The sequence below is a fragment of the Providencia sp. genome, from assembly GCF_052096715.1.
Lineage (GTDB): Bacteria > Pseudomonadota > Gammaproteobacteria > Enterobacterales > Enterobacteriaceae > Providencia.
Map to the genome: position 1 here is coordinate 1 of NZ_JBQDNB010000002.1, position 57,671 is coordinate 57,671.

Annotated in this window: 48 protein-coding genes and 1 pseudogene; 29 read left to right on the forward strand and 20 right to left on the reverse strand. The window is 37.1% G+C overall.

The features are described 5' to 3' along the window. Together ACTH6U_RS01830 and ACTH6U_RS01835 are read left to right on the forward strand one after the other, a co-directional pair. The coding region (locus ACTH6U_RS01830; RefSeq protein ID WP_441831454.1) for a fimbria/pilus outer membrane usher protein at positions 1-1,759 on the forward strand (1,759 nt) is incomplete at its 5' end. 9 nt (positions 1,760-1,768) lie between these two features. Further along, positions 1,769-2,809, forward strand: coding sequence for a fimbrial protein (locus tag ACTH6U_RS01835; RefSeq protein WP_441831455.1), 1,041 nt, complete (start codon positions 1,769-1,771; stop codon positions 2,807-2,809). A 137-nt stretch (positions 2,810-2,946) separates the two neighbouring features. Here the strand turns inward: ACTH6U_RS01835 and pyk are convergent, their stop codons facing one another. After that, the gene (gene pyk, locus ACTH6U_RS01840; protein WP_294103451.1) at positions 2,947-4,389 is read right to left on the reverse strand and encodes a pyruvate kinase; all 1,443 of its coding nucleotides are present in this window, start codon (positions 4,387-4,389) and stop codon (positions 2,947-2,949) included. Between the two features lie 200 nt (positions 4,390-4,589). Next, positions 4,590-5,435 carry a MurR/RpiR family transcriptional regulator gene (locus ACTH6U_RS01845; protein ID WP_336428991.1) on the reverse strand — a complete coding sequence of 282 codons (846 nt, stop codon included), beginning with the start codon at positions 5,433-5,435 and terminating at the stop codon, positions 4,590-4,592. A 578-nt stretch (positions 5,436-6,013) separates the two neighbouring features. On the opposite strand from ACTH6U_RS01845, the gene zwf reads away from it, so the two are divergent. Further along, on the forward strand, positions 6,014-7,489 hold the full coding sequence (gene zwf / locus ACTH6U_RS01850; RefSeq protein ID WP_294103455.1) for a glucose-6-phosphate dehydrogenase: 1,476 nt from the start codon (positions 6,014-6,016) through the stop codon (positions 7,487-7,489). A gap of 123 nt (positions 7,490-7,612) precedes the next feature. Here zwf and ACTH6U_RS01855 read toward each other — a convergent pair whose 3' ends face one another. From ACTH6U_RS01855 to fepB, 5 genes are all read right to left on the reverse strand, one after another. Then, a complete protein-coding gene (locus ACTH6U_RS01855; protein WP_294103457.1) occupies positions 7,613-8,392 on the reverse strand; it encodes an ABC transporter ATP-binding protein in 780 nt (259 codons plus the stop codon). A gap of 94 nt (positions 8,393-8,486) precedes the next feature. Further along, positions 8,487-10,568, reverse strand: a complete 2,082-nt coding sequence (locus ACTH6U_RS01860; protein ID WP_441831456.1) for a TonB-dependent receptor — start codon at positions 10,566-10,568, stop codon at positions 8,487-8,489. A 159-nt stretch (positions 10,569-10,727) separates the two neighbouring features. Further along, positions 10,728-11,789, reverse strand: a complete 1,062-nt coding sequence (locus ACTH6U_RS01865; RefSeq protein ID WP_441831457.1) for a FecCD family ABC transporter permease — start codon at positions 11,787-11,789, stop codon at positions 10,728-10,730. Then, entirely contained in the window at positions 11,786-12,793 is a 1,008-nt protein-coding gene (locus ACTH6U_RS01870) for a FecCD family ABC transporter permease (RefSeq protein WP_434718887.1), read from the reverse strand. Before ACTH6U_RS01870 ends, ACTH6U_RS01865 begins: the two co-directional genes overlap by 4 nt. Positions 12,794-12,804: 11 nt before the next feature. Beyond that, on the reverse strand, positions 12,805-13,758 hold the full coding sequence (fepB, locus tag ACTH6U_RS01875; protein ID WP_441831458.1) for a Fe2+-enterobactin ABC transporter substrate-binding protein: 954 nt from the start codon (positions 13,756-13,758) through the stop codon (positions 12,805-12,807). 114 nt (positions 13,759-13,872) lie between these two features. On the opposite strand from fepB, the gene ACTH6U_RS01880 reads away from it, so the two are divergent. Then, positions 13,873-15,168, forward strand: a complete 1,296-nt coding sequence (locus tag ACTH6U_RS01880; protein WP_441831459.1) for an NtaA/DmoA family FMN-dependent monooxygenase — start codon at positions 13,873-13,875, stop codon at positions 15,166-15,168. Between the two features lie 53 nt (positions 15,169-15,221). Here the strand turns inward: ACTH6U_RS01880 and pdxK are convergent, their stop codons facing one another. Further along, positions 15,222-16,070, reverse strand: coding sequence for a pyridoxine/pyridoxal/pyridoxamine kinase (pdxK, locus tag ACTH6U_RS01885; RefSeq protein ID WP_434718890.1), 849 nt, complete (start codon positions 16,068-16,070; stop codon positions 15,222-15,224). 655 nt (positions 16,071-16,725) lie between these two features. Between pdxK and mdtJ the strand changes: the two genes are divergently transcribed. Both mdtJ and mdtI read left to right on the forward strand, forming a co-directional pair. Beyond that, positions 16,726-17,154, forward strand: coding sequence for a multidrug/spermidine efflux SMR transporter subunit MdtJ (gene mdtJ / locus ACTH6U_RS01890; protein ID WP_294103472.1), 429 nt, complete (start codon positions 16,726-16,728; stop codon positions 17,152-17,154). A 2-nt stretch (positions 17,155-17,156) separates the two neighbouring features. After that, on the forward strand, positions 17,157-17,489 hold the full coding sequence (gene mdtI, locus ACTH6U_RS01895; RefSeq protein ID WP_294103474.1) for a multidrug/spermidine efflux SMR transporter subunit MdtI: 333 nt from the start codon (positions 17,157-17,159) through the stop codon (positions 17,487-17,489). A gap of 121 nt (positions 17,490-17,610) precedes the next feature. Here mdtI and ACTH6U_RS01900 read toward each other — a convergent pair whose 3' ends face one another. After that, the gene (locus ACTH6U_RS01900) at positions 17,611-17,958 is read right to left on the reverse strand and encodes a RidA family protein (protein WP_294103476.1); all 348 of its coding nucleotides are present in this window, start codon (positions 17,956-17,958) and stop codon (positions 17,611-17,613) included. Positions 17,959-18,110: 152 nt separating this feature from the next. Here ACTH6U_RS01900 and ACTH6U_RS01905 point away from each other — a divergent pair, with 152 nt between their 5' ends. The 4 genes from ACTH6U_RS01905 to dbpA all read left to right on the forward strand — a co-directional run bounded on the left by ACTH6U_RS01905 (position 18,111) and on the right by dbpA (position 23,484). Then, positions 18,111-20,036, forward strand: coding sequence for an ATP-dependent DNA helicase (locus ACTH6U_RS01905; RefSeq protein ID WP_441831460.1), 1,926 nt, complete (start codon positions 18,111-18,113; stop codon positions 20,034-20,036). A 117-nt stretch (positions 20,037-20,153) separates the two neighbouring features. After that, entirely contained in the window at positions 20,154-20,852 is a 699-nt protein-coding gene (gene tsaB / locus ACTH6U_RS01910) for a tRNA (adenosine(37)-N6)-threonylcarbamoyltransferase complex dimerization subunit type 1 TsaB (protein ID WP_294103873.1), read from the forward strand. Positions 20,853-21,295: 443 nt separating this feature from the next. Beyond that, positions 21,296-21,892 (forward strand): Slp family lipoprotein, encoded by a 597-nt coding sequence (locus tag ACTH6U_RS01915; RefSeq protein ID WP_336428997.1) that lies wholly within the window; start codon positions 21,296-21,298, stop codon positions 21,890-21,892. Positions 21,893-22,110: 218 nt separating this feature from the next. Further along, positions 22,111-23,484, forward strand: coding sequence for an ATP-dependent RNA helicase DbpA (gene dbpA, locus ACTH6U_RS01920; protein ID WP_441831461.1), 1,374 nt, complete (start codon positions 22,111-22,113; stop codon positions 23,482-23,484). A 462-nt stretch (positions 23,485-23,946) separates the two neighbouring features. Here the strand turns inward: dbpA and ACTH6U_RS01925 are convergent, their stop codons facing one another. The 3 genes and pseudogenes from ACTH6U_RS01925 to ACTH6U_RS01935 all read right to left on the reverse strand — a co-directional run bounded on the left by ACTH6U_RS01925 (position 23,947) and on the right by ACTH6U_RS01935 (position 27,835). After that, on the reverse strand, positions 23,947-24,819 hold the full coding sequence (locus ACTH6U_RS01925) for a dimethyl sulfoxide reductase anchor subunit family protein (protein WP_294103481.1): 873 nt from the start codon (positions 24,817-24,819) through the stop codon (positions 23,947-23,949). Positions 24,820-24,821: 2 nt separating this feature from the next. Then, positions 24,822-25,445 carry a DMSO/selenate family reductase complex B subunit gene (locus ACTH6U_RS01930; protein ID WP_294350756.1) on the reverse strand — a complete coding sequence of 208 codons (624 nt, stop codon included), beginning with the start codon at positions 25,443-25,445 and terminating at the stop codon, positions 24,822-24,824. Beyond that, positions 25,442-27,835: pseudogene (locus tag ACTH6U_RS01935) on the reverse strand (DMSO/selenate family reductase complex A subunit). Before ACTH6U_RS01935 ends, ACTH6U_RS01930 begins: the two are co-directional and overlap by 4 nt. A gap of 564 nt (positions 27,836-28,399) precedes the next feature. On the opposite strand from ACTH6U_RS01935, the gene fadD reads away from it, so the two are divergent. The 6 genes from fadD (at position 28,400) to ACTH6U_RS01965 (ending at position 37,949) form a co-directional block, all read left to right on the forward strand. Then, positions 28,400-30,088, forward strand: a complete 1,689-nt coding sequence (fadD, locus tag ACTH6U_RS01940; RefSeq protein ID WP_336429003.1) for a long-chain-fatty-acid--CoA ligase FadD — start codon at positions 28,400-28,402, stop codon at positions 30,086-30,088. 104 nt (positions 30,089-30,192) lie between these two features. Next, positions 30,193-31,314 carry a ribonuclease D gene (rnd, locus tag ACTH6U_RS01945; protein ID WP_441831462.1) on the forward strand — a complete coding sequence of 374 codons (1,122 nt, stop codon included), beginning with the start codon at positions 30,193-30,195 and terminating at the stop codon, positions 31,312-31,314. A gap of 504 nt (positions 31,315-31,818) precedes the next feature. Continuing rightward, positions 31,819-32,565 carry a Slam-dependent surface lipoprotein gene (locus ACTH6U_RS01950; protein WP_294103489.1) on the forward strand — a complete coding sequence of 249 codons (747 nt, stop codon included), beginning with the start codon at positions 31,819-31,821 and terminating at the stop codon, positions 32,563-32,565. Positions 32,566-32,655: 90 nt separating this feature from the next. Beyond that, entirely contained in the window at positions 32,656-34,062 is a 1,407-nt protein-coding gene (locus ACTH6U_RS01955) for a surface lipoprotein assembly modifier (RefSeq protein WP_294103491.1), read from the forward strand. Positions 34,063-34,081: 19 nt separating this feature from the next. Continuing rightward, positions 34,082-37,111: a TonB-dependent receptor domain-containing protein gene (locus ACTH6U_RS01960; protein WP_441831463.1), complete on the forward strand. Its 3,030-nt coding sequence runs from the start codon at positions 34,082-34,084 to the stop codon at positions 37,109-37,111. 64 nt (positions 37,112-37,175) lie between these two features. Further along, on the forward strand, positions 37,176-37,949 hold the full coding sequence (locus tag ACTH6U_RS01965; RefSeq protein WP_441831464.1) for a TonB family protein: 774 nt from the start codon (positions 37,176-37,178) through the stop codon (positions 37,947-37,949). Positions 37,950-38,142: 193 nt separating this feature from the next. Here ACTH6U_RS01965 and minE read toward each other — a convergent pair whose 3' ends face one another. The 3 genes from minE to minC are packed head-to-tail and all read right to left on the reverse strand — an operon-like array spanning position 38,143 to position 39,983. Then, complete coding sequence (gene minE / locus ACTH6U_RS01970; RefSeq protein ID WP_294103497.1) at positions 38,143-38,418, reverse strand: cell division topological specificity factor MinE; 276 nt, start codon at positions 38,416-38,418, stop codon at positions 38,143-38,145. Between the two features lie 3 nt (positions 38,419-38,421). Continuing rightward, a complete protein-coding gene (minD, locus tag ACTH6U_RS01975; protein ID WP_294103499.1) occupies positions 38,422-39,237 on the reverse strand; it encodes a septum site-determining protein MinD in 816 nt (271 codons plus the stop codon). A 23-nt stretch (positions 39,238-39,260) separates the two neighbouring features. Beyond that, entirely contained in the window at positions 39,261-39,983 is a 723-nt protein-coding gene (gene minC / locus ACTH6U_RS01980; protein ID WP_294103501.1) for a septum site-determining protein MinC, read from the reverse strand. Between the two features lie 129 nt (positions 39,984-40,112). Between minC and ACTH6U_RS01985 the strand changes: the two genes are divergently transcribed. Genes ACTH6U_RS01985 through ACTH6U_RS02000 form a run of 4 tightly spaced genes read left to right on the forward strand, consistent with a single transcriptional unit; the run spans position 40,113 to position 42,660 of the window. Further along, positions 40,113-40,382, forward strand: coding sequence for a YcgL domain-containing protein (locus tag ACTH6U_RS01985; RefSeq protein WP_441831566.1), 270 nt, complete (start codon positions 40,113-40,115; stop codon positions 40,380-40,382). Positions 40,383-40,430: 48 nt separating this feature from the next. Continuing rightward, complete coding sequence (locus ACTH6U_RS01990) at positions 40,431-41,519, forward strand: lytic murein transglycosylase (RefSeq protein WP_441831465.1); 1,089 nt, start codon at positions 40,431-40,433, stop codon at positions 41,517-41,519. 20 nt (positions 41,520-41,539) lie between these two features. Beyond that, a complete protein-coding gene (locus ACTH6U_RS01995; protein WP_441831466.1) occupies positions 41,540-42,196 on the forward strand; it encodes a fumarylacetoacetate hydrolase family protein in 657 nt (218 codons plus the stop codon). A 20-nt stretch (positions 42,197-42,216) separates the two neighbouring features. Continuing rightward, on the forward strand, positions 42,217-42,660 hold the full coding sequence (locus tag ACTH6U_RS02000; protein WP_294103507.1) for a YcgN family cysteine cluster protein: 444 nt from the start codon (positions 42,217-42,219) through the stop codon (positions 42,658-42,660). A gap of 288 nt (positions 42,661-42,948) precedes the next feature. Here the strand turns inward: ACTH6U_RS02000 and ACTH6U_RS02005 are convergent, their stop codons facing one another. After that, positions 42,949-43,200: a hypothetical protein gene (locus ACTH6U_RS02005; RefSeq protein ID WP_441831467.1), complete on the reverse strand. Its 252-nt coding sequence runs from the start codon at positions 43,198-43,200 to the stop codon at positions 42,949-42,951. 300 nt (positions 43,201-43,500) lie between these two features. Here ACTH6U_RS02005 and ACTH6U_RS02010 point away from each other — a divergent pair, with 300 nt between their 5' ends. From ACTH6U_RS02010 to ACTH6U_RS02030, 5 genes are all read left to right on the forward strand, one after another. Continuing rightward, positions 43,501-43,821, forward strand: coding sequence for a hypothetical protein (locus ACTH6U_RS02010; protein WP_441831468.1), 321 nt, complete (start codon positions 43,501-43,503; stop codon positions 43,819-43,821). A 1,639-nt stretch (positions 43,822-45,460) separates the two neighbouring features. Next, on the forward strand, positions 45,461-46,060 hold the full coding sequence (locus ACTH6U_RS02015; protein ID WP_441831469.1) for a fimbrial protein: 600 nt from the start codon (positions 45,461-45,463) through the stop codon (positions 46,058-46,060). A 101-nt stretch (positions 46,061-46,161) separates the two neighbouring features. After that, positions 46,162-46,863, forward strand: a complete 702-nt coding sequence (locus ACTH6U_RS02020; protein ID WP_294103516.1) for a fimbrial biogenesis chaperone — start codon at positions 46,162-46,164, stop codon at positions 46,861-46,863. A 9-nt stretch (positions 46,864-46,872) separates the two neighbouring features. Continuing rightward, positions 46,873-49,356 carry a fimbria/pilus outer membrane usher protein gene (locus ACTH6U_RS02025; protein WP_294103518.1) on the forward strand — a complete coding sequence of 828 codons (2,484 nt, stop codon included), beginning with the start codon at positions 46,873-46,875 and terminating at the stop codon, positions 49,354-49,356. Continuing rightward, a complete protein-coding gene (locus ACTH6U_RS02030) occupies positions 49,347-50,339 on the forward strand; it encodes a fimbrial protein (RefSeq protein WP_441831470.1) in 993 nt (330 codons plus the stop codon). Before ACTH6U_RS02025 ends, ACTH6U_RS02030 begins: the two co-directional genes overlap by 10 nt. Before the next feature lie 267 nt (positions 50,340-50,606). Here the strand turns inward: ACTH6U_RS02030 and ACTH6U_RS02035 are convergent, their stop codons facing one another. After that, entirely contained in the window at positions 50,607-50,918 is a 312-nt protein-coding gene (locus tag ACTH6U_RS02035; RefSeq protein WP_294103522.1) for a helix-turn-helix domain-containing protein, read from the reverse strand. Positions 50,919-51,585: 667 nt separating this feature from the next. On the opposite strand from ACTH6U_RS02035, the gene grxB reads away from it, so the two are divergent. After that, a complete protein-coding gene (gene grxB / locus ACTH6U_RS02040; RefSeq protein ID WP_441831567.1) occupies positions 51,586-52,224 on the forward strand; it encodes a glutaredoxin 2 in 639 nt (212 codons plus the stop codon). Positions 52,225-52,276: 52 nt separating this feature from the next. Here grxB and ACTH6U_RS02045 read toward each other — a convergent pair whose 3' ends face one another. Next, complete coding sequence (locus ACTH6U_RS02045) at positions 52,277-52,714, reverse strand: META domain-containing protein (RefSeq protein WP_294103524.1); 438 nt, start codon at positions 52,712-52,714, stop codon at positions 52,277-52,279. 2 nt (positions 52,715-52,716) lie between these two features. Further along, positions 52,717-53,718 (reverse strand): 2-hydroxyacid dehydrogenase, encoded by a 1,002-nt coding sequence (locus ACTH6U_RS02050; protein ID WP_441831471.1) that lies wholly within the window; start codon positions 53,716-53,718, stop codon positions 52,717-52,719. A gap of 241 nt (positions 53,719-53,959) precedes the next feature. Here ACTH6U_RS02050 and ACTH6U_RS02055 point away from each other — a divergent pair, with 241 nt between their 5' ends. Genes ACTH6U_RS02055 through ACTH6U_RS02065 form a run of 3 tightly spaced genes read left to right on the forward strand, consistent with a single transcriptional unit; the run spans position 53,960 to position 57,097 of the window. Then, a complete protein-coding gene (locus ACTH6U_RS02055) occupies positions 53,960-56,548 on the forward strand; it encodes a YdbH family protein (protein WP_441831472.1) in 2,589 nt (862 codons plus the stop codon). Between the two features lie 49 nt (positions 56,549-56,597). Then, a complete protein-coding gene (locus ACTH6U_RS02060) occupies positions 56,598-56,771 on the forward strand; it encodes a YnbE family lipoprotein (RefSeq protein WP_336429017.1) in 174 nt (57 codons plus the stop codon). Continuing rightward, a complete protein-coding gene (locus ACTH6U_RS02065) occupies positions 56,768-57,097 on the forward strand; it encodes a YdbL family protein (RefSeq protein WP_294103530.1) in 330 nt (109 codons plus the stop codon). Before ACTH6U_RS02060 ends, ACTH6U_RS02065 begins: the two co-directional genes overlap by 4 nt. 47 nt (positions 57,098-57,144) lie before the next feature. Here ACTH6U_RS02065 and ACTH6U_RS02070 read toward each other — a convergent pair whose 3' ends face one another. Beyond that, positions 57,145-57,516, reverse strand: coding sequence for an NAD(P)H-dependent oxidoreductase (locus ACTH6U_RS02070; RefSeq protein ID WP_441831568.1), 372 nt, complete (start codon positions 57,514-57,516; stop codon positions 57,145-57,147). Between the last annotated feature and the right edge of the window lie 155 nt (positions 57,517-57,671).

A 57,671-nucleotide genomic window follows, 5' to 3' on the forward strand; every position in this document is an offset into this window, starting at 1 on the left:
CCATTTAATCTTAGGTGAAACGGCATCTGACAATGGCATAATGAAAAGTCATTCTTATTATGGTGTTAAACTTGTATCGAATGAAAATATGTTACCACAAAGTCAACGTGGATTTGCGCCGATTATAATGGGTATCGCGCAAAGTAATGCGCTAATTGTCGTTCGGCAAAATGGCCATATTATTTATCAAACATCAGTGCCTCCCGGTAAGTTTGCACTTAATGATTTATACCCAACTTCAAGCAGCGGGGATTTAAACATTACAATTGAGGAAGCTAACGGTGCAACACGTTCTTATATACAGCCTTTTTCTACTGTACCTATGATGCAAAGAGCTGGCTCACTAAAGTACAGTATTGATATTGGGAAATATAATGTTAGCAGCGCTAAGCGTAAACCTAATTTTATGCAAGCTAGTGCATTATATGGACTACCTTACAACGTTTCCCTATATGGTGGGTTTATTATTTCAAAAGATTATCAGGCTTACAGTATCGGGTCAGGTCTGAATTTAGGCCGAATTGGTGCTATTTCTGCTGATATTACCCATGCTACTACTCAACTATGTAATAATATTAACGCGAGTGGCCAGTCTTATCGTGTGAATTATTCAAAGTACTTACCGAAAATCGGTACTGCATTTTCATTAGCATCGTATCGTTATTCAACCGATAGTTATTATGACTTTTCAACATCAAACAATAATGGCTATGAGAGTGGAAGAAAAAAACAACAAATTCAATTATCAGTATCACAGTCTCTCGCTGATATTGGATATTTATCGCTTAATGGCTATCAACAATATTATTGGGATAAATATGCAATAGATAAAAATTTAACATTAAGCTTCAGTGGCTATTATAATAGGGTAAATTATGGTATTTCTTATTCATATTATCAACAAGATAACGATAAATCAAATGACGAAATACTTTCTTTAAATTTTTATATTCCCTTTGATTTGGCGAAAAAAAATAATTGGTTAACTTACAATTACAATACCAGTAAAAAAGGTGATTTAATGAGTGCTGTGAGTATGAGTGGAACGAGTTTAGTAAATAATAATCTCCAATATGATATTTCCCAAAAATATAATCATAACCGGAAAGAATACAGTAATTCTGTGGATATTAATTATTTCGTATCGTTTGGTGACTATAATGCGGCTTATCATTATGACCCACGTTATCATTCAGTTAATTTAGCGGCTACAGGGGCATTATTACTTCACTCGGATGGTCTAACCGCTGGACGTACTATGTATGATGCAGCCGTATTAATTAAAGCAAAAGGTATTAACAATCTAAAAATAAATAATGGACAATCGCTTTATACCGATATTTTTGGTTATGCTGTTATTCCGTCAGTTACGGGTTATGAGCGTAATCAAATTAGTGTAGATACTGCAACACTTAGCGCAAATGATGATGTAGGAAAAAATACGATAACAATAGTACCTACACAAGGTGCGATTGTGCTTGCAGATTTTGAAGCAAAACGCGGCGCACGAATTTTATTGAAATTATCTTATAAAGGTAAATTGATTGCCTTTGGTTCATTGGTATCTGTCTTTACTAATGGAAAGCTCATCACTAATGGGATCGTTGCAAATGATGGTGAGGTTTATTTAAGTGGTATTCCTAAAGAGCATCACATAGTTGTTAAGTGGGGAGCGAAAGATGAACAACAGTGTGGATTATCTGTGCCACTTTCATTAGATATTGGTGAAATTCAATTCATTGAGCGAATGTGTCAATAGGAGGCTGTTATGATAAAATTAGGTTCTGCTAGTTGTGTATTGGCTTTTATATATTCTCAATTAGTGCATGCAGAATTTAGCGCTAACGTTAAAACCAAGTTTAGTGCTGAATTTACATCACGAACAGTACCTATATTATCACCTATTTATGTACCAAGAACGGCACCGATTAATAGCTATTTAGATTCTGTTGATTTAGGAACATACACGCCTTGGGTTTGGTGGAATGCGATCGGAATGACTGAGGTTGGCATTTATTTACCGGTTATTGTTGGAGCAGATACAAGAATGTTAGGAGGCGCTTATGTCAAAGAGATAAATCGCTCAGGTATTGGATTTGTATTATATGGTAGCGTTAATTCTCCCTGTTCTGGTGGCGCTTACGTAGATGGTGTAAATACCAAAGATGATAATCTAAGTAATCGTATTCTTTGTGGCACAATGAGTCGTTCTAATTATTATTCGGTGACGTTAAGAGCTGCATTTTACAAGATCAGAGATCGCGTTCAAACTCAAATATTACCAAGCACACGAGCTGCTATGTTAGTGCTATATAATAATGGTTTTATTACTTCAGATAGTAATGGAAATCTAGAACCTAACATCTGGATGGGACCTATAAATGTGGTATCGGGTGGCTGTGACATTATTAATAAAACAATTACAGTTCCGTTCGGTAAAGTGGATAAATCTACTTTTTTTGGGGTTGGTTCAACAAGTGCTAACAGCCAACGTCACTTTCAAATTAATTTAGATTGCGACCCTATATCGCCGATTAAAATTACCTTTATTGGTACTGCGGATTTAAATAAAACACCAGGAACTATCGCATTAAATGATCCTAATGGCAGCCACACGGCAAAAGGATATGGGATACAAATAAAATATAATAATCAGCCGATTAAATTAAACCAACAAATGACAATTTTAGAATCCAATAATACTGGACAATATAGCATTCCACTTGAAGCGTCTTATATTCAAACCTCGTCGATAATGAAGTCAGGCAAAGCAAATGGCACGTTGCAGTTTAACATGCAATATCACTAAACTGATTAGATTCAAAATATCGAAAATTATTTATTTGAGTAGGGCAAGATTAGAAAAAATTCAGTAAAAAGAAAAGAAGTAGGGGAGCTATTGCTAGCCCCCCTAGATTAGTTATATTGGCTTACTATTTCGTTTATTTATTCGACTTCTAATATGCGGCAGGTATTGGTACTACCGATAGTGCCCATCAAGTCACCTTGAGTGACAAGTACAAGGTCGCCTGTCATTAGATAGCCATTATCACGTAAACGAGTTACCGCTTCGTTTGCAGCTGCAATTCCATCGGTATGGGTGCTACAAAATACTGGGGTCACACCACGATAAAGTGAACATTGGTTTAAGGTTTTTTCGTGGCGAGACATAGCAAAAATAGGTAAACCTGAACTGATACGTGACATCATGCGTGCTGTACGGCCAGACTCCGTCATTGCAATAATTGCTTTAACCCCTTTAAGGTGGTTTGCAGCATACATAGTTGACATGGCTATCGCATCTTCAGGGCTGTTAAACTCTGCATCTAAGCGGTGTTTAGAGATATTTAGACCTGGCATTTTTTCTGCGCCAAAGCAAACCTGAGCCATTGCTGCTACGGTTTCTGCTGGGTATTGACCTGCAGCAGTTTCTGCCGAAAGCATGACGGCATCTGTGCCATCCAGAACGGCGTTAGCAACGTCCATAACTTCAGCACGCGTTGGCATCGGATTAGTAATCATCGATTCCATCATTTGTGTCGCAGTAATCACAACACGGTTTAATTGACGTGAACGGCGGATTAATTTTTTCTGTACTGCGACAAGCTCAGGATCGCCAATTTCAACACCTAAATCGCCACGGGCAACCATAACAACATCAGATGCAAGGATCACTTCGTCCATGATTTCATCAGTAGCAACCGCTTCTGCTCGCTCAACTTTTGCGACAATTTGGCATTCACAGCCTGCATCACGCGCTAATCGACGTGCATAATTTAAATCTTCACCTGAGCGAGGGAAAGAAACCGCTAAATAATCAACATTAATTTTTGCGGCTGTTTTGATGTCTTCTTTATCTTTTTCAGTCAATGCTTCAGCAGAAAGACCACCACCTAATTTGTTGATGCCTTTATTATTTGATAGTTGGCCACCAACAGTGACTTCAGTGAAGACTTGTAACCCTTGAACTTCACGTACTTTTAATTGAACGCGGCCATCATCAAGTAATAAAATATCACCAGGAACAACATCAGCAGGTAGGCCTTTATAGTCGATACCGACTTTTTGTTGGTCGCCTTCACCTTTACCTAAGTTTGCATCTAATGTGAATTTGTCACCAATATTGAGGAAAACCTTACCATCTTTAAAGGTTGAAACACGAATTTTTGGTCCCTGTAAATCACCGAGGATAGCAACGTGGCGACCCAATCTAGCGGCGATTTCACGCACTTTATTAGCGCGAATAATGTGGTCTTCTGGAGTTCCGTGAGAGAAATTAAGGCGAACAACGTTAGCGCCAGCATTAATGATTTTTTCGAGGTTATTATCGCGATCAGTTGCTGGACCTAGTGTTGTAACAATTTTAGTTCTTCTAAGGCGTCTAGACATGTATTACTCCGTTGACCTGTAATGGTACTGATAAAAGGATGAAACCGTTTCACCCCATTTCGAAACCTGTTTACTGCAAATAGTGATGCTGACACGAGCACAGCTATTATAGTCTGCTAATTATTTTATGCTATCAGGACTGTAAAAGTATTAAAGCCTGAAAAGCGAAGAAAACAGCTTCATTTGAACAGTTATCTGTTTCATGCATTATCAAACCGCGAATCGCGTAATGCTTCTTTGACGCGTTTCAAGTTATCTCTAAATTTTTCGCCTCTTCTTAAAGTAAAACCCGTCGTTAAAACATCAATCACAGTTAATTGTGCCAAACGAGAGACCATTGGCATGTACATATCAGTATCTTCAGGGACATCAATGATAATAGAAAGCGTGGCCTCTTGTGACAGCGGGGAATTTTCTGAGGTAATGGCGATGACTGTTGCATCATTTTCACGCGCTAAACGTGCCATATTCACTAATGCTTTGGTTCTTCCTGTATGAGAAATCAGCACGATGACGTCACCCTCGCTACTATTGATGCAGCTCATACGTTGCATCACAATATCATCAAAATAAATGACAGGAATATTAAAGCGAAAGAATTTATTCATTGCATCATGTGCTACGGCAGCAGATGCACCAAAACCAAAAAAGCTAATTTTGCGTGCTTGTGTTAGTAAATCAACTGCTCTATTGATGGCGCCGATATCAAGCGAGTGTTTGACATTATCTAACCCCGCCATTGCTGATTCGAATATTTTATGCGTATAAGTGTTAACGGTGTCGGTTTCTTCTATATGCCGATTAACATAGGGTGTGCCGTTCGCCAAGTTTTGCGCTAGACGTAGTTTAAAATCAGGAAAGCCCTTGGTATCCATTTTACGGCAAAATCGATTGACAGTAGGTTCGCTGACTTCAGCGAGTTGTGCCAAGGTGGCAATACTGAGATGAATGGCCTTTTGTGGCATACCTAAAATGACTTCAGCAACTTTTTTTTCAGATTTACTCAAAAAATCAAGACTGGTTTTCATTTGTTCTAAAATATTCATATAGCAAAAGTGCCTATTTCATCAAAAGGAGAAATTTTTCTGCCATCACGATATCCTGTGCTAATTATTGGTTATAGTTTTAAAGGCAGTCTGTATAAATGAAAATATACTATGTGTTAGCGGTGAGTTATCTAGCCATAGGGAATAAATGACTGATTTTTTGTGAAAGTTTGACCAGTATCTAATTTTCATATCAGTAAACTCACTACATATTTTGTTGTTTTATTTCAATTGTGAATTTTATTTAGCTTATAAATTAAATGTAGAGATGAAAGACACTAAAAATGCCTAGTGATTTGCTGTTTTTTTCAGCATAAAAACTGTGAGCTGCATCATCAATATTTACTGAGCACTTGCAAAAAGGTACATTAGCAAGAAGTAGCGCTAATTTTTAACAAAATGACAATAACAGCCTATCCCATTAGGCTATTTTTACCCGCTAAATTGAAATTGGGTCGTCTTAAAGATTGCTATGTATCAGTGTATGCTTTGATTTTTTAGCGATTTAGATTCAAATTAGCATTAACATTATGCCTAATGGGATAGGCTCTAAATTCCGCAAATTGAGGAGAACCAATATGGCGGTAAATAAAGCTGCTCAAGCTTGTGACTTGATTATTTTCGGTACTAAGGGAGATCTCGCTCGTCGTAAATTGCTTCCTTCTTTATATCAACTAGAAAAAGCAGGTTACATCCATCCTGATACACGTATTATCGGTGTGGGTCGGGCGCAATGGAGCCAGAGCGATTATATCGAATTCGTTAAACATGCATTAGATGAATTTTTAAAAGAGAAACTTGATACCGCACTTTGGGAGAAATTAAGTGCGCGTTTAGATTTCTGTAATTTAGATGTTAACGAAACGGATAGCTTTGTACGTCTTGCTGAGATGCTGAAACAAGATTGTCAGCCTGCAATCCATTATTTTGCTATGCCACCGAATACTTTTGGCGCAGTATGCCAAGGGCTTGGTCATGCAGGGTTAAATAAAATGCCAAACCGCGTGGTGATGGAAAAACCATTAGGAACGAACTTGGCATCTTCTCAAGAAATCAATAATGAAGTTGCAAAATATTTTGATGAAAGCCAAGTTTATCGTATTGACCATTATCTTGGTAAAGAAACGGTTTTAAACTTATTAGCATTGCGTTTTGCTAACTCGTTATTCATTAATAACTGGGATAATCGAACAATTGATCATGTCCAGATAACAGTTGCAGAAGAAGTTGGTATAGAAGGGCGTTGGGGTTATTTTGATCAAGCGGGTCAAATGCGTGATATGGTGCAAAATCATTTACTGCAAATTCTGACCATGATTGCGATGTCACCGCCTGCAGATCTCACAACTGACCGTATCCGTGATGAAAAAGTTAAAGTTCTGCGTTCATTACGCCGTATTGACCATACTAACGTACGCGAAAAGGCGGTACGTGGACAATATACTGGTGGTTTTGTGCAAGGTAAAAAAGTGCCAGGCTATTTAGATGAAGATGGCGCGAATAAACAAAGCGCAACGGAATCATTTGTTGCGATACGTGTGGATATTGACGATTGGCGCTGGGCAGGAGTTCCATTCTACCTGCGTACGGGAAAACGCTTACCGGCAAAATGTTCCGAAGTAGTTGTTTATTTCAAAAAACCAGCGTTGAACATTTTCTCTGAAAGTTATCAAGATTTACCTCAGAACAAACTAACTATTCGTTTACAGCCAGATGAAGGCATCGATATCGAAATAATGAATAAAGCGCCGGGGCTAGATCATAAGCACCGCTTGCAAACCACAAAACTCGATTTGAGCTTCTCCGAAACGTTTAACCAGACGCACCTTGCTGATGCTTATGAGCGTTTATTGCTTGAAGCAATGCGTGGTATTCAAGCGCTGTTTGTTCGCCGCGATGAAGTTGAAGAGGCATGGAAATGGGTTGACTCAATCATGGATGCTTGGGCAATGGATAATGAGCCACCTAAGCCGTATCAAGCGGGAACATGGGGTCCTATTGCCTCTGTTGCAATGATCGCTCGTGATGGTCGTTCTTGGAATGAATTTGAGTAATATTTTACCTTATTTTTAGGGTTGAAATAGCCTAATAATTCAAAAAAGCATCGTCAATAACACCCCAATATTAGGTTTTAATATTGGGGTGTTTTTATGTCAAAAATAAAAATTTGACTATATTTATCGGGGAACAACCATTGGTGTACCAGTAATAGGATCGGGAATAATTAAACAGGCTAAATTAAAGACTTGTTGAATGAGCTGCTCATTAATAATATCTTGCGGTTTCCCTTGAGCAAATATTTGCCCTTTTAACATCACAACTAAATTATCTGCATAGCGACAAGCTTGATTCAAGTCATGCAACACTGTCACAATAGTGCGCCCTTGTTCTTGATTTAATAATTGAAAAATAGTTAATAATTCAATTTGATAAGAAATATCGAGATAAGTGGTAGGCTCATCTAATAACAGAATTTCTGTCTGCTGTGCTAATACCATCGCTACCCAAACACGTTGGCGTTGTCCACCAGATAAAGCTTCCACGGGCTTATTTGCATATTCGGTGGTTTGTGTCACTTGCATTGCATTTTCTACCGCGTTCTTATCCTCATGGCTCCATTGGTGAATTAGACCTTGATAAGGAAAACGACCTCTCGCCACTAAATCTATCACAGTAATACCGGGAGGCGCTTGCATGGTTTGTGGTAGTAGCGCAATTTGGCGTGCAAGAATTTTAGTTGGATAATGAGATAAGGGTAAATTATCAAGAGAGACATGACCTTCCAATGGTTTGAGTAAACGACATAAACTGCGTAGTAAAGTCGATTTACCACAGCCATTAGGACCAATAATCACCGTGACCTGTTTATCTGGAATAGTTAATGAAATATCTTGGCAAATAGTGGTTTCTTGATACCCCAGTTTTAATTTGTGCGTTTGTAATCGGTTAATATTCATGAAGGATTCTATTATCTTTGTTTGAGAACGAATAAATCTGAAAATAAACAAATATTAAAGGTGCCGGTTAATCTAACACCTTTATTAATCATGATTAGAAGCGTAATTCTACAGTAGCCCCTAGTATTCTAGGGCGCTGATAAATTGCAGTTTCAATGTTGTTATCTGGAATAAGAATACGTTTATCAGAATCAAATAGATTCTGTGCGTAAAGGGTTGTACGTCCCCATTTGAAATCATAACCTAACTGTAGATTAGCAAGCCAAAATGAGTCGACTTTAGAGGTCTCGGTATTATTCGATTGAGAGAAATAATCGCCAGAGAACTGTACATTACCACTAACGTCAATCGATTCGGTTAATTGATATTTTGCCCCTATGTTTGCTGTGTAATTAGGTGCACGAGCAAGTTCCTTGCCCTCAATTCCGCTATCGCCAAAATCTTTAATTTTCGTTTTTAATAATCCTATTCCCGTATTGAGTTCTAATGATTCAATAGGTTGATAAGCAATACTTAATTCTGCACCATAGGTTTCTACTTTTTTCGCATTACGAATAGTTGTTGAATCAGGACCTAGATAGAAAGGTAATTGCATATCCTTGTAATCGTTATAAAATAAGTTGGTCATAATAGACAACTTGTTATCAAGCAAACTATTTCGCCCGTAGAGGCTATAGTTCCACACATACTCAGGGGAGTAGACGTAAGTGACAATCGGTTTTCCTAATGTGACACCTGCGCCGCCTCCGTTATAACCTCGCCCAACAGCAAACCCAACCGTTTGATTTTTTGCAGGTTTCCATGCTAAGTCAGCTTTAGGTAAAAATGTATTATAGGTTTCATCAAAATCAATCATCACTGTAGAGCTGCCACCTTTACGTGTATGTTGTTCACGCTCAAAACGACCCGATAATGTGATATCAATTTCAGGGACCACAGTGTAAGTCAGTGAACTATAAGCTGATGCAGTATTGGTTTTATCATCGAAATAGCTGCCACCAAATAAATTCACAAATTCATCTTGTTTTGAGTGAAAATAACGCAAACCAACTATTCCACTGAGTATTTCATCGTCAGTTTTAAAACGAACCATGGGTTCGAGTTCAAATTCTTTTGCTTCAATATCGGCGCGTGGGCTTGGTGCTTTGGTTAAGCGATGAGTTGTAAAGTCGGTATAAATGAGCGTATTTTCTAGTGTGATATTTTCATTCGTTTCCCATGATGTGTTCCATATACCGCTGGTAGTTTTACGTTCAATAACGGGGCGGAAACGTGCTGGTGCTTCTGGCGCTAAGTTACTGGCCATTTTTGCTTCATTTTGTGGCGACCGACTATCAAGATGGCTAAACGTTAACTTACTTTTAAATTCAGGCATATCAAGAGGTTCATATAAAAGCTTACTACGGATTGTTGTTGATTCAATATCGCGGGGGTTACCTGCGGGGGAATAGCTATCCATTTTTGTAAAACTTTCACGTTCTTGTTTCTCGACAGTAAAGCGAAATGCCAATTTGTCATCAATTAATGGGCCTGAAACCATCGCCGCAGTTTGTTGTGAGCCTTGTTGCCCCAATCCGCCTTTTACCGCACCTTCCCAATAAAACGTGGGGTCAAGTGTTTTGACTAAAATAGCTCCTGCAATCGCATTACGGCCTTGCACATAACTTTGTGGGTCACGAAAAATTTCAACTGTATCAACATCCCAAAGTGATTGTGCACCATAACCAAACTCATTATAGGTAAATGAACGGCCATCTACTGAAAAATTGACACGAGGGCGGGTACCACCTAAGAAGGCGATAGCCCCTTGTGCTGGGCCAGAACCATCAACACCACGGATAGCGGGAAGGGCATTACTATTTCCGGTATCAACAACATTGGGTGTCATCTGTAAGAGCGTATTTACGTCTGCATTTGGAATAGCTTCAATTTGTTTAAAATCATAAACCGTGACACTAGAACCTGTGTCATAAATAGATTTATTTAATTTTTCGCCTGTAACAATTAATACATCACCTTGGCTATCACGTTTTTTATTTTCGTTAACGGTAGTTTCTTTTTCAATCTCTTGTGCGCTAACGGTGAGAGGTATGGCCCAAAGTGTTGTCACTAAGGCGGCTTGAACCATTGTTGTTATCGTTGCTTTTTTTGTGTATAGAGTAAAAACACCAGACATTAATCTTTTCCTTTCATGCTATTAGCATGGTACAAGATGATTTGTAAGCTGCCCTTATTATTTCCAGTCTTAAAAAGAATAGTGGATTACTATTCTGAAAATACATCCCTAAAAAATATCTAACTTATTATTAGTATGATGACGGATTATTTTTATTAACTAGATCCTCTGTGTTCGTGCTAATAGCCAAAGTAAATAGCCTCCTCCAATGATCCCAGTCATTAAGCCAACAGGCATCATGACATTGAAAGGTAATTGCTGAGCAAGTGTATCGGCAAAGGTCAGTAACAACGCACCCATCAGTGCAGAACCGATAATCGGTAGTTTGCCTGAGTGGCTTAGCCGGATAACTAATTGGGGGGCTGCAAGTGCCACAAATGCGATAGGTCCTGCACAAGCCGTTGCTAATGAGGCAAGTATGACTGCACTAAAAATCATCATCCAACGTACTCTCGGGACATTCACGCCTAGTTGTTGTGCCATATCATCCCCCATCTCCATTAAAGTGAGCGATTTGGCATATAGAACAATAAAGGGAATTAATAACAGTAAGCCAATATAAATAGGGTATACATGGAACCATGTTCGGGCATTGAGTGAGCCAGCAAGCCACAAATTGGCAATAGTTGCATTATCAATATTACCCTTAACAAGTAAAAAACTATTAAAAGCGTGTAAAATGGCACCAATACCAATACCGACAAGGATCAAGGTATAACCTGACATTACCCCATTTTTAAATGATAGAAAGTACACCAATAATGCGGTTAATAACCCACCCGCTAAAGTCGAAAAAGCAATAGCGGAAATACTGCCATTAAAGATAATTATTTGCAGTAGTGCGCCAGTTGCCGCACCAGTGGTAAAACCAATAAGATCTGGAGAGCCTAAAACATTTCGCGAAATAGATTGGAAAATTGCACCTGAAATACCAAGGGCTGCACCAACACCGATTGCAGTTAATAAACGTGGCAATCGAATATCCATGACTATTTTTTGTTGAATCGTTCCGTGTTCTTCACCTGTAAAGATACTGATTAACGTCGTGAAGTTGATAGGGAACTTTCCTGACGTGATTGCCCAAAAGCTTAATGACATAATTAATAGGAATAAAATGGTAGATATGAACATATCTCGAGGTGTGAAAACCCATGAAAATGAACGAAAATGCAAAACTAGGGTGCGATTGTGCCGACTCAATTTATTATTTTCACATTTCATAATGTTATGATCCGCCAGCGTTTTACGAGGTAGATAAAGAATGGTCCACCAATTAATGAAATCATAATGCCGACACTAATTTCACTCGGTGCGCCAATTATCCGCCCTAAGCAATCCGCAGCTAACATGAGTGTTGCACCTATTAACATCGACATTGGAAGAATGCGCCGATATTCACTTCCGACTAGACGTCGAGCAAAATGGGGAGCCGTTAATCCTAAAAAACTAATAGGGCCAACCGCTGCGGTTGCACTACCTGCGAGTAATACAATGGCCGTAGTTGAAAGTAACCAGACTCGGTTTTGATTTGTGCCTAACGTCTGGCTAAAATCATCACCTAAAGCGACAATATCTAATGATCTTGTTAATGAATAGGCGAGGATACTGCCTATTCCCACTAAAATCGAAATCGGGAAAAGTACCTCAAAACTTCTACCTTGCAAAGAGCCGACAACCCAGTGCCTAAATTGGTCAAATACGCGTTCATCGCTATTGACGGTCACCATATGGGTAATTGCGAGTAAGATTATTGACAGGGCAACCCCTGATAAGACCATTTTTACAGGATTTAACCCTTGGCGGATACCACCAAGAAGGTAGATGGCAATTCCAGCTAAAAATGCGCCGAGCAGACCAAACCACATATATACGGTAACATCAGTGATGCCAGTGAGTGCAATAACGGAAACAATAGCAACCATTGCACCTGCATTAATACCGAATAATCCAGGGTCGGCAAGAGGGTTACGGGTGAGGGCTTGCATTAACGTCCCCGCAGCACCTAAAGCAATACCGATAACAATAGCGAGTAACGTGCGAGGCAATCGTAAATAACGGACAAGAAGATGTTCACTATCTTGAGGATCAAAAAGCGTAAATGCGTGCCATGTAGTTGATATATCCACAGAACGACTACCTACGCATAAACTTATTATGGCAAATAGGAGTAAGAGTAAAAAACATCCTCGTACTCCCCAATTTGTTTGGCGATTAATGGAAGACATTGGCTTAAGTCTCACTGACCAAAACGCGAGACAATGTCATTAATCATCTCTTGGGCACTGTAATAATCAACACGAAATGAATTCACGCCTAGGCCATAAACTTGTTTATTTTTTACTGAAATGACATTTGCAAGGATAGGGTCTGCCATAAATGTTTCGGCTTCTTTTTCGGTTCCTCTCATTAAAAAGGTTGTTGGTGCGGTTAATTGAGTTAAGTGTTCGTATTGTGCCCAAACAAAGTCAGAAACAGGCTTATCTTTGGGCTGCCAATTGATATTTGCACTTTCAATGGTGAAGCCGAGTTGTTGTAACAAAATTGCATGAGGGCTGGTTGTTAATGAAATGGGGTTGACTGTACCGGGGCCAAAGTAGGAAACGATATTAACCTTACCTTTAGGTATTTTAAGCTTATTTTTACTTTCAGTTACTAAAGTTTTAAAGCGTTGTAAAACATCAGCCGCTTGTTGCTCCATACCTGTTGCTTGACCTAATTGTACGGCTAAGCTTTCCCAGCCTTGTTTGCCATAATCCAATACAATTGTAGGCGCAATTTGTTGAAATTGTGCCACTTGTGGATAAACCGTATCACCACCATTGATTGAAACAATGATTAAATCAGGTGCGACTAAGTAAGCCATCTCTAAATCAACGCTGCCAGCGGGCCAAAGTTTTTCAATACCTTTTTCTTTCGCAAGTTGATCCCATTGGGCAAAATACTGACCATTTGCTGCTGTTGAACTTGCGACTACAGGCGCATTAATTGCCAGTAAGGTTCCTGTAATGGAAACTGAAGCAGATAGGATACGCTTAGGCTGAGTTTTAATTTCGACAGAGGAACCGTCTACACTGGTAAAGGTGCGAGGCCATGATTGGCTATTAGCACCAACTTGGGTATTTGAGATCGCGTAACTCGAAAAATGAGTAAATAAAAACAATAAAATAGTGCAGGCAAGCGTTTTTAGCATGACAGATTTCCAAATTAAGCGGGTAATTATTAACACAATGAATAGTATTGTTAATGATAATCATAACTAATATCATTAGCAACAAACTGATTGGATAAAATAGGAAATGTGCGTGTGAATACACAAAAATCACTTTGTATTGGTCTGGCGCTATCACCGACTTGGTTATCGACTAAGAACGAGAAAAATCAAGATGTAAATAAGGCGCTAATTCTTTCATTACCTTATTATATGAATCTAGCCAAACGTGCGGAGGTTGCAAAACTAGATTTTCTATTTCGACCTGATGCACTTTTTTTAAATATTGATATATTGAATCAATCACCGGCTTTTGGTGGTTTAGACCCTTCGATATTAATAGCCGCTATTGTACAAGAAACTGATTATATTGGTTTTATTTCGACACTATCCACTTTATTTTATCCACCATTTATAGCAGCTAGACAATTACAGTCATTAAACTGGATAACTCAGGGACGGATAGGCTGGAATATCGTTACTGCCTTGAAAGGCCAAGAAAACTTTGGTCAAAAAGTTTTACCTGATTCACAGGAGCGATATGAAATCGCAAAGGAGTTTACGCAAGTATTGGAAGCACTTTGGCAAAGTTATCCGCATAGCAGCTTAGAAAATAAGGGTAGAGCGGATAGGGTTCAACAACCAATAAAACCTATTGAGCATCAAGGGCGCTTTTTTGAGGTTCAAGGCCCGTTAAATATTCCAGCTTATCCCGCTAAAATTCCTTATTTTCAAGCTGGAGCATCAGAGGCGGGGCGAGACTTTGCCGCTTCTACTGCAGACGGTATTTTTGCCGCAACCCCCGATATTGATTCTGCCATTGAATTTCGCCGTGATATTAGAGAGCGAGCGCAACAAATGGGGCGAGATGTAAATAGTATAAGAGTATTACCTGGTTTAAGTTTTTATATAGCGGCGACACGTGAAGAAGCATATCAGTGTTTTGAACAGCAGCATACGACACCTGACTTCAACAGACAATTTCGCTATATAGAGTCATTAATTGGTATTAATTTATCGTCGTTATCCCTCGATACCATTGTAACCGAAGCGATGATCCAGACGGATTTTAATTCATCATATAGCCAAACACATGCGCAGTTATTGCGGCGGTTTATTTGTCGTAATCAACCCACGGTTAAGGCGTTATTGGCCTCTCCAGAAGTAAATGGTTCCGCCCATTGGCGTATTATTGGTACTGTAGATGACATGGTTAATGAAATTGAAAATTGGAGCGCTTGCCAAGCTTGCGATGGTTTTATTGCATTACCTTGTGGTTCAGAGCAATCATTAAATTTATTTCTGGAGCAAGTGATTCCGAAATTACAAGAAAAAGGACTCTTCCGACAGGATTACCAAGAACAATCGTTATGGGAAAGGTTACGAGGTTAACCACTTATTTATGCTAACAGCCCCTACGGGGCTGCTGAATTTTTAATTTTTATTTATAAAACTAGTTCACTGCGACCTGTTGCGACCATATGAATAATCGCTTGTTCAATACGCAAGCATGCCATTTTTGCAGCATCAGGAACAGATAAACCAGCGAGTATTTGTGCTGTTAATTCTGCACCAAATAAATCACCGGTTCCTTTTGGTGTGACAGGGTAACGTTTGTGCTGGATGACTGCGACATCTTTTTGGGTCACGCAAACCACTTCAATACTGTCATCATCAGGCTGAAATGCACTCGTAATAATAACCCATTGAGTATGGCCTTTTAATAATGAACGAGCCGCATTCACTGCATCGTCTAAATTATTTATTTCTTGACCACTTAAAGTCATCAATTCAAATCGGTTAGGTATGATCCCGGTCGCTAGGGGGATCACGGCGTCGCGATAAACATCTGCAATCTCTGGGGGAATGTAAAAACCACTGTCTTCATCCCCCATCACAGGATCAACAATAACGGGTATTGTTGGACGTAAGTCACGAACGCAAGAAAGCCAATTAGCTAAATCTTGTGCTTTTTCTTTTGAACCTAAATAGCCGGTTAAAATGGCTTTAACGCTATCCAGACTACCTCGTTCAAGAAAACCTTTTAAATAACCACGAAACCATTCACCTGGTAACTCACCGCCATAGCAAGATGTATAGTGAGGTGTATTACTTAAAACGACAGTGGGGACAGCTGCGACTCGTAAGCCTTGTTTGCTCAATGCCGGAACTGCAATGCTATTGCCAACACTGCCGTAAACTACTTGGGATTGGATAGACACAACATCATAAGGAAGTGGGGTAGCATCTGCGGCATTTTGAAAACTATTAGAGGTAAGATTGAAAGTATCCATTTGTTTCTCTTCGGTGTATCTCATTCATATAACTCTATAAGAATCTGGTTCGTTTAAGTTGTCAATGGCAAACATGAGAATCGAGATCCATATGGCTTTTACAGCATAAAAAAGGGAAAAAACGATTTTTTTTACTCAAAACGTCGAACAGAAAATGTCATTATTATGGTTGGTTATTCGTATTTCATCTCATGATTCAATGGTTTGTTTGTATGTTAATGAATAATTATGCACTATATTATGCATTCTTTTTTGTGATATAAAAAATGTTTGTATTCATTGACTTAATGAAAATGGCATGCTAAAAATAGCAGGTAATCATTAATCAACATGAGGGTTCGGAGTAAATTGGATGGATGTCCATCTGATGAAATGAATAAGATATCATGCTTAGCTCAACTAGCGGCAAGATCAATAAGTCACAAAAAAGAACGTCACATAAGCTTTTCCTTTCAGCTATCCTTTCCAGTGAGCATTACTGGTGTGGTGCATTATAGCGTCTCTCTCTTATATTCATTCTGCTGAATAAAATCAGCAACTCGTTGTTATCGATTGAATTTATTAACAACTTTGCGGCTAGAGAATTAACTTAATTGTGAGTTTTATCTGTATAAAAAACAGACTAGCGTATGGTTGTGCTTAGAGGGACTATATAATGATTTATTGGATATTTTTAGCATTAGCTATCGTTACGGAAGTTATCGGCACATTATCAATGAAACATGCCAGCGTTAGCGGCGATTTTACTGGAATGGCAGTCATGTATGTGATGATTGCGACATCTTATGTTTTGTTAGCTATTGCAGTAAAAAAAGTAGCGCTCGGTGTGGCTTACGCATTGTGGGAAGGATTTGGTATTTTATTGATCACCACATTCAGTGTGATGTGGTTTGGTGAGTCTTTATCGCCAATGAAAATTGGTGGATTAGTATTACTGATCACCGGTATTGGATTGATTAAATCAGGAACGAAAAAAGCAACCGTGCGCGGTTCTGCGCAAAAAGTAAAACAAGTGGCAGAACACGCAGTAAATGTTGCAAAATCAGGGGCTTTACCACGTAGTGAAGCCAAGTCGGAGGCGTAATCATGGCCAGTCAATTTGAGTGGTGGCATGCAGCGTTTTTGATTTTAGCTGTAGTGTTAGAGATTATTGCGAACATTTTTTTAAAAATGTCTAATGGTTTTAAACGCTATTGGTTAGGTATTCTCTCTTTAGTTGCAGTACTTGGTGCATTTAGTTCATTGGCACAAGCAGTAAAAGGAATTGAATTATCAATTGCTTATGCACTTTGGGGTGCTTTCGGTATTATTGCAACGGTTGCTGCTGGTTGGATTTTGTTTAACCAGCGCCTCAACTATAAAGGTTGGGGGGGTATCGTACTGATGTTAGTGGGTATGGTATTGATAAAAATGTCTTAGTTCACAATATATCAATTAATTACAATAACTTGATATACCTAGCACTAAAACCAAGTGACATTATAAGCACAAAAAAAGCTTCTTTTTAAAGAAGCTTTTTTATTGATAATTTTTAAATCAATTAGTTAACTGCCGCAATGATTTTGATTTCAACTTTGTATTCAGGTTTCATCAATGTGGCTTCAACAGTACAGCGCACAGGAGCGCTACCAGCAACAACCCATGCATCCCAAGCTTGATTCATTCCAGAAAAATCAGCTTTGTTAGCAAGAAAAATGGTTGCATCTAAGATCTTACTCTTATCAGAACCAACTCGTTCTAACATGATATCAATCGCTGCCAATGTATTGGTTGTTTGCGCAATAATGTCAGCATCTAAATTTTCAGGGACGCTAGTGTAATAGATAACATCGTTGTGAATAACGGCTTCAGACCAACGGTTGTCGGGGTCAATACGTTTAATCGTCATGGTTTTTCCTTATAATTAAAGCTAATCAAGGATATCAGTTTGCTAATGTGATGAACATTGCTTCTATTCATGAAAATATAATTAGCTCAGCAGCCAAAGCCAACTCATGGTAAAGTGAGTGACTTTTTATTGTATAATTGACGGATTTTTTAGTGCACGATGACTTTTCTGCAAATGGCTTTCTAGCTAGAACAATCCCCGGATTTCAACCTCGAGCCGCACAGGTCACCATGTCCAATGCGGTGACTGAATCAATTGATGCGCAAAATGTGCTGGTAGCTGAAGCGGGAACAGGTACGGGTAAAACTTATGCTTATCTTGTACCTGCGTTACGTTCGGGTAAAAAAGTGATTGTTTCCACAGGGTCAAAGGCACTGCAAGACCAACTTTATCACCGTGACCTACCAACAATTATCGATGCGATGAATTACTCAGGGCGTACTGCTTTATTGAAAGGGCGTTCTAATTATCTTTGTCTCGAAAGACTTGATCAGCAATCGTTGGGTGGCGGAAGCCTTGAACCTGAAATTCTTTCGGCTGTTGTGAGATTGCGTAGTTGGTCGATAGAATCAGAACTCGGAGATACCAGCACTTGCCATGATATTGCGGAAGATAGCCCTGTCTGGCCATTGGTTACTAGCACTAACGATAATTGCTTAGGTAGTGATTGCCCTAGGTATCAAGAGTGTTTTGTGTTAAAAGCCCGCCGAAAGGCGCTTGAAGCTGATATTGTGGTGGTCAATCATCACTTATTTATGGCAGATAGAGTCGTTAAAGACACTGGATTTGGTGAGTTAATTCCACAAGCAGATGTGATGATCTTTGATGAGGCCCACCAAATACCCGATATTGCGAGCCAATATTTTGGACAGCAACTCAGTAGCCGACAATTGCTCGATCTCGCTCGTGATATGGTTATAACTTATCGTACTGAATTAAAAGATCAGGTCCAATTGCAAAAAAGTGCGGATAGGCTGACACAAAGTACCCTTGATTTTAGGATTAACCTTGGGGAAAACAGTTTTCGCGGAAACTTGCGTGATTTACTCAAACAATCGGTAGTTCAGCGTGCATTAACCTTACTCGACGATGCTTTAGAGCTCTGTTATGAAGTTATTAAAACTTCACTCGGACGTTCACAATCATTAGATTCGATATTTGAACGAGTCACAATTTATCGTAATAGGCTCAATCGACTTAAAGATGTCACTATTCCAGGCTATAGCTACTGGTTTGAAAGTTATGGGCGCCATTTTTTGTTAGCGTTAACGCCTTTAACTGTTGCGGATAAATTCAGTGAAATGATAGCGAATACACCAGCAAGTTGGGTATTTACGTCAGCAACGCTGTCAGTGAATGATAAACTGAGTCATTTTACGGATAGGCTTGGATTAAAATCAGCCAAAACATTGTTACTGGCAAGCCCCTTTGATTTTGCGAGCCAAACCTTGCTTTGTGTTCCGCGTTTTGCACCGGAACCGAATCAAAGAGGCAGCGCACAAAAGCTTGCGACTATGCTCAGACCATTGATTGAAAAAAATGGTGGGCGTTGCTTTTTTCTTTGTACCTCCCATTTAATGATGCGGGAATTAGCGGAAGAGTTTAAATCGACCTTAACCTTGCCTGTATTAATGCAGGGGGAAAGCAGTAAAAATAAATTGTTATCCCAATTTATTGCAGCGGGTAATGCCGTTCTAGTGGCAACCAGCAGTTTTTGGGAAGGGGTTGACGTGAGAGGTGACAGATTAAGCTGTGTCATTATTGATAAACTTCCATTTACTGCACCGGATGATCCATTATTACGCGCTAGAATTGAAGATTGTGAATTACGCGGCGGCGATCCTTTTGCTGATGTACAATTACCTGATGCCGTCATCACCTTAAAGCAGGGGGTAGGTCGTCTAATTCGAGATACTAGTGACTATGGTGTCATTGTTATTTGTGATAATCGATTGGTTACTCGGCCGTATGGTGAGGTTTTTTTGACGAGCCTACCACCGTCACCTCGAACTAGAAGTTTAACTAAAGCAATTGAATTCCTAGAAAAAAAAAGAAAGCAGGTTAATAACAAAGGTTAAATCAACGGGTTATCGTTTTTCTGCTATTGAATTGTTAGTTTATGCTACTATAATTGCTCTCTTTCAGGTTGCTACTGATGTGGCAACAAAAATTTATTAATTTGCCGGAGTTCAGGCATGTCGAGTCGTATTCTCGCTGTCGATACAGCAACAGAAGCATGTTCAGTCGCACTTTTGTGTGATGGTGAAATTATTTCACGTTTTGCTATTTCTCCTCGTGAACATACCCAAAAAATACTGCCAATGGTGGCAGAGGTATTAGCACAAGCTGAAATGAAGTTAAATCAATTGGATGCGTTAGCTTTTGGTCGCGGTCCTGGGAGCTTTACTGGCGTAAGAATTGGTGTTGGTATTGCACAAGGGCTCGCATTGGGGGCTGACTTACCGATGATTGGGGTTTCATCTTTAATGACCCTAGCACAAGGCGCTTTTCGTGTAAGTGGACATTCTAATGTGTTAACCGCCATTGATGCACGTATGTCAGAAATTTATTGCGCACAATATCAGCGTACAGCAGACGGTTTTTGGCAGGGTGAAGAAACTGAAGCAGTTCTTATCCCTGATGACTTTAAAGTTAAGTTTGCTCAGTTAACAGGGCAATGGGGTCATGCAGGTACAGGTTGGGAAGCTTATCCACAGTTACTCGTTGATAACTCACAAATTACTGATAGCAATGTCTCCTTACCTGATGCACAAGATATGTTACCAATCGCTGCGCAACTATGGTTAGCAGGTGCTGTTATCGCGGTTGAGGATGTCGAACCAACTTACTTACGTAACGAAATTACGTGGAAGAAATTGCCTGGACGAGAGTAATGTTTATCTCGTTTGCCTAATTTGAGTTGTAGTTGATGGAACTACAACTTTTGGGTTGAGCTTATAATTAAATACATAAAGTTATATGACTAATTTGCTCTTCTTTTAATTATTCAAATCACTTTTTATTTAGTTGTTAATTAATACATCTTATTAATTAAGATGCGGAGTCATTGTAAAGTAAATCAATACGCCGATAAATAGGCATTAATTGAGTTGAGATAATCTTTAGCGAAAATGAATGATAACGTGATGAATCATTTGTTAATCTACTCCAATTAAGAATAAAAGCATTTAAAGTAGAGAATAGGAATAAATTTACTTTATTCCTCAGCTGTGATTAAACTAGTAGCGTATTAATTTAACATATAATGTTATGGAATTTTAATTTCGTGTTATTATTATAGATAGCAATTTATAATACAGCTAATCGGAGGTGGTGAATGAAAAAACAATTAAACTACCGCTCTGCGCTTAAAGGCATTTTAATTGCAGGCGCATTAGCATTAACGGGTTGTGTATCGATACCTGCGTCTATCCAAGGAACGGTACCGAATCCGACAGATAATTTAACTTCAGTCCAAAACGCACCAGAGATGTACATTGGTCAGGAAGCGCGCTTTGGCGGTAAAGTGCTCTCAGTTTATAATGAGCCAGCCAGAACGCGATTAGAAATCGCTGTGATGACACTGAATAAGTATGATGGCTCTCCTGAGCTAAATTCAGCTTCAGTAGGGCGTATCTATGCTTACCTTAATGGTTTCCTTGAACCAAATGATTTTAATAACCGTTATGTGACTGTAGTGGGTAAAATCACTGGAGAACAACAAGGTAAAGTCGGCCAAGTTCCATATAAATATGTGACGATGAATGCGACAGGTTTCCAACGCTGGAATATTGCGCAAAGTGTCATGTTACCGCCGTCAGGTCCTTGGGGTTATGGATATTACGGTGACCCGTACTATTATAATCATCCATGGGGTTGGGGTTATGGCTATCCAGGTGGTCCCGCACAGGTGCAAACCTACTTAACCGAATGATTGAATATTAATTTTAATCATATTGGCTGATATCAAAGAAACCTCATGTAATTGCATGGGGTTTCTTACTTTTGTCTTATGGAATGTTAATGATGATGAGTAGCAGACTGATATCATCGTTAATTTAGTCATGAAATGAAACTTCCTCACGACATAACAAGGAAGTAATAGTATCATTACCAGTCATTCGTCTTTTTATTTTATTCGGAATTTTCATTGTGACCTCATTTGCTGAACTTAACGCACTTCCTGCGGAACAACTTTCAAACCTTAATGAACTCGGTTATCTCACTATGACCCCAGTTCAAGCTGCGGCTTTGCCCGCTATTCTTGCAGGAAAAGATGTTCGTGCTCAAGCAAAAACCGGTAGTGGGAAAACTGCTGCTTTTGGTTTGGGTCTGTTGCAGCGCATTGATGCTAAGCAATTTAATACTCAATCGCTAGTGTTGTGCCCAACTCGTGAACTTGCCGATCAGGTTGCCAATGAATTACGTCGTTTAGCACGCTACATACCTAATATCAAAATATTGACCCTGTGCGGTGGTGTTCCATTTAGTATTCAACGCGATTCGTTGAATCATGCAGCTCACATTATTGTGGCTACGCCGGGTAGATTACTTGATCACTTAAAAAGACAAACGGTTAATCTAGATGCTTTGCAAACATTAGTATTAGATGAAGCTGACCGTATGTTAGATATGGGTTTCTTTGATGCTATTGACGAGGTGATTGCAAATGCACCGGCTGAGCGTCAAACTTTACTATTTTCTGCCACATGGCCTGAGGCCATTACAGCGATCAGCCAGCGCATTCAACATGACCCATTAACTATTGAGATTAACTCAGTAGATGAGTTACCTGCGGTTGAACAGCAATTTTATGAAGTATCACGCAATGGTAAAATAGATTTACTACAAAAATTATTGAGCCGTGATCAACCGGCCTCATGCGTAGTGTTCTGTAATACCAAAAAAGATTGCCAAGAAGTCTTCGATGCTTTGAATGATAGCCATCAAAGCGTACTTGCACTACATGGCGATATGGAACAGCGTGATCGTGACCAAACATTAGTACGTTTTGCTAATGGTAGCAGCCGTGTGCTAGTGGCTACAGATGTTGCTTCACGTGGGCTTGATATTAAAGCATTAGAAATGGTGATTAACTACGAACTGTCATGGGATCCTGAAGTTCATGTTCACCGTATTGGTCGTACTGCTCGTGCTGGTGAAAGTGGTTTAGCAATTAGCCTTTGTGCTCCGGGTGAAGCTCAACGTGCAAATGTATTAGAAGAAATGCTAAATATGAAACTTAACTGGCTACCAGTGCCAACAGGCTTACAGATTACACCACTGGAAGCGACGATGGCGACTCTGTGCATTGATGGTGGTAAGAAAGCTAAAATGCGTGCAGGTGACATTTTAGGTGCACTGACAGGTGATGTAGGCCTAGATGGAACCGATATTGGTAAAATTGTTTTACACCCAATGCATGCTTATGTCGCAGTAAAACAATCTGTGGCGGCAAGTGCATGGAAAAAACTACAGCAAGGCAAAATTAAAGGCAAAACCGTAAAAGCGAGATTGCTTAAGTAGCCATACCTTAGTGCGGTGAACAAATAATAAGGCCCTCAATTTGCGGGCTTTATTGAAAAAAGTGTCCAGTACTCAGTATGATTTTTTAAATAAAGTTATAAACATATTATAAAATCAATTGATTATTTATAATGTGTTGGTCGTATGTTTAAGTTGTCATTTATTCCGCTAATGCTAAAGATGGTTGGCAAGTATACTAAAAAATATAATAGTTAATTTAGATTCTAATATCATTAAAAGTCTAGTTTAGACTAACCCTGCGTAATAGAAATTCATATAAAAGTCTATTTATATGTATTTTATATAATTGATTCCCTTGCCCCTTATTAACTAGACAGATGATTTAGTATGAGTTTGATAACATCATGTGTTAAATGAAAAAATACCCGATGAGCGATAACGGGTATTTTTATTAGGAGGTTGTTAATCTATATTAAAATCAAAATACATTATAAAGCCATATTAATTAACAATAAAAAAAGCGAAGCGATTTAGAATTTCACCTAAGAAAATCACTACACAGGCTAAAGTAATTATTGGAATACTCGTTTTGAACGGTGATACTTGTTTTTTCCAAATACTGAAACCCAAAAGCAAAATACCAATAATACCCCAAGACCATGCAGAAACTCTTAATAGAAAAGTACTTGCATAAGCGGTCGTAGGCGATTCAGGGAAGGTAATTGAATTACTAGAAATAACAGCATGAGACAGCCATTCTAAATAAAATGGCTGTACTGCCATACGTATAACAATAGCAATAAATACTAAGGAAAGGGCGCTTATTACCATTTTATTGGCTAATTCTAAACTCACTAATGTCTTGGTACGACAAGCAGTTAAGCCAAGTGTAATTGCAGCACCCGCCGTAAATACCGAACCAAAGAACATAAAATAGGTATTAGCATGCATCCAAGTCATCATCGACGTATTGAAATACAGTGACGCCATACAAAAAACATCAATTAATCCCAACAAACCTATAAAAGCGAGGATGCTTTTGTTCATTTTTCCTTTAATCAAAACAATTAAGGTATAAAGACACAAAGCGCCTAGATAAAGTGCAGCAAATACAATTTCACGACTTAGCCAAGATGAAGATATATGACGCAAGGCATGAAATGCATTCCATGGATATCCCATATGCATTGTTGATGCTAATAAACCTAAACAACCGAGTATTGCACTGATGAGTAAAACTGGCTTCATAGCAGCAGTTGCTTTTTGATTACCAGTTTCTTTTTCAATCCAACAAAAATAAAGTGCGGTGAAAATAACAACACCCACAGAGCTTTGTACCAATAAGGTAAAGGCGACTAACGGCCATTCACTCATAACTAATTACCTCCTTTATCTATTGCACCCTTATGGGGTTTGATCACTAAGTTTGGTCGAGTGATTGCACTATCGGGCAATCCTTGAACTTGGCTTAAATGGCCATATTTTTCGCGTAGTTCTTTAATAGTGCCGAATTTAATGGCATTGAGAGGGCAAGTATCTACACAAATTGGATTTTTACCTTCTGCGAGTAAATCAACACAGAAATCACATTTAGACATTTGCCCAGTTTGCTCATTTAATTGCGGAGCGCCATAAGGGCACGACCATGAACAATATCCGCAACCGACACATTTACTGGTATCGACTCTTACAATGCCGTCGCCTTCTCGTTTGTGCATAGCAGTGGTTGGGCAATTTTTCACACAAATAGGGTCGTCACAGTGATTACATGAAATGGTCAAGGTGTATGAAAAAACATTATTTTCATAGCCACCTTGGCCATTAGGTGCAAAACCACCACCTTGAACCTCATAAATACGACGAAAACGTCGACCAACTTCGAGGTTATTTTTATCCTTACACGCAACTTGGCAAGCTTTACAGCCTGAACAACGGGATGAGTCGATAAAGAAGCCTAATTGCTCGTCACTTACTGAGGCATACTGTTTGAAATCACTCATGCTTTGGTTACCTCAACTAAAACGGTTAAATGTGAATTACCATGAGCAAGAGGTGTCATTCGTGTTGATGTTAGCACGTTAGGGCAACCACCATGATCCACTCCATCTTTATCAGGATTCCACCAAGCACCAGCTTGCATACCCACAACGCCAGGAATAATACGTTCAGTGACTAATGCAGGAATTTGAGAAATACCTCGGTCGTTAAAAATGCGGATCATTTCACCTGTTTTGATGTTGCGCTGCTGCGCATCTATTGGGTTTATCCATAGTTCTTGTCGTTGAACTTCTTGCAATATTGGGTTGGAATATTGAGTTGAATTAGCACGGTTTTTACCTTTCCACGTCAACATCTGTAGTGGATAGGTAGCTGTCAGCTTATCTTCCGGCCCTTCGATGGCTGGAACATAGTTAGATAATGCTGGAATATCGGGATTATTCATGTCATACAGACGCTTTGAAAAAATTTCAATTTTGCCTGATGGAGTTGGAAATGGATTTTTCTCAAGATCTTTAATATTGTCTTCAAATGCGACAAAACCAATATCTTTGAATAAATAGCGACGAGATTTTAGTAGCTCATCAAAGGTCGGAAAATCAGGTTTATCTGGGAATCGAGCTTTATTCATTCCAACAAGATATTCAATCCATTGTTTTTCAGTTCTATTTTCAGTAAATGCTTCTTTGACCCCTAATTTTTCTGCTACGTCAGTTATCCAGTCATAATCGGAGCGACGTTCAAAATCAGGTTCAATCACTTTTTCAGACAAAATAAAGTAGCTACCAGTACCCCAAGTATCACCAATATTCCATCTTTCCATAAAGCTGGTTTCTGGCAATACCAAATCCGCATATTTTGCAGAAGGGGAAAGATATAAATCACTAGAGACAATAAACTCAACTTTTGACTCATCTGCTAATAATTTTGCTGCTGCGTTAACATCTGGGTTTTGGTTAACCAGATAATTACCCGCCAGTGAGAATATCATTTTGATATTGCTATCGAGTTTATCAACACCCAATAAACCATCTTCAGGGCGAACTTGGCTTGCATCTTCAACAGCCTGCATCCAGTTCATAATTGAAATTTGGGCTTTAACTGGATTTTCACCAATATCAGGGCCGTGCATCGATTGGCGATTACCAATACCACCATAGCCTGCGGCCCAAGCACCACGTTTACCTACATTACCTGTAATAGCCGCTAACAGTGTGGTTCCTCGGGCACTACGTTAACCACATATATGACGTTGTGGCCCCCAACCTTGAATCAGTGCCGCAGGTTTTGTCATCGCATATTCACGCGCTAATTGGCGAATAGTATTTGCGGGTACTTTAGTGATTTTTTCAGCCCATTCAGGCGTTTTCGTTATACCATCTTTTTGTCCCATTAAATAAGCGACTAATGACTCATTTGCGGGAACACCTTCAGGCATATGCTGCTCATCAAAACCAACCACATATTTGTCAATAAACGGTTTGTCATGCAGGTTTTCACTAACGATCACATACATCATTGAATCGAGTAGCGCATTATCGGTTGTCGGTAATAATGGGATCCACTGATCAGCTAATGATTGTGCGGTATCTGAATATCGCGGGTCGACAACAATAAATTTAGTTCCCTTATTTTTCATTTTTTGAAAATAATGGTTGGTATGTCCAAACACAGTCTCATTAGGATTATGGCCCCAGAGGATCACTAATGGGGTGTTCTCTAAGGTATCAAGAGAGCTTCCTGTTTTGGCCAAGCCATAAGTAAAGGGAGTGACTTTGACAGTGTTGCCTAAGCTAACGGAGTGGTAGTAGGGTAGAAAACCACCAGTCAGATTGAATAATTTTTTCATCATGGTATCACCGGAGAAAATCCCACCAGTTACCGCGGTATTTACCGTTAAGAAACGGCTCGCTGCACCATGTTTTTCGGTTAAACGAGTAATGTTATCGGCAATTAATGTAGTCGCTTCATCCCATGATATCCGCTCAAATTTACCTTCACCACGTTTACCCACTCGTTTCATCGGGTATTTTAGACGTTCTGCATCATAAACAAATTTGCGATAGCCGCGACCGCGCACGCAGGCACGCATGATTGGCATAGTTTCATCCAAGGCAGCATCAGGCCGAGTAGTAATGCGTGTGACAATACCATCTTTGACATGTGCCCGAATATCACATTTGCCACCACAGTCAAATGTACTACAAGTGGATACAATTTCAGTGCCATCATTTAATACGTTGGCAATGGGGATATTAGCGGGTTGAGATTTAACATTGCTTGAAATAAACGGCAAGCTAACTAATGCCGCACTGGCTTGCACAAAATGACGTCGGCTTAGTGGTAGCCCTTTTTCATTGTACAAATTCTGTTTTATTATTTTAGTAGACATAGGATTCTCATTTAACGACCTTAACTAATGAAGATCATAGGGAGAGAGTGGATTATTCTTATTGATTAATATCAACACTACTTTAGTGGTATTTATTTGTATTGAATATATGAGTGAGAATGATTTTGTTTGCCACATTATCGTGTTAAATCAACTCTAGTTAGCATTTAGTTGCCTCGAAAGTTAAAAAAACGATTACCATAGTTATTATATGGATATAAAAATGGGTTAAAAACAGTAGGATTGACTACTATGCAATCAATTTATATTGGTTAAGTGAATTATAACGCTAATTTGATTAAGTAATCAGGGATTACACTTTTTAAAATTAGGGCTGATACGTGTATAATTGTCCGAAAATATTTAGACTAACTTTTAATAAATGATATCTAACAAAAGTAAGGCGGTGTGATCCGCCTTATTTTATTTCGATGGAATGGTATTTATTTAGTGATAGACCTCTCAACCTTGACACAGGGTATTTTTCAAACTGGTACGCTGAGTTAATAATTTGTTAAAAGATATGTTGAGCATCTTAAGTTCACTAAATTCAGGAGCAATATTTTGGAAAAAATCTGGCTGAAAAATTATCCTGCTGATGTGCCGGAAGAAATCAATCCTGATCGCTTCGCTTCATTGGCTGAATTACTTGAAAATGCGGTTTCTCAGTATGCAGACCAGCCTGCGTTCATTAATATGGGCGCAGTAATGACATACCGTAAGCTAGAAGAGCGAAGCCGCGCATTTGCAGCTTACTTACAAAATGGATTAGGTCTTAAAAAAGGTGACCGCGTCGCACTGATGATGCCAAACTTATTACAATATCCAATAGCGCTGTTTGGCGTATTGCGTGCGGGAATGGTTGTGGTGAATGTTAATCCTCTATATACCCCAAGAGAATTAGAGCACCAGCTTAATGATAGTGGTGCAACGGCCATCGTCATTGTGTCTAACTTCGCCCATACGCTTGAAAAAATTGTTTTTAACACCAAAGTTAAGCACGTTATTTTAACTCGAATGGGTGACCAACTGTCACGTCCTAAAGCGACGATTGTTGATTTTATCGTCAAATATGTAAAACGATTAGTCCCTAAATATAATTTACCGGATGCTATCTCATTTCGTCGCGCTATGCATTTTGGCTATCGAATGCAATATATTAAGCCGAATATTACAGGGGGAGATTTAGCATTCCTACAATATACGGGTGGCACAACAGGCGTGGCAAAAGGGGCGATGCTAACGCATCGGAATATGCTTGCTAATCTGGAACAAGCAAGAGCCGCTTATGGCCCTGTGTTAAAATTTGGCGCTGAGTATGTTGTTACAGCACTACCGCTTTATCACGTTTTTGCACTCATGGTTAACTGTTTACTTTTCATTAGTGTGGGGGGCGTTAATCTGTTGATTACTAATCCTCGAGACGTGCCTGATACGGTTAAACAGTTAGCTAAATTTCCATTTACTTCAATAACTGGTGTGAATACATTATTTAATGCATGGCTGCATAATGAAGAGTTTCGTCAACTTAACTTTTCGAAACTCAGATTATCGGTGGGTGGTGGAATGCCGGTACAAAAGGCCGTTGCCCAAAAATGGAAAGAGTTGACTGGTAAGCATTTACTTGAAGGTTACGGGTTGACCGAATGTGCGCCATTAGTCACCGGAAATCCATATAATCTGACTGAATATAGTGGTAGTATCGGCATACCTGTTCCATCAACAGATGTTAAATTTCTTGATGATGATGGTCATGAAGTGGCTCTTGGGCAACCTGGAGAAATGTGGGTGAAAGGCCCGCAAGTCATGAAAGGCTATTGGAATCGTCCAGATTCTACTGCTGAAGCCATTGTTGACGGTTGGTTGGCGACTGGGGATATCGCTGAAATTGATGATGAAGGTTACATTCGCATTGTTGATCGTAAAAAAGATATGATTATTGTTTCAGGATTTAATGTTTACCCTAACGAAATAGAAGAAGTACTTTCTTCCCATCCTGATGTTATTGAGTGTGCTGCGATAGGTATACCAAGTGAAAGTACGGGAGAGGCGGTAAAAGTATTTATCGTCACCAAAAATAAAAATTTAACTGCTGATGAACTAAAAACGTTCAGTCGTCGTTCATTAACTGCTTATAAAGTGCCTAAAGTGTTTGAATTTCGTGAAGAGTTACCGAAATCCAATGTGGGTAAAATTTTACGCAAAGAATTGCGTGATGAAGAAAAATTGCAAAGAGACAAATCGCCAGTATGACTGTGATTTAACACCATACATTAGTATATGTAACGCCGGTTTTTACCGGCGTTACTGTGATGAAATTTTTGTTTTGATAAATATACAAAAAAGAGAAACTTGTTTTGAATTATCGTTTAGTCACCACAGATAGTGAATTAGTACAGGTATGCCAAGAGGCCAGTGATGCGCCTTGGCTAGCCTTGGATACCGAATTTGTTCGCACAAGAACCTTTTACCCTCAGTTGGGTTTACTACAGATGTATGATGGAAAACAGGTTTCATTGATTGATCCTTTATCAATAACTGATTTCAGTCCTTTCAAAGCGCTATTAACCAATAAAAAACAGCTCAAGTTTCTTCATGCGGGTAGTGAAGATCTTGAAGTCTTTTTTCATGATTTTGGTTGTGCACCGGATCCTATGATTGATACCCAAATTGTCGCTGCGTTTCTGGGTTATCCTATTTCATGTGGTTTTGCGTCTTTAGTCGCGGAACATATTGGCGTTGAACTTGATAAAAGCGAATCTCGCACGGATTGGTTGGCTCGCCCATTAAGTGAAAAACAGTGTGATTATGCAACGGCTGATGTGCTGTATTTGTTGCCTTTAGCTGAAATATTGATGAAAAAAGTGACCGAAGCGGGTTATTTAGACGATGCATTAGATGAATGTCAAAGAGTAGTTGCTCGTCGTCAAAAAACAGTTGAACCAGAAAAAGCGTATTTAAATATTACCAACGCTTGGCAGCTGCGAAACGAACAGTTGGCCTGCCTACAATTACTCGCACAGTGGCGATTAGAACAAGCTAAAGCGCGTGATATGGCGATTAACTTTGTGGTCAAAGAAGAGCACTTATGGAAAGTAGCTCGTTTCCTACCAAGTTCGTTAGGTGAGTTGGATGCATTAGGTTTAACGGGTCAGGAAATTCGTTGTCATGGTAAGCGTTTGCTAAGCTTGGTTGAGAAAGCGAAACAATTAGATGCAAGCGAGTATCCGGCTCCTGTTGCTAACATTATTGAACAAAGCCAATATAAAAGCCTATTCAAAGAGATAAAATCTGTAGTAAAAGATATTGCTGAGAACGAAAAATTTAACGCAGAATTACTTGCATCTAGACGACAAATTAATCAATTACTTTCAGTTCATTGGGGATTAAAAGAAATGACAACCCCACCAGAGCTGTTAGATGGTTGGCGTGGTAAGTTGCTTGCTGAGCCTATTTCAGCATTACTCAAAAAAGCGTAGTGATAATAAGGCACAAAAAAATAAATTTTGTGCCTTATTGATTATCCTTTCATTATTTGCTGTTATTCATTTTTTTATTTATATAAATAACTCATATATTAATATTTCCATGTAAAACATAAATGACATAAATAGTGTCAACGGTATTTTATGGGTTAATTTAATTGCAAGGCAATTCTTTATTATAAACAGTCCTAAAAATAATAAAATAATAAAATAATATTAGTTAAGTTTAAGTAAACTAGTGATTAATAGTATTTAATAAAATAAGGTTAATAGTTAACGTGCTAAAAAGAAAGACTAAATTTTCATAGTTAATGAAATGATTTAAATTCTAATTATAAATTTCTTATTTGTAAATAAAAACCATTCTCATATACTGAGTTTCGTTGTTAACCGAATAGTTAATGAAAATTAGCTAACGGTTATTAACTAAAACACTATTCTTTATTAATTCATAAAGAAATAAACGGAAAATTGATTTCAATATATAAGGATTTTATTATGAATAAATTATCTTTAATTACTTTAACTTTATCGTTAGTCGCAACCTCATCTTTTTCATTAGCAGAAACAGTGTCACAACAAAGTCAAAGTTATATTGATGAAGCAACAAATATCATTGTTGGTGAAACACAGTCAACAATGGGGCCCCATGGTGGTTCTATCGGTGATCCCGGTATTGGTTCTCGTAGCATGAAAAACGGAATGACAATTTCATTTTCAGGACTAAAAGGTATGGTTACCCATAAGCCTGATAATGTCTATGTATTAGAGAGTAGTGGCGGTCCGCATGGCGGCAGCATGGGTAAGTTCCAATTTAGCCAAGTGGCAGATGCAGAAGTGTATTATGGTGACTGGTCTCAAACCGGTGTAGCAGGCGATACTATGCATACTGCTTATTTCTCAGGCAAAGATGGCAGTACTGAGGTACCAACAAGTGGTCAAGCAACTTACACGATTGAAGGTATTAATCAATTTGATGGTGAAGCAAAGTTAATCGGCAAGTTTGACGCTGACTTTGGAGCTAAGGATTACACAGGCTCATTACTCGGTGAATCTTTAAATATTGCATTTAAGGGTGACATTCATGACGGAGGAACCTTCTCCGGTGACGCATTGGCTAATGATTCGATTAAGGGGGTGAACTCGGGTCAGTTCTTTGGTGATAATGCAGAGCAGTTAGCCGGTATTGCGACATTTGAAGATAACAACTCATTAGACACAGCATTTGGTGGTAGCAAAGACTAATTATAGCTTAATAAAATAATATCTATTAATGAGTAGGTGAAATGATATTTCACCTACTTTTTTATTACTATTAAAAAATAGTGGCTACCAATGAAAAATTTAAATAAATCATTAATTAATGTAATTTTTATTATTGTGTTAATTTCTTTTTCCTCGCTTATCAAAGGAGATATGTTATTAGATGAAAAAATGACTAGCATTTTAAACGCTAAGGGTAACGGAATTAATGAACAGCTAATCATTAATGAAAAAAATACAAATAAAAATATCGACGAACTTGGATTTATTCTTTATGATTTAGTTAGAAAGAAAAAGTTTGAAGAAATTGATAGTATTCTCGCCCAGTACATTCAAGATGAAAAACATGATGACAATTTAGTAACATATATATCGGCAGAAAAAGCCATAGTAAAACAAGATTATAATCAGGCGATTAAGTTATATGAGAAAATGTTAAACCAACAGCCTAATATAATTTTAATCGAATTGAAATTAGCGAATACTTACACTAAAGATAAGTTTTATGAACGATCATTAAAATCTTATATAGAAATTAAGAAAAAATATAAAAACAAGTTATTAAAAGAACATATAACTCTTATAGATAGCCAAATAATAACAATTAAAAAAATAAATTCATGGCAAGGTCGTATTAGAGTTGGTTCAAGTTATAATTCAAATTTAAACGAAGCAGAAGGTCAAAGTAAAAGTTATTGTCAGGTTTACTGTATGCAGGGGGCTGAGGTTATTGCTGGCACCAAATGGAATTATTATGCAGAGTTATCTAAACGGTTTCCGGTTTTGGGTAATCACTCTGCATATATGACCATGGGTGTATTAGGCGTTGAGCCAATGAAAGCGATATCAAAGCCTGAGATAAAAACTTTTATTTATGGTGGATATCAATTTGAAAAAGCAAATAGAAAAATACGCTTACTACCTGTAGTCGATACTAAATGGGTAGATAATCAATATCGAAATCACAGTTTAGGCGCTAAAGTTAGTAGTGAATATTATTTAAACGATAATGTGATATTTTTAGCTGATATAGAGCTGAAAAATAAGCAATACCATTCTGACTATAAATTCAATAATGGGATGAAAATTAATTATTCATTAACAGGTGCTTACATTATTAACCCCAATACGATGGTGTTTATTCGTGGTCATGGAATAAATAGAAATAAACAATCAGCTAGTGATAGTTATCAGCAATATGGTATGAAACTAGGACTATTAAAAATAACAGGGCCGTTAGAACTACTTAGTGCAATAGGTTATAAAAATACCCAATTTAAACAGTTTGATTATCATTTAGACACGAAAAGAAAAGATAATAACTGGTATATGAATACGGCTATTTCATTACCGAATAAAAAAATACTCACATTTCATCCGTCTATTTATTTTAATTATCAATTAAATAGTAGTACTGCTGATGTTATTTACTCTTTTAAGCAAAGTGAAATCGGAATCAACTTTATTAAGACTTTTTAGTTTTTATTTGGATTTAATCATGAAAGTTAAAACCGTGATGGCAATTAATATTGCTACAGGGCTATCTGTTTGTTGTGTTCCTATTATTAGTTGTGCTGCCGAACGGGAAAATATCGGTAAGATAACGGTGCAAGATAAAACAAAAACCATTAAACAGCGCGATCGTAAAGGTGCTGATGATCAATACGATAAAGACGAGTCAAATATCTATATTAGTAAAGAAGCCGTTGAGCGTTATAAAGGAACGAATCCCGCAGATGTGCTTACGCAAGGTGTGGGTGTGTACAGTGGAGATGCACGTAATAGTGGAGCGTTAGATCCTAATGTACGGGGTATACAAGGGCAAGGAAGGGTGCCAGTTACTGTTGATGGTACGGAGCAAGCAATTACGGTCTGGCGTGGTTATAACGGAGCGAATAACCGCAACTATGTTGACCCAAATATGATAAGCAGTATTACAGTAATAAAAAGCCCCATGTTAGACCGCAATATTCGGACCTCAACGGGGGGAGGTGTCGCCGTTAAAACCATCACAATAGATGATGTGGTTGAACCTGAAGATAAATTTGGTATTGATATAAAACTAGAAACCAGTAGTAATTCAACTAAGCCAAAAATTAATCATCTAAATCATGGGGTGGATTACCGCGATGATGCTGAACTTATGGAAAGCTTTCATAATAAACCCAATGCTACGCGGATTTATTTTCAGGATGAACAAGTATTAGTTGAGCCAAATTCGAGAGGAAATACGAGTTTATTTAACTTAAAAGATAATGCCGCTCGTTTTGCTATTGGGACACGTCAAGACGTATTTGATTTTATGATGGCTTATAGCTACCGTAACCAAGGTAACTATTTTGCAGGCAAGCGAGGTGCAGATCAATTTAGAGGTGAAATTGTAACTTATGATTATTCAACGCCTAACAAAGGGATGGACCCCTACATGCCGTTTGTGGCCAATATATATGCACCGAATAAAGAAGTTGCTAATACTTCTAATGAAATGAAAAGTTTACTTAGCAAATTAAATATCAAGCTAACGGATACTCAGAAATTATCACTTGGCTATATTCATACCCAAAGCCAATATGGTGAAATTATGCCTTCTCAAATTAGATATCATGATTTGGTAGGAAAAATTCCGCAATGGCCGTTGGCTAATTTAACATTGGAAACATTATATGCAAATTATGCATTTAAGCATGAATCTAACCCTCTGATTGATTTACAGCTAGGTTATTGGTTGACTAAAACAGACCTAAATTCAAATACGGCAGGTGGTCAGCCAAGAGAACCTATGCAGAGGGATTGGGGATTTGATTATGATAAAGATAAACCTAGAGATCCTAAAGTCAATGGCACGCTAGTTGATGGAATTAAATTAAATCAGTTGGATGAACGCCAAGGTATTTCAGTCTCTAATAAATTTAAATTAAATTCTGATTTTGATGTAACCATTATGGGGAATTTTATTAAAGAAACCATTGGTAGTCGTGACGATATATTTAATTCTGATTCTACACCTATTTCTGGCTTATTCAGAGCAATGCCTCGAGAAGGGGAGCGTCATGAATATAATGGCGCAATTAAGCTTGATTGGCGTCCCACAGAATGGTTAAGTTTAAATGCGGGTATGCAATATATAAATTATTGGTCTAGGGATAAATTACATGAACGGCGAATAGAAGCTAAAGATGCTAATTTTGCGCCTTATTCACGTCGATATGCACGTAATTATAGAATATCCCGTACATTGACAGCAGATGAAGCACAAAAAGTTATGCAATATGTAGACGAAGTTGGTCTAAGTTTTAATGAATATAAACCGAGTAGTCATTATAAAAATAAACAATTAAAATATAAAGAACGGCACGTCTTTGTTCAAGAAGCATTATCCTTACCTAAGAACGCTATACTGGAAGCCAGTTATCGACGTCATAATAGTAAACCACATGAATTTAGAATCGTTGAGAATAAATTTATTCAATGGAAATTAGATAATAACAATCGATTAATGCGGGATCAAAACCCTTTCTATAATGGTGAAGTTGATCTCGATGCTGAAGTCATTGATCCAATTACTGGCTTATTTTCTAAAAAATTTCGCCTAGCTGATGCGTTGAATAATAGATGGGATGAAATTAAATATACAAATGAAGAAAAATTTAAAAAACCAGAAAGAAAAGAAGACTCCGCGTGGGCCCCTTCATTTGGTGCATCCGTTTATTTAACGGATAATGATAGAGTCTTTGCACGTTATTTAGAAACCGTTAGAATGCCGAGTATTTTTGAAAATACAGTAGGTTTTTCGGGGTCGGGAAATATCAATTATGTGCCACCGAAATTTGCACCTGAACGGAGCCATACTATTGAAATTGGTTATGTGCGTAATTTACAAGAATTATTAGATGCTGAAAATCATGCAGATATTAGATTCAACTATTATAATACTGTAATTACTAATGCATTTGAAAGAGATATGGATTTAGTTTTTACTCAGGTTGATAAACACAAAACAGCAGGATTAGAATTATTAGCACGTTATGATAACGGACGGATATTTGGTGACGTTGGTGTGGATTATCGTTTAAAGAACGAAGTATGTGATGAAGCATCACTCATGAGGCTAGACCCATATAATAAATATGATACTCCTGAGTGTGTTGAGGCAGGCTTCCCTGGCGGTTATTTACGTACACAATTACAGCCAAAATATAGTGTACATGCCAATATTGGTGTGCGCTTTTTTGAGGAAAGCCTAGAAATAGGTAGCCGTATGCGTTACCACAGTAAAGCTGAAAATAAAGATGAAGCCGCAATGATGGGTAAATATCCCTATCAATATGCACCGTTAAATAATACTCCAATGAATTGGAATTCAATATTTATAGCGGATGCATATGCGAGCTATCAAGTTAATAAAGATATGCTAATTGAGTTATTAGCGACTAATCTTTTAGATGAGTATTATTTAGATCCTTTAACTCGTAGCATGATGCCCGCACCGGGCAGATCTATACGTTTTAGCGTAACCAGCCGTTTCTAAAATAAAGCCCTTCGTTGTGCTATCGAATATATTAAACAGCGAAGGGTTTAATTGAGATCTAAAAATGATTAATCGACGTTTTAATTATACTTTTACCGCCTCTTTACTATTACATGGTGGCATTATTTATTATTGTCTTATGTCCTATAGCACTTTATCGTCACAAATTTACACACCGATTAACGCAACTGTTATTTCAATTGCATTAACTCATGCAGTGATTGAAAAACAAGTTAGTGCGGTGGCTATCCCAGAAAGTAATGGAGGGGGATTAATTAGTGTTACTGCTCAAGTGGAAAATGCAGCTATCAAAGTTAATAAACAAAAAAGTGAAACTCATAATGAAAACAAAGTATCCAAAGTGACTAAAAAAAATATCAGCAAAAAAAACATGGATGAACCGATAAAAGATAGAGTGATACAAAAAGAGGATAAGCCCAAAAGTGAGCGAAGCGACGATGAAAAACAAAGTTCTAAGGATGGTGAGAATAGTGCTCAATCGCAGGCAGTTGGAACGCAAGGTTCACAAAATTCAGTTGCATTAGGCGATGATATAGATAGCTTGCATCAATTATATCTTGATAAGCTTAGGCAAGAAATTGAAAGACATAAAATATACCCAAGAAAAGCGAGAAATATGCATATTGAGGGTAAAGTAAAGGCTAACTTTGAATTAACCGCGCAAGGTGAATTAACTCGTATTTTGGTAGCTAAATCGTCAAATAACAGTCAATTAGACAACGCTGCTTTAGAGGCTATGCGAAAAAGTCGTTCAGTGGGTGTGCCACCTGCAGATCTTAATAGATTAATTACACTAGAAATTGAATTCACGCTTTAGTTGTACAAAAATAAAATCGGCTTTTGGGATAATACATATCGTTGATTAAGGCAAGGATCACCGTCCAATTGTGCCGATTGAATAGCGCTAGTTGAGATAAAATAGATAAAATAAAAAGCAAGCCGCCAGCATTAATACACTTAGCTAGGTTAATACTATTAAATTAATAACAGCGGCTTTCTTTGCGGTTTTCTTATTCGGTCGTTTTAATGTCATCGCCTTCAGGAAGGGTGACGTTTAACTCAAGAACAGAAATATCATCGCCTTTTTGTTCAAATTGAACGGATAGCATTCCTGGGTCAACTTGAACATATTTACAGATAACCTGCAGAATATCTCGTTTCATATCCGCAAGATAAGCCGGTTCGCTATTACCACGACGACGCTCTGCAACAATGATTTGTAATCGCTCTTTTGCGATATTCGCTGTCGGTTTTTTTCTCGACAGAAAGAAATCTAATAAAGCCATTATTTACCCCCCAAACAGGCGTTTTAAGAAGCCTTTTTTCTCTTCTTCAATGAATCGGATAGGGCGATCTTCACCTAAAATACGTGCAACACAATCGCTATATGCTTGGCCTGCATCGGATTCTGTATCTAAAATAACGGGTTCACCTTGGTTTGATGAACGTAGTACAGATTGGTCTTCTGGAATGACACCAATAAGTGGAATACACAAAATTTCCAGAACATCTTCCATACTGAGCATATCACCGCGAGTTACCCGACCAGGGTTATAGCGGGTTAATAACAAATGCTCTTTAATTGGGTCTTCGCCCCTTTCTGCACGGCGTGATTTAGAGGCAAGAATACCTAAAATACGGTCAGAGTCACGGACTGAAGAAACTTCAGGATTGGTAGTAATAATTGCTTCATCAGCAAAATAAAGGGCCATTAAAGCACCACTTTCAATCCCTGCGGGTGAATCACAAACGATGAAATCAAACTCTAGTTTATCGCCTAACTCATCAAGTATTTTTTCAACACCATCACGAGTTAGTGCATCTTTATCGCGAGTTTGTGAAGCAGGAAGAATGTATAAATTTTCTGTCCGTTTATCTTTGATCAATGCTTGGTTTAAGGTTGCATCGCCTTGGATGACATTAACGAAGTCATACACTACTCGGCGCTCGCAGCCCATGATGAGGTCAAGATTACGTAGACCGATATCAAAATCGATAACGACGGTTTTCTTCCCACTTTGTGCCAGCCCAGTAGCTATGGCCGCGCTTGAAGTGGTTTTACCAACACCACCTTTACCAGAAGTAACAACGATTATGCGTGCCATGAATAATTCCTTGTAAATAAGGTCTAATTTAAGTATTCAATATTAAGTTTGTTATCAACTAAACGAAGTTTTGCTGCTTTGGAGAGAAATTCTGTTGGAATTTGATCGCTCAGCCAGTATTCACCTGCAATAGAAACTAATTCTGCTTGCAAATGCGTACAGTAAATCTGACTTTCAATATCACCAGAAGCACCGGCTAATGCTCGGCCTCTCATTACGCCATATATATGAATATTACCATCTGCTAATAATTCTGCACCCGCACTAATATTACTGGTGACGATGAGATCACTATTTGGTGCATAAATGCGTTGGCCTGAACGTACTGGAGTATTAATAATGCGAGTTTTACGGTACCCGGCTTCTGTTTGCACTGGTACTGTTGATATTTCAGGTTTTGGGTTTACAACGTCTAATTGAATTTCAGCTGTTTTTTTACTTTTCCCTTCACTCAGTACTGGCAAGCCTGCATCATTAACTTTTTTTCTCAACAAAGGGTCAGTACAGCCACTCACACCTACAATTCTTAAACCTGCCGATGCAATTGCTTTATGAATGCTATATAAATCCGCATTTGGCGTCAGTTCTGCAATATTAATGACAACGGGGGCATTTTTTAGGAAGTCAGGCGCTTGGCTGACTTTATCTAGCAATGCTTTTTTGATGAGTTTAGGTTCTTCACTATATAAGTGAAGAACTGAGAGAGTAAAACTACTGCCTTTAAGTTCTATTGGCGATTGTGGCATCTATCTAGACTCAGCAAATTAAAATTTCCGAAGCAATCCTCGGGTGAAGATATTCTGTAAAACAATAGCATGTTATAGTTACTGTATTCTTCAAGCAAGCTAATGAACCAAGAAAAAGAGTTAAATATAATGATTTGTGCAATTTATAGAAGCCCTAACCGTTCCCAAACATATCTTTATGTTGAAAAAAAAGATGATTTTTCCCGCGTGCCCGAAGAACTATTAAAACAATTTGGCAGGCCTCAATTCGCTATGGTGATTTCTCTTGATAAGCGAGAAAAGCTAGCCAATGCAGACGTTACGCGTGTTAAAGCTGATCTATCCGCTGTCGGTTATTATTTGCAATTTCCACCTCCAGTCGAGGATTTGCTTTCTGAATATAGAGAAACAAACGGCTAAAGCAAATTAAGATAATCCTTAAAAGTTAATACTGTCTGGAGGGTGAAAATGAAACCTACATTATTATATACATTAGTCGCTGGTGTGCTTTTAGCAAGTTGCACAGCACGACAGCCAACAAATACGACAACCCAAACGATTAGTGTTGAGCAAGAGGCGGCAATTACAAAAGAGGTTGTCGCCTTAGATAAAGCTTTTCCTATTGAGCAGCGTGAGCCTTCTCAATTTCCAGCCTATGTTGAATTATTGAAACAACATGCTGAGGCTCAGGGGATTAAGGCTGCGACCATCGATCGCGGATTTGCCAATATCCACTTTATTGAGCGAGTAGTGAAAGCCGATAAAGGACAGCCTGAGAAGAGGGCTACAGTTACCTTAGCGAGTTACCTAAAAAATGTGTTACCTAATTCACGGATTAATGCAGGCGCTGACAAGTATTTCGAAAATCAATCAATACTTGATACAGTTAGCCAGCACTATGGTGTTCCACCACAGTTTATTGTTTCTCTATGGGGACTAGAAAGCGGATTTGGTCGTTCTCAGGGGAAAGAAGATGTTATTTCAGCATTGGCAACGCTATCGTTTGAAGGTCGCCGCGAAGCACTTTTTAGTAAACAACTATTAGCTGCTCTCGAGATTATGGATAAGGGTTATATTCCAGAGAACCAACAGCTTAAAGGATCATGGGCTGGTGCAATGGGGCAAAGCCAATTTATGCCAACCTCCTATTTGTCTTATGCGGCAGATGGTGATGGTGATGGCAAAATGGATATATGGAATAATAAAGCGGATGTTTTTGCTTCTATTGCTAATTATTTATCTACAGAAGGCTGGCAATCTGCATTACCTTGGGGTTATCAAGTTAGTTTACCTGCTGATTTTAATCGAAGCCTAGAAGGTGTTAAATCAGAGCAAGGAAAAACAGTGAGTCAGTGGGAGCAACTGGGCGTTAAATTACCTGCGTTCGCGCAGTTGTCTCCAGATGTAAAAACATGGATTGTTATTCCTGATGACCCAGAGGGGCGAACGTTTTTAGTTACTGAGAATTTCCGGACTATTATGCACTGGAACCGTTCATACTATTTTGCATTGAGCGTATGCATGATGGCTGATGGCATCGCTAATAAAATACAATAACGATAAGAGGAGTTACCATTATGTATCAACATCGCGACTGGCAGGGTGCTTTACTTGATTTTCCAGCAAATAAGGTTGTTTGCGTTGGTAGTAACTACGCAAAACACATTAAAGAAATGGGTTCTGCACATCCTGAAGAACCTGTTATTTTCATTAAGCCGGAAACGGCATTATGTGATATCAATCAATCGATTGTTATTCCAAAAGATTTAGGTGCCGTGCACCACGAAGTTGAACTCGCAATATTAATTGGTATGCCATTAAAAAATGCGGATGAGGATAGGGTTTCTCGTTCAATTGCCGGATATGCGGTTGCGCTAGATTTAACGCTTAGAGACTTACAAGCTAAATTTAAGCAAGCAGGACAGCCGTGGGAAAAAAGCAAAGCATTTGATGGCTCTTGCCCTATATCGGGTTTTATTCCTGTTAGCGCTTCAAGCGACCTGCAAAATGTACAGCTTTCATTAGAAATCAATGGGGAGATTCGCCAGTCTGGTACAACGCGTGATATGATCACACCGATTTTACCCCTTATTAGCTATATGTCCCGCTTCTTCACGTTACGTGCAGGGGATGTCATTTTGACAGGGACACCAGAAGGTGTCGGTCCATTGATTTCTGGCGATATGTTAAAGCTATCAATTAATGATAACTCGTTGACCACTAGAGTTATTTAAGTAAAGGATTAATAAGTATTATGTCTCAGGCGTTCTGGCAGATTAAAACATTAGATGAAATGACTGATGGTGAATGGGAATCACTTTGTGACGGTTGTGGGCAATGTTGCCTGCATAAACTCATAGATGAAGATACCGACGAAATTTATTTCACTAATGTTGCGTGTAATCTGTTGAATCTAAAAACCTGTCAGTGTAAGCATTATGAAAACCGTTTCGATTATGAGGAAGATTGCATCAAGTTAAATCGTCATAACCTAGAAACTTTTGAATGGCTGCCAAATACTTGTGCTTATCGTCTTTTATTAGAGGGTAAGCAACTTCCTGCTTGGCATCCACTTAAAACGGGCTCAAAGATAGCAATGCATAATGAAGGTATTTCTGTTCGTCACATTGCCGTAAAAGAAACTGATGTGGTTGATTGGGAAGATCATATTATGAATAAGCCGACGGGTAGGGGTTAATATCCTGATTTACTGGCTAAATTACATTAGGCTAATATGATTTAAGCATGGACGGGTATGTTGTTAAAGCTTTGGGCATAATAGCGTAATTTGATTGTCATTTTTATCTTGTATAAATGCGATAATCACTTGTGTTGACATATGCCTCGTCTGTGCCCTGTGCCGCTATTAAACTCCAGCGCTAAAAGTCCAATAAGTGAATATATGTGGTGGCTCATATACTTTACTAAGAGAATATTCATTAATTCTGTTTTTACCATTCACATTAGGTTTACTTTCATATTGTTTTTATTTAAAAACCATACCTATAATACCAACGATACCTAACAGAACATCTGAACCTGTAAGTGCATATATGTTCTTAATTTCCTCGCCGCGAATATCTGCAAAACGTTTAAGTGCCTTTTTCGTTGACGTTGCTCTTACTTCTTCAAACTGCTTTTTATATCCAGCAGCAATGAGTTTTTGAATATTTTGCTCATTTGATTTTTCTATAGCGATAATCTTTTCTGACTTCACAAAAAAACAATAATTATTCATATAGAGTCCTATAAGGCGTGCTAATTTGCGGATATTAGGTTTTTTATTTTTTGGATAAGTCGCTTAAGACCAATAAACTATCAATACAACTAACATTGAATGATAATCATTGTCAAATCAAAGAAAGTACTAATTCATTGTAGATTATGCATTACATAACTTTTTTGTTTATGTCATTACTAAATTCCAATCTATCATTGAGGGGTTTTTATTGTTTAACTGATTGTAATAGCCTATTATTTTATGACATCAAACTAAATATTGTAGATCATGAAAAAAATATTATTAGGCGGATCCTTCTTGTTATGTACTTTTGGCGTACTTGCCGAGAAAAATTATACTGTTGAGCAATTGCATGAAATGATTGCCGCTAAACATTATCCTGAAATCAAAGAGTACAAAGTTTCTGGTAGCGGTGATATGCCAGATATAGATGCGTGTAAGCAAAGATTAGAAGAAAGAAGTGGTGATTTCGCACAGTATCCTAGAACTGTCGAGCAAGATACTGTAAACGTTAAATATGAAATTACCACTTGGATGCTGAATAAAGCGCAGAAAGTTATTTGTGAAATGAAAGATGGAAAAGCTGAGGTTGTACAACTCGATGCTGGATATAAGTAATCTCTCAATATACATTTTGTTTTTAATTTAATGAAAACACAGTACTTAAGGGCTGGTTTCTGTTCAACACAGGAGCCAGCCTTTTTATTTTGGTTGTCTAATTTATATTGTTAAATAACAATATGTTATATCTGTAATGTATTGGCTCAAGGTATTTTAAAACACTCCTCTATTAACCTGATTACGAAATTACTATCTCTATTGATTTAGTTTAATCGGCAGCGAATCCATTTTCCATCTATAAACTATTACTACTAATAAAAATATGTTGCAGAACACTTAATTGATATACGATAAATTATTGATATAAAATATTTTTATCTTTCAATGTCTCAAATTTGTCTAATTATGATTTTCAAAATGGGATAGCTATTTTATGTTAGATAATTAGAACAAATTTGATGGTTAATGTCGTGATTGAATTTTTAGATTGGTTGTAAAATTCCAATTCTGAAATTAATTTATCTAACAAAGAGGGTCTTTTTTAGATTGTTTTAGAGGGTAAGTCACATGATTACACCTCATGTGAGTAAATTAGGAATATTCTTAATGATAATATTCGGTGAATAGAACTTTTTATTTACATTGGCCTATAGTTTATAAAGCTCATAACTTTCAATAAGTTATGTATTCATGTTTTTGAGGCTTAATGAATTGTATTTTTAACAAAATGTAGACATATTCTGTATTTTAATTAAAAAAAGATAACTTTTGCTAACATAGGTACAGAAAAAGACTATCTAGTTGAGATGTATATTTAAATGTATTTTAATATGGCAAGAGAATTAAGTTGTGGATTTAATGTTTTTTTCTTTACGCTATTCTAGATTAAATCTACGTATATTTTTTTATTTTAAATAAAATAGAATATTATCTCGCCAAAATGAGACTATCGTTCTTTTTTAATGAAAAAAGTATGCTCTTAGTATTAAAAAGTAACTTTACTCTCATTTTGAGTTAAATTTATATCAAGAACGATAATTCGAGATATAATTTTTTATTTTATCGTTCTGTGTTATTTTTTTTAAATCGACAAATCATTAGTTAAATTAATGTTTTTGGTTTTTCAAGTATTCGTATAATGATAAATATAGTTATGAATTTAATACTAAAATTATCTCTATGTATTTTTTTTCATCATTTTAGGTCCATTTATTGATTGTTTTCATTTTATTTAAATCTACATAATTCATTTATTCTGCATATTAATTTAATTAACCTGCTAAAACAATTGTAAAGTTCTATTTTAATTCTCGAATGAGAGTAATTGAGCCAAATAAATCTATCGCTATTTTCAATTAATAATCAAAGTCTAATAGCTTGCGCCTATCAAATAATTCATAAGTGATGATAAAAACGATTTAATTAAATTTAAGTTTTTATGTATCCTCTTTTCGAAATCATACAGAGCTATGATTATAAATTCGAAATAAGACTATTTAAGAAATATATTTATTTGCCTTAATGCAGCTGCATTTAAACAACAGCATTAAAGCAATTAGTTTAAAAATAAAATATGGATATTTCCGCTGTATTTTTATGCGGCAAGTTTCCTGTTTTTTCATTTTCTACTAAATAAAACTAATGCTTAATAAGTCTTTAAATACAAAAAAGAAAACCCTCATAATAGGACATAAAAATGAATAAAGTATTATTAACTACAGTTGCAACTGCATTCATCGGTCTATCTACAGCTAATGCGGCGAGTACTAATGTTGGCGGTGGTCAAGTTAATTTTCATGGTAAAGTAACTGATGTTTCTTGCTCTGTTTCTGTAGATGGCCAAGGCAGTGATGCAAGCGTTTACTTAGCGCCAGTTTCACTAACAGAGGTCAATGCAGCGGCACCAGATACCTATTTAAAACCTAAATCATTTGTGATTGATGTTACGGACTGTTCTGCGGCAACGACTGCAGTGACCGGTGATAAATTAGGTGTTACTTGGACTGGTGGTAATTTACTGCAAAGTGGCGCAGGTAAATCATTAGGTTATTTAGCTAACACAGAAACGACAGGTGCTAAAAATATTCAATTAGTACTTTCTGTGAATGACGAAACTAATTTAGGTAAGAAAATTATTCCTGGTGAAGCTGGGCAAGAAAAAGCGACAGGCGATACAACTAAAGTTACAAACGGTGCTCGTTTTCAATATTACGTAGGTTACGCAACTTCTACACCTAAAACTGTTACTACAGGTGAAGTTCAAAGTTATGCAACTTATGAAATTACTTACCAATAACAAAAAGAATATCTTTAATTAATATTTGAATTTTAATATTAATTAATAAGCATGATATTAAGAAGCGGTGGAGAATCTGCCGCTTTTATCCTGAGGTAAAAATGAAAGCGTTAGTATTTATATTTTGCTTATTTTTCAGTATAAACGTATTTGCTAGTAATATTATTGTTAATGGTACTAGGTTTATTTATCCTGGAAATGAAAAAGAAATTACTGTGCAACTAAGTAATACAGCTGATCGTCCTGCTGTTGCCCAGGCTTGGCTTGATACTGGGGATGCGTCCGAAACACCGGATACAATAAAAACACCTTTTCAAATTACACCACCTATTTCGCGTGTAGAGGCTAAGGGCGGGCAAACACTGCGAATTAAGCTAATGGATAAAGCGAGTATTCCTCAAGATAGAGAAAGTCTGTGGTGGTTAAATATTTTAGATATTCCGCCCATGGAAAAGAATAAAGCTCAGGAAAATCAAAATGTATTGCAATTAGCAATACGTTCTCGTTTTAAATTTTTCTATCGTCCGATTGGTTTAAGTAGTCGCGAATTGGCACCTGAGCAATTAATAATTAAAGCAAACGGTAATAATATTATTATAGACAATCCTTCGCCGTACTTTATTACTATTACAAAAATTTCTACTGACGGCAAAACAAGTCTGAATGAAAAAACTATTTTAGTAGAACCTAAAAGTCAATCCATAGTGATGTTAAAACAAACACTAAAACCTGGCAGTAACATCATTATTAATAATATTAATGATTATGGATCAGATATTGCGGTGAAAACCACCGTAAGATAGGAATATATAATGAAACAACGAGAGTTAATAAATAAATATAGCAATACACTCTCGGTGACCTGTTTTGTCACTGTATGTATAGCCTCTACTTTTCCTGCTTGGGGTGAAGAAGATACAACCTACGAATTTAATAGTGGCTTTATTATTGGTAGCAAAGAAGATATTGATTTAAAACGTTTTAATACCTCAGGTATTAGTCCTGGTAAATATTCTGTAGATGTTTACACCAATAATAATTGGAAGGGGCGTTATGATCTTAATTTTGAACAGACAGAAACAGGCGAGCTAGGAATATGTTATACACCTGCAATGCTCTCTGATTTTGGGATTAGTGCAGAAAAATTAAACCCTAAAATAGCCCAAGATAGCAAAGATTGTTTACCCTTAAGCCAATGGAATAACGAGAAAGATGTTAGTAGTGTTTTTCATTCATCAACATTACGTTTAGATATTTCAGTTCCACAAATTTATGAACAAAGAATTTCTCGTGGCTATGTTTCTAACCAATTTTGGGAAACAGGTATTCCAGCACTAAACCTTGGCTACATGGCTAACTATTATGATAATCATACCAGTGGTTCTCAAGGTACTAATGATGCAAGTGCTTATATTGGATTAAATGCAGGATTAAGTTTCGACGGTTGGTTACTTAAGCATATGGGGAATCTTAGTTGGCAACGTCATGATGGAACAAATTGGAATAGTAACCAGACTTATCTACAAAAACCAATGGCATCATTAAAGTCTAAAGCGACTGTGGGACAGTTTTATACTGATGGTGACCTTTTTGATAGCATTAGTTTGCGTGGTGCGAAGCTAGCCACTGACGATAATATGTACCCTGATGGAATGACAACTTATGCACCAGAAATCAGAGGAATTGCACAAAGTAATGCTTTGGTGACTGTTAAACAAAATGGCTCCATTATATATCAAACATCAGTGCCTCCAGGGCCATTTAATTTAACTGACGTATATCCATCCGGTTATGGTAATGATTTAAACGTGACAGTTAAAGAAGCTGATGGAAGTGAAACTATTTTTAGCGTTCCTTATTCATCGTTAGCTCAGTTATTGCGTCCTGGCTATACCCGATATCAAGTGTCGAGTGGTAAAGCGGATGCGGATGGTTTAAGAAATCGACCTCTCATTTTGCAAGGTACTATTCAGCATGGCTTAAATAATACCTTTACCCTTTATGGGGGCGTTACCGGATTTGATGATTACCAAGCTTATTTAGTGGGTACAGGTATTAATACAGGTATTGGTGCTGTTGCTATTGACTTAACTCAGTCACGTACAGCATTTAAGTATAGAACTGAAACTGGACAAAGTTATCGTTTTACCTTCAGTCGTCTTTTTACTCAAACTGATACCAACGTAGTGCTTGCGGCATACCGTTATTCTACAGAAGATTATTATAGCGTTAGTAATGCACTGTATGCGATCGACAATGATAAGCGGGGAATAGAGAACACGTTAGGACGCGAAAAAAATGGTTTCAGCTATACCTTGAACCAAACATTACCTGACGGTTTTGGTGGCGTATATTTTACGGGGCGTGTTTCGACTTATTGGGATAAATCCGGTACCGAAAAGCAATACCAACTTAGTTATAACAATAATTTCAATCGTCTCTCTTATGGTATTTCACTCATGAGAGTTTATGCGGAAAATACTAATAATAAGAAAGATGACCGTATAGCGTTGAATTTAAGTTACCCACTCTATTTTGGAGAAAGTCAAAGTACAACGATTACATCGAATACGACTTTTAATAATGAAAAATTTGGATCAAGTCAAATTGGAGCGAGTGGTGCGTTTGATCGAGATAATAACTGGACATATGGCGTAAATACATCAGTTGCTAATGGCGGTGAAAAAAATGTAGGGATTAATACCGGCTACCGAACTTCATCAGTTAGTACCAATGCAAATTATAGTCAAGGACAGGGGTATCGCCAATTTGGTCTTGGTGCAAATGGGTCCGTTATTGTGCATTCAGGAGGTGTAACTCTGACACCTAACAGTTCAACGACCTTAGCATTAATTGAAGCAAAAGGTGCTGAGGGGGCATCGATAGTAGGTGCACCTGGGGCACAAATTGATCGTAATGGTTATGCTATCGCACCTTATGTTCGACCATACCGTATTAATAATATTGAGCTTGACCCAAAAAATAGTCCTGAAGACATTGTATTTGAAAATACATCTAGTCAAGTGGTTCCTTATGAAGGAAGTGTCGTAAAAGTTAAATTTGAGACTAAGATTGAAAAAAATACGCCATTTAATGTGATTAGATTTGGAAATAAAGCGTTGCCATTTGGTGCAAATGTGACTGATAAACAAGGCGAGTCTATCGGTATTGTTGGGCAAGGTGGCACTGTGTTTATTAATAATGAAAATGCAAAAGAGGCCATCATTAAATGGGATAATGGCCAGTGCTCATTCTCTTTAGTTGCAGGAAACAGTAAGGAAATTCTATGTCAATAACAACTCAATGGCGCTGGTATGTTGGCATTGGTTTACTCTTTACTGCTAGCTACGCTTCTGCTGCTTGTAATCGTTCCAATGCAAAAACTTATGAGCTTGATATGCGCATGGGCAGGGTTGTGGTTAATCCTAATCTTCAGGTAGGAGATACTATTGCAGAACAGCGATGGACTATGAGTGAAAACTCAAATGTTACTTATGGATATTGTGATGCAAGAACAGCGATTACTGCGCAAGTAATAATGCCGAATTTAGCTCCGCTTGGTAATAAAGTCTATCAAACTAACGTTGCGGGTATCGGAATGAAATTTCATCGAGAAGGTGCTGTTCGAATGACCTATCCGGATGTTTTTTATACACCTTCATCTACAAATTATTATTTGGCGGGCTCTGTTTTCATACTGACATTGATAAAAACTGCGCCTATAACGGGTTCCGGTACGATAGCGAGTGGAAACTATACTTCTTACGGTTATATACCTAATAATAATCCATGGTTGGTCACTAAATTAAATGCCGAAGCTATCACAATTGTTTCACCATCTTGTCAAGTTGAAGGTGGTACAGATAAAAATGTATTTCTTGATCCTATTAAGCGTTCAGAATTGAAAGGTAGAGGAACGACAGCTGGAGAGCGAAACTTTGATATTACATTAAGGTGTAGTGGTGGGGTGAGTGTATCCGGTTTTGCAAATGTAAAGATGACGTTTAATGGTGAAAATCCAGTTGGTATTAGCAGCACACAGGGTGTGTTGGTAAATCAAGCAACGTCAAGTGCTGCTAATGGCGTAGGTATACAAGTTTTAGAGCGCGGAAATAAAAAACCATTATCGTTTAATTCTGAATATAGAATAGGAAGGTTAGTTGATAAGCAAACACAAAATATAGATTTAAAATATATTGCTCGATACTATCAATACGGGTCAACAATTTCATCAGGGGAAGTTAAGTCTAAAATGGTTTTTGATATTACGTATGATTAGCTAATCTATTATACGTAATTATTTTTTAATGCGTATTCTTACTGAAAATGATTTCTGAATTTATAATGAGTTAATTTGATATAAGGGTGTTTAAACCTAATTTAAATAGAAACAATAAATGTTTCATTGTTTCTATTTTTATTTAATTTATGCTTGATGATTTTAGAGAGGTTCACAATCACAGCATTTTATAAAATCAAAGATAACGTAGCATTTTTAATGCTATGTTTTTTGTTTTTGATAAATTGAAGTGATTGTGTAATGTGTTTAAGAGTAATTTTTAGACGTAATAATCACGCTTTCAGCTACATACTCAAACCCTTGATCTACTTCGTTAAAATCTTTATTTTTATTATAAAGAAGTTCATTTTTATAGTCTTGAAAGAACCATTCAATTGGACACTTTAAAACATCAGCAATATCTATTAGATGATTAATAGGGATTTTATTGATACCATTTTCATAACGGGATATTTGTTGTTGGCTCAACTTTAATTTATTAGCTAAATCTGCACCAGATAAACCTAATTCTTTTCTCCGATTTTTTATTTTAATACCGATAATACTATGAATGTCCATATGACATCCTCAATTTTTAGAAGGATTATTATTGTCTGTGATTTTTAATAAACTGTGCTAGCTATAGTATATTAAAAAACAATCTAATTTAAAAGTTTTATTACCCATAATTATGATAAATATTTATATATTTTATGTGGAAATTTTAATGTTCTAACTGGAAATAACACTGCAATTAATGTGGTATCATTTACTTAATGAAAATAAAATCAATTATAGTTAAAATTACGTAACTAAATGATTTGATATAGATCTTTATCTACAAATAACCTGACGCTATTATTTGTTCCAAATTGGAACGTAACTCTAACTCTAAATAAGAGTATTTAATATTTTGTAATCTTAAATATAAGTGTTAAATAAAATAATGTTTTTTGTTGATTAAATCCTGGTGATGCTAACACATTAATTAATAAGCCATTATTGGTGATAGTAGACCCGCGATATTTCAAATTTCATTTATATTAAATTGATATAAATTAATATGGCGCTATCAGGTTTAATATGTTTATATTTTAAAATATAACATACTCTTCAATTCTAATCGAATTTTGACATTCATTCGGCCATTATTAATTTTATGTGTTGATTGCAAATTTAACATAAAGAACTTGATGTATACTATAATTTTGAAGAGGTATTTATTGATTAACTGGTGAGGCCTATGATGAAACTATATATTTATGACCATTGCCCATTTTGTGTACGCGCGAGAATGATTTTCGGTTTAAAAAAAATAGCAGTTGAGGAAATTGTTCTATTAGATAGTGATATAGATACGCCAACTCGAATGATTGGTCGTAAAATGTTACCTATTTTACAAAAAGAAGATGGTAATTATTTACCTGAAAGTATGGATATTGTCCATTATATCGATAAGTTAAATGAACCCAGATATGCAGGGGGAGAAGTCTCTGCGGAGATTGATGCTTGGTTCAAAGCCGTATCAAAGACAGTATCTAAGTTGGTCACACCTCGTTTTGTTGAAACTGATTTTCCTGAGGTAAGTACAACTGAAGCAAAAAAAGCATACCTTACCCGAGTCACTAAGTCTTATGGTGATTTAACGGTATTATATAAAGAAACTCACACCTTGTTGATTGAATTAGAACCACAAATGCAATTGCTTGATATATGGTTAGAAAATCGTAACGATAATTTTGATCTTAATGATTTTATTATATTTCCAATATTACGGAGTTTAAGCATTGTAGATGAATTATCATTTAGTACTAATGTCAATAATTATATGGTGCAGGTAGCTAAAGCTACAGGTGTTAATTTGCTTTTTGAACAAGCAAAATAGAATATTAAACTCGCAGCTAATTTTTGGCTGCGAGTTTAATTCTAAATTGATACTAATTGATGTAATCACGTAATATGTAGACTAGGCTGTATGGGCCTTGAGTAAGAACTAACTGATTATGTGAATATGTTACAGTAGCGCCTTTGGTTAACATTTTATTAATGAGAATATCTAATTTTGATAAATCTTCATCTACACATTCGAGCTCTGTTTTACTTATACTAGTGACTAGCAGTTTTGAGTCGGTGATACTGGCTATTCCATTAAATTCATTGCACATTGTCGCAGATGTGAACATATTCTCTCCAAATGATATTGATGGAAGAGTTTGTTTATAACGTATCGTTTTGCCATTTACCTTAGTTAGCACAAAATTATGATGAACTAATTTTTGTACTAATGTTTGGTTATCGTTGCCTGCATTTACTTTTGGTGTCTGACAAGCCGTCAATAGTAAGCCAAATAATGTTAGCGGAATTAAACGTTTCATTATTACTCAGCTTTAACAACATTTGGGCAAGTTTCACCAAGACTAATCTGGCGAATATTATTTAGAGTCGTAAGACTAATACTTGTTAATGCTTCTTCAGTTAGGAATGCTTGGTGTCCTGTGAATAAAACATTGTGGCAGGACGAAAGACGGCGGAATATATCATCTTGTATAACATCATTTGATTTATCTTCAAAAAATAGGTCACGTTCATTTTCATAAACATCCATCCCGAGTGAACCTATTATTTGTGATTTAAGTGCATTAATTGCTGCGACTGAATCAATAAGTGCGCCACGACTTGTATTAATGATCATCACACCTTTTTTCATTTTGTGAAATGCAATTTCATCTAATAAATGATGATTTTCAGGTGTTAAAGGGCAATGAAGAGAAATAATATCTGATTGTGCATATAAAGTATTCAAATCAACGTATTCAGCCCCAAGATCTAATACTGTTTGATTAGGGTATGGGTCATGTGCGAGTAAACGCATGCCGAAACCTTTTAAGATCCTTAAGGTTGCTTGTCCTATTTTACCTGTACCAATAATACCAGCGGTACGGTTATGCATATTAAAGCCAGTTAAACCTTCTAGGGAGAAATTGGCATCGCGGGTACGTTGATATGCCCTGTGAATACGACGATTGAGGCAAAGCATCATTCCGACTGCATGTTCTGCGACAGACTCAGGAGAATATGCAGGAACGCGAACAACTTGGATGCCCAATTCTTCAGCGGCAGTTAAATCAACATTATTAAATCCCGCACAACGTAAAGCTAATATACGAATATTAAGTGCTGCCAGCTCTTCTAAAACAGCACGATTAGCTTCATCATTAACAAAAATACAAATGGCATCAGCACCAACAGCATTTTTTGCAGTTTGTACGGTTAATGGAAAATCAAAGTATTCAATACTAAAATTAAACTCTGATTGTTGATTGACTTGCTCCATATGCTTACGATCATACTGTTTGGTACTATAAGAAACGATTTTCATCAAAGAGACTCCACAAATTTTCAGGAACCAAAAAAATAAATAATAGGTGAAAAAGAGCACCTACAAAGAATGAGATCAGGATAAGACAATTAGTGGTGTAAAGCATCAACAAATTAACAAAACAAGCCTCTGTTTACTTTTGATTATTACTCAGGTTTCATAAATTGCGATTTAATGTGAAAATAGAATAAGAGATATCGGCTAACAATAGTTGTGTACAGACAAAACAAGGAAGCAGTAAATGAAAAGGGCACTTAAAATTCTGCTATGGGCATTTATAGGTAGCATTACGCTCTTGGTTTTACTATGGATAAATATTGCACGTTGGACTCCTATTGTAGCGGCATATTTTTTACCACCATCAGTAAGTTTGTCATTGACTGAGCCTAGACTTAATAATAAGCAACTTTTCATTGAGCAAGTAACACTTAATTCGGGCAATTGTCATTGGGTTGAACTTAACAATGTTCGATTATCACTGTTTCCTTTGCATGCAAAAATAAACAATTTAAATGTCTCTCTAAATTGTCCTAATGAATCAAATATTGATAATAATGAAGCTGTTACTCCCATTAATATTATTGAATTAATAGACAGTATCCCCTTGTTTTCACTCGTTATTGATAATGTAAATATTCAACCATGGTCGAATTATCAAGGAAGCCTTTGGCTATATAAAAATGAAAAATTGCCATTGAAAGTTCAATACCGTGGAGAAAACTTAACGCTTACATCATCAATTACTGAAAATCATCAATTAATCATTAATGATTTTGCGATATTGTTACCTGATCAAAAACAAAAAATAGAGTTGGCTGGCGATCTGCAACTTCCTTTAATGACAGATCAAATGCCCGAAAATGGTGTGCTTGAAACGCAATTTAGGTTAACAGGGATTGAGAAATTTTTTCAGGCCAAACTACAATGGCAACATAACGAAGGTATATTGACCTTAGTTGATGTAGATAATGCTAAGGAATTACTTCATCTACCATGGTCCCTGTCAGCGGAGAGTTTAAATATTACCCAAGGGATATGGCAATGGCAGGATGCAGGAATACCCATTCAGGGTGGGATAACATTACAAATTGACAACTGGAATAATTCATTGAGCAACATGGTTATTTCGGGGCGATTAAATATGCTAACGCAGGCCAAAAAAGGTAAAGCTAATCTTGTTTTAACGCTCCCACCTAGCCAATTTAATTTATTAAATACCGATATCACCTTCAGTTTAAATGGGCAAGTTAAATATGATGATATGGTTTTAGATATTAATTTGCCAGCTCGACTTACCGGGCAATTAATCTCACCGGCAGTGACTTTTTTGCCGAGTTCATTATTAAGAGCTTACGGAAGAGTGTCTCCAACTCTTGTATTACAAGAGGCTCGTTTACCTTTAGCAGGAACATCTTTGGGAGCAGAAGGTATTTCTGGACGGCTTCAAGCCATATTGAAAATTAAAGAACAATACTGGGGAGCCTTTGCTATTCATCTCGATGGCAATGCAAATAAATTCACACCTGATAATGGTAAATGGTTTTGGAATTATTGGGGAAATGCAAAATTGCCTTCTCTAGATGCACAATGGGATATTAAAGGGAGAGGTAGTTGGCAGGGTACTTTATTAACGCTTAACAGTTTGACTACAGGATTTGACCAAATTAAATACGGGCTTTTAGCGATGAGCTCACCGAGATTGATACTCACAAAGCCTTTGCAATGGCAACGTGATGAGAATAAAGCTAATTTTAATGGTTCATTACAACTTACTAGCAATAAAATGCAATTTGGTGAGTATAGCTATTTACCAAAAATAACAGTTAGTGCTGATATTAAAGGTAAGTCTCCAGCAAACTTTCAATTAAAAGGTGATTTGAGTACGAAAGAAGTCGGACCTATTATTATCTTTGGTCGTTGGGATGGTGAGCGCTTAAGAGGAGAGGCTCGTTGGCCAGAGCAATCAGTGACTGCATTTCAAACGCTTATACCTGAAGATTTAGGTATTGAATTGCGTCGAGGTAAGTTATTTTCGCAAGCTGCTTTTTCTATGACACCAAATGATGGTTTTATTGCTGGTGGGCATTGGCGAGTCGAAAATACAAGTATGTGGTTAAAAGATGGTGAACTAAATGGTTTAGATTTTGTTTTGCCGTGGAGACTAAAAAATAGTACTTGGACATTAGGTGAAAAATCGTCAGTTAAATTACGAATTAAACAACTTACTAATTTATTTGAGTTAAGCGATATAACCGCAGATTTGATGGGAACTTATCCTCCATCAGAGATTAAACCGCTAGAATTAAGCAATGTTGGTTTTAAAATGTTAGGTGGTGAGGTAAATCTCGATTTACTTCGTTGGCCACAACATGATGCTGCCATTATTAAATTACACCAAATTGAACTAAGCCAGTTATTTACCATACTAAAGGTTTCACAATTTGCAGTATCAGGAAAAGTTAATGGAGAATTACCATTTTATCTTAATAATCCTGAATGGATTGTTAAAGGTGGTTGGATGGAAAATAATGGGTCATTGACTTTACGTCTTGATACTCAATTTGTTGAGTCAATTAAAAAAGATAATATCTCTGCGGGATCGGCAATTAGCTGGTTACAATATTTGGAGATACAACGTAGCCGAACTGATGTAAATGTGACTAATCTAGGATTATTAACAATGAAAACAATCTTAGAGGGATTTAATTCTCAAGAAAAGAAAAAACGTGAAGTGCATTTAAATTATCAGCAAGAAGAAAACATATTTCAATTGTGGCGTAGTTTACGTTTTGGCAGCAGTTTAGAAGAATGGCTAGAAAAAAACTTATAAAGGATGAATAGGTAAAGTGAAAATACTCAAAATAAGCGTAGTATTTATAATGGCAATGTTTTTGTCATCTTGTATTAGAGTTGAGGTCGCGACACCAGAAAAGCCGATCAACATTAATATGAATGTCAAAATTGAACATGAAATTCAAATTAAAGCAGATAGACAGGTTGAAGAATTACTTAAAGAAAACAGTGAGTTATTTGGCGAGGTTGACGTAAAATGATCAATTTTATTAAAGCCATTACACTATGTATTTCAGTTATCTCATTTTCTGCATTTTCACTGACGGTCGATATAGCGAAAGAGCAAGGTGTTATTGGTGAAACATTGTCAGGTTACTTAGCAGTAGTTAACGAAAGTAATAGAGATGCAGATCAATTAGTCAATAAAATTAACCGTGAACGTGAAATCAAGTACAGTGAAATAGCATCAAAAAATAACCTTAAAACTAAAGATGTCGCTAAAATCGCGGGCCAGAAACTAGTCGACCGCGCAAGTCAGGGGGAATATGTACGAGGTATTAATGGGCAATGGTTGAAGAAAAAATAACAAAGGTACTTTAGGCTATATTGATTCGATTCTTCTATTTTAAGGTACTAGGCAATTAATATATTTTTGAGCCTGAATGTATGCTTGGTTGACAAATATATCTTTATAGATCCCATCCGGCTAGTAAAAATATAAACATGTTTGCTTTTTAAGCCAATAGCACCTTGTTCAGTATATTTAAATGTATGGCCGGACCCGGCGATAAAATCAAAATAGTGTTTTAAGTGAAAAGAAATAGTAAAATTGTATATCGGTGCCACAATGACAATGATGTTATTTTGCTTAATTTCTTCAATTAATTGATTTGACAGATCCAATTGTGCTTGTTGTTGCTTCGTGAGCGTGCCACTAGAGGTAAAAGCTGCTAGTATTTTGCTATCGAGTGTTGGGAGCAGATTGTTGATTGCACTCCGAACAATTCATTTATCAGTTGGATTTTTTCCCTGCCATTGTTGAATAAAATAATCTGTCATTTTATTAGTTTATAATGTGAAGTATCTGACAGGGTACCTGACTTCAATGATAATATTTTGCTCATTTATTTTCTCAAAACTGATTGATATTGCGTGGTTAA

Coding starts and splice junctions, on each gene's coding strand:
- ACTH6U_RS01835 (WP_441831455.1), top strand. CDS start 1,769: ATGATAAAATTAGGTTCTGCTAGTTGTGTATTGGCTTTTATATATTCT.
- pyk (WP_294103451.1), bottom strand. CDS start 4,389: ATGTCTAGACGCCTTAGAAGAACTAAAATTGTTACAACACTAGGTCCA.
- ACTH6U_RS01845 (WP_336428991.1), bottom strand. CDS start 5,435: ATGAATATTTTAGAACAAATGAAAACCAGTCTTGATTTTTTGAGTAAA.
- zwf (WP_294103455.1), top strand. CDS start 6,014: ATGGCGGTAAATAAAGCTGCTCAAGCTTGTGACTTGATTATTTTCGGT.
- ACTH6U_RS01855 (WP_294103457.1), bottom strand. CDS start 8,392: ATGAATATTAACCGATTACAAACGCACAAATTAAAACTGGGGTATCAA.
- ACTH6U_RS01860 (WP_441831456.1), bottom strand. CDS start 10,568: ATGTCTGGTGTTTTTACTCTATACACAAAAAAAGCAACGATAACAACA.
- ACTH6U_RS01865 (WP_441831457.1), bottom strand. CDS start 11,789: ATGAAATGTGAAAATAATAAATTGAGTCGGCACAATCGCACCCTAGTT.
- ACTH6U_RS01870 (WP_434718887.1), bottom strand. CDS start 12,793: ATGTCTTCCATTAATCGCCAAACAAATTGGGGAGTACGAGGATGTTTT.
- fepB (WP_441831458.1), bottom strand. CDS start 13,758: ATGCTAAAAACGCTTGCCTGCACTATTTTATTGTTTTTATTTACTCAT.
- pdxK (WP_434718890.1), bottom strand. CDS start 16,070: ATGGATACTTTCAATCTTACCTCTAATAGTTTTCAAAATGCCGCAGAT.
- mdtJ (WP_294103472.1), top strand. CDS start 16,726: ATGATTTATTGGATATTTTTAGCATTAGCTATCGTTACGGAAGTTATC.
- mdtI (WP_294103474.1), top strand. CDS start 17,157: ATGGCCAGTCAATTTGAGTGGTGGCATGCAGCGTTTTTGATTTTAGCT.
- ACTH6U_RS01900 (WP_294103476.1), bottom strand. CDS start 17,958: ATGACGATTAAACGTATTGACCCCGACAACCGTTGGTCTGAAGCCGTT.
- tsaB (WP_294103873.1), top strand. CDS start 20,154: ATGTCGAGTCGTATTCTCGCTGTCGATACAGCAACAGAAGCATGTTCA.
- ACTH6U_RS01915 (WP_336428997.1), top strand. CDS start 21,296: ATGAAAAAACAATTAAACTACCGCTCTGCGCTTAAAGGCATTTTAATT.
- ACTH6U_RS01925 (WP_294103481.1), bottom strand. CDS start 24,819: ATGAGTGAATGGCCGTTAGTCGCCTTTACCTTATTGGTACAAAGCTCT.
- ACTH6U_RS01930 (WP_294350756.1), bottom strand. CDS start 25,445: ATGAGTGATTTCAAACAGTATGCCTCAGTAAGTGACGAGCAATTAGGC.
- ACTH6U_RS01950 (WP_294103489.1), top strand. CDS start 31,819: ATGAATAAATTATCTTTAATTACTTTAACTTTATCGTTAGTCGCAACC.
- ACTH6U_RS01955 (WP_294103491.1), top strand. CDS start 32,656: ATGAAAAATTTAAATAAATCATTAATTAATGTAATTTTTATTATTGTG.
- ACTH6U_RS01960 (WP_441831463.1), top strand. CDS start 34,082: ATGAAAGTTAAAACCGTGATGGCAATTAATATTGCTACAGGGCTATCT.
- ACTH6U_RS01965 (WP_441831464.1), top strand. CDS start 37,176: ATGATTAATCGACGTTTTAATTATACTTTTACCGCCTCTTTACTATTA.
- minE (WP_294103497.1), bottom strand. CDS start 38,418: ATGGCTTTATTAGATTTCTTTCTGTCGAGAAAAAAACCGACAGCGAAT.
- minD (WP_294103499.1), bottom strand. CDS start 39,237: ATGGCACGCATAATCGTTGTTACTTCTGGTAAAGGTGGTGTTGGTAAA.
- minC (WP_294103501.1), bottom strand. CDS start 39,983: ATGCCACAATCGCCAATAGAACTTAAAGGCAGTAGTTTTACTCTCTCA.
- ACTH6U_RS01985 (WP_441831566.1), top strand. CDS start 40,113: ATGATTTGTGCAATTTATAGAAGCCCTAACCGTTCCCAAACATATCTT.
- ACTH6U_RS01990 (WP_441831465.1), top strand. CDS start 40,431: ATGAAACCTACATTATTATATACATTAGTCGCTGGTGTGCTTTTAGCA.
- ACTH6U_RS01995 (WP_441831466.1), top strand. CDS start 41,540: ATGTATCAACATCGCGACTGGCAGGGTGCTTTACTTGATTTTCCAGCA.
- ACTH6U_RS02000 (WP_294103507.1), top strand. CDS start 42,217: ATGTCTCAGGCGTTCTGGCAGATTAAAACATTAGATGAAATGACTGAT.
- ACTH6U_RS02005 (WP_441831467.1), bottom strand. CDS start 43,200: ATGAATAATTATTGTTTTTTTGTGAAGTCAGAAAAGATTATCGCTATA.
- ACTH6U_RS02015 (WP_441831469.1), top strand. CDS start 45,461: ATGAATAAAGTATTATTAACTACAGTTGCAACTGCATTCATCGGTCTA.
- ACTH6U_RS02020 (WP_294103516.1), top strand. CDS start 46,162: ATGAAAGCGTTAGTATTTATATTTTGCTTATTTTTCAGTATAAACGTA.
- ACTH6U_RS02025 (WP_294103518.1), top strand. CDS start 46,873: ATGAAACAACGAGAGTTAATAAATAAATATAGCAATACACTCTCGGTG.
- ACTH6U_RS02030 (WP_441831470.1), top strand. CDS start 49,347: ATGTCAATAACAACTCAATGGCGCTGGTATGTTGGCATTGGTTTACTC.
- ACTH6U_RS02035 (WP_294103522.1), bottom strand. CDS start 50,918: ATGGACATTCATAGTATTATCGGTATTAAAATAAAAAATCGGAGAAAA.
- grxB (WP_441831567.1), top strand. CDS start 51,586: ATGAAACTATATATTTATGACCATTGCCCATTTTGTGTACGCGCGAGA.
- ACTH6U_RS02045 (WP_294103524.1), bottom strand. CDS start 52,714: ATGAAACGTTTAATTCCGCTAACATTATTTGGCTTACTATTGACGGCT.
- ACTH6U_RS02050 (WP_441831471.1), bottom strand. CDS start 53,718: ATGAAAATCGTTTCTTATAGTACCAAACAGTATGATCGTAAGCATATG.
- ACTH6U_RS02055 (WP_441831472.1), top strand. CDS start 53,960: ATGAAAAGGGCACTTAAAATTCTGCTATGGGCATTTATAGGTAGCATT.
- ACTH6U_RS02060 (WP_336429017.1), top strand. CDS start 56,598: ATGGCAATGTTTTTGTCATCTTGTATTAGAGTTGAGGTCGCGACACCA.
- ACTH6U_RS02065 (WP_294103530.1), top strand. CDS start 56,768: ATGATCAATTTTATTAAAGCCATTACACTATGTATTTCAGTTATCTCA.